This window comes from Pseudoalteromonas sp. PS5, from assembly GCF_004103255.1.
Lineage (GTDB): Bacteria > Pseudomonadota > Gammaproteobacteria > Enterobacterales > Alteromonadaceae > Pseudoalteromonas > Pseudoalteromonas peptidolytica.
Genome location: NZ_RCSQ01000046.1, coordinates 1 through 45,247, shown reverse-complemented (window position 1 = coordinate 45,247; position 45,247 = coordinate 1). Strand labels below are relative to the sequence as shown.

Below are 45,247 nucleotides of genomic sequence, written 5' to 3'. Positions count from 1 at the left end.
TTTAGTTGTTCTAAATAAGAAGTTTTTAATGCTGTTAGCGTCAGATCTACTCCTTCAAATTGAGCAAATATTAAGTCAAATTGGTATTAGTACTGATATGAGGCAGCCGCTACGCACCATAGTTACTCAATGTGAGTCAGGCGATAAAGGCCCTGTGCACCTGCAAAGCCACCCTAGCCTGTATTCTTGTATGGCAACATAGTAGTAATGTGGATCAAGCGCTGCTCTTTGAGTCCACCTAAGTGATTTTGTACATTGTTGCTCAACTTCTGCTTAGATTACTGGCGGCAAGTAGAGTGTTGCGACCAAAATACACTAAGGAGAATAAAAACCAAACGGCGAAGGACAAGCACCTCCTGTTATTTCGGTGGAAGGTAATGAAAATATTGATAGTTAAATATCTGTTTTGCCTTGTCGGGTTCTTCTTATTGGTATTAGTTTTATGTCAAGAGTATGAACATTGGAAAACCATGCAGCTATGCAGTAATAAGTGTGCCCATCTCACAGCGACGAAAAATATTCGCGTGCACGCCAAGATCAGTGGTGCTGTTTGTTATTGCGGAAAAGCACCAACGCACATCTTGATTGTTGAATCGTAATATTCTTTCCAATCAACAATGCCCACATTATTTGCGGGCATTATAAGTAAGCTAGCTACCAAACGTACATTCAATGCTGTTAGGACAAAAGTCCACGACTAGAACAGCATTGATTATCCGAAATTCAAGCTACTTAGTTAAGTCGTCAAAGAACTTTTTAACGCCGTCAAAAAAGCCTTGCGCTTTAGGGCGGTTTTTACCATTATTTTCGCCCATAGAGTCTTCAAATTCTTGAAGAAGCGCTTTTTGACGCTCGTTTAAGTTTACTGGCGTCTCCAGTACGACTTTACAAATTAAGTCACCTACCGCACCACTGCGCACAGACTTCACACCTTTACCGCGCATACGGAACATTTTACCAGTTTGGCTTTCTGATGGAATTTTCAGTTTTGCACGACCATCTAGCGTCGGGACTTCAATTTCGCCACCAAGCGCTGCTGTTGTAAAGCTAATTGGCACTTCACAGTATAAATTATTGCCATCGCGTACAAAGATAGGGTGTTCTTTTACACTCACCTGTACATATAAATCACCGGCTGGAGCACCATGTGCACCGGCTTCCCCTTCACCAGATAAACGTACTCTGTCACCGGTATCAACCCCAGCTGGGATCTTAACATTCAGTGTCTTCGTTTTTTCTACACGCCCTTGTCCATGACAGCTGTTACATGGGTCTGAAATTATCTGACCTGTGCCCTGACAAGTTGGGCAAGTTTGCTGTACAGCAAAAAAGCCTTGGCGCATTTGAACTTGACCTGCACCATGACAAGTTGTACAAGTCTTGGGCTTCGAGCCAGCTTTTGCACCACTGCCATCGCATGGTTTACAGCTCACCCAAGTTGGAACTTGAATATCAACCTGCTTACCACGTACCGCTTCTTCAAGACTTAACTCAAGGTTATATCTTAAATCAGCACCACGCTGTTGTCTTGATTGACGACGGCCACCGCCACCACCAAAGATATCACCGAATACGTCCCCGAAAATATCGCCGAAGTCGCCAGCACCGCCAAATCCACCATGACCAGCACCACCGCCTTGTTCGAAAGCTGCATGGCCGTATTGATCATACATCTGGCGTTTTTGACTATCAGTCAATATCTCGTAAGCTTCTTTTACTTCTTTAAATTTCGCTTCGAGTTCAGCGTTACCAGCAGTACGGTCAGGGTGATACTTCATTGCAAGACGTTTATACGCCTTTTTAATGTCACGTTCACTGGCGTCTCTTGCAACACCTAATACTTCATAATAGTCAGGTTTAGACATTTTTATCACACTACTCTTTCTTGGCAACTTATGTCGTTGCAGACTCTGTTGAGCCCTGTCGCTTGCAAATACTTGCGAGACAACAGTCTAATTTATAAACACGTAGGGCGCGACAAGCCATACAGCCAGCGCGCCCTCCTTCAAGACCTACAATTACTTGTCGTCTTTAACTTCTTCAAATTCAGCGTCAACTACGTCATCGTCTTTTTTCGCTGAATCTTGTTGGGCACCTGCATCACCGCCAGCTTGTTGAGCTTGCGCTTTTGCTTGAGCGATTTCCATTAGCTTTTGAGATTTCTCTGCTAGCGCTTGTGTCTTAGCATCGATTTCTTCTTTGCTGTCGCCCTTAATTGCTGCTTCTAGCTCGCCAAGTGCAGCTTCAATTGCTGTCTTGTCATCAGCAGGAAGGTCGTCACCCGCTTCTTCCACTTGCTTACGTGTCGCGTGAACAAGTGCATCAGCTTGGTTACGAGCACCAACTAGCTCTTCAAATTTCTTATCTTCTTCAGCATTTGCTTCTGCATCACGTACCATTTTTTCTACTTCATCATCGCTTAGACCTGAAGAAGCTTGGATAGTGATTTTCTGCTCTTTACCTGTATCTTTGTCTTTCGCAGATACGTGTAAGATACCATCTGCATCCACATCAAAAGTAACTTCGATTTGTGGTACACCACGCTGAGCTGGACGAATACCTTCTAGGTTGAATTGACCTAAAGACTTGTTATCGCTTGAGCGCTTACGCTCACCTTGTAGTACGTGAATTGTTACTGCAGACTGGTTGTCTTCTGCTGTTGAGAAAGTTTGCGACTTTTTAGTAGGGATAGTCGTATTTTTCTCGATTAACGCAGTCATTACTTGACCCATAGTCTCAATACCTAGAGACAGAGGACAAACGTCAAGTAGTAGTACGTCTTTCACGTCACCCGCAAGTACACCACCTTGAACCGCAGCACCGACTGCTACCGCTTCATCAGGGTTTACGTCTTTACGTGGCTCTTTACCAAAGAACTCTGCAACTTTCTTCTGTACCAGTGGCATACGTGTTTGACCACCAACTAGGATGATGTCGTTCACGTCGTTTACAGACAGATCTGCATCAGCTAATGCACGCTTTAGTGGCTCGATTGATTGCGCAACTAAGTCCTCAACTAATGACTCAAGTTTTGCACGAGTAAGCTTCACGTTCATGTGCTTAGGACCGGTCGCGTCAGCAGTTACATAAGGTAGGTTAACCTCTGTTTGCTGCGCAGATGAAAGCTCAATTTTTGCTTTTTCTGCAGCTTCTTTAACACGCTGCATCGCCAGTGGATCAGTCTTCAGATCAATGCCTTGATCTTTTTTGAACTCTTCAACAAGGTAGTTGATAACGCGGTTATCGAAGTCTTCACCACCTAGGTGTGTATCACCATTGGTTGCCAATACTTCAAAGGTATGTTCGCCTTCAACTTCATCAATCTCGATGATTGAGATATCGAATGTACCGCCACCTAAGTCGTACACAGCAACAACATTGTCGCCTTGTTTTTTGTCCATGCCGTAAGCAAGTGCTGCTGCTGTTGGCTCATTGATAATACGCTTAACTTCAAGACCTGCGATACGACCTGCGTCTTTAGTTGCTTGACGCTGTGAATCGTTAAAGTATGCAGGAACTGTGATAACTGCTTCTGTTACAGACTCACCAAGGAAATCTTCAGCTGTCTTCTTCATTTTCTTAAGCACTTCAGCTGAGATCTGAGGTGCAGCTCTTTTTTCATCACGTACTTCAACCCAAGCGTCACCGTTGTCCGCTTTTACGATGTTGAAAGGCATGATGCTAAGGTCACGCTGTACTTCTTCATCTTCAAAACGACGACCAATTAGACGCTTGATCGCGTATAGTGTGTTTTTAGGGTTAGTCACCGCCTGGCGTTTTGCCGGCTGACCTACTAGTGTTTCACCGTCATCTGTAAATGCAATAACAGAAGGAGTTGTGCGGTCGCCCTCAGCATTTTCAATAACGCGCGGCTTGTCACCATCAAGTACCGCTACACAAGAGTTAGTAGTACCTAAATCGATTCCAATAATTTTACCCATGAATCATCTCCGACTTCAAAATTCGTTGTTCAGTTAGTTGCTTTGATAAATAGGGCCGCCAATTTGTAATTCAAGCGTCACAACTAAAAAAAATTAAAAAAAATCGAATTTTTTTCCTGTTTCATGTATTTCGCTCAAAAAATCAACTTTTATTGCCTATTTCCTAATAGCCTTGTTTAAATCGACAACTGATAAACCATTACTCAAGCATCGACCTAAAGCGACCAATAAATACGTCGATTTAGTGTTACCAGATAATAATGGTTCTAACATTTCTCTCTTGATTACCTGGTTAGACCAGTTATGCTAATTGCAAACATAGCAAATAATGAGAAATGACAACATGACATTTGATGAACTTATTCACTCTCCGTGCTTAAAAAAGAAAGAAGCACAAATGACCTTCCCAGCAAACTGGTGTCAAGGTCGCACTGCATTCGGCGGATTGTCAGCAGCTATTGCGGTACAAAACATGAAGCACCAACTTGATGAGCCTCGTCGGTTACTCTCCGTGAGTGTAAACTTTGTAGGCCCATTGCTTGAAGGTACTCCATTTACAGTATCTACAACTATTCTACGTAGCGGCAAAAATGCAACTCAAATGCAAACACAATTAGTTCAATCAGGCCAGGTATGTTTAATTGCTATCGGTTGTTTTGGCAAAGATAGAGAGTCAGCCATTGCTGTCTCTAATAATGAACGCCCTTCTCTACAGGAAGTCAATACAGCAGCAGTTTTACCGTATCAAGAAGGTGTTATGCCAGCGTTTTTCCAACATGTTGCCTTAGATGCCCAGCAAGGAGCATTGCCTTTTTCAGGCGCTGCATCTTCTAATTTAGGTGGCTGGATGAGGTTCAAGCAGCAAAATGCCAACATGAATGAGCTGCACGTGCTAGCACTAGCGGATGCGTGGCCACCGACTCTACTGCAAATGTGTAAAGCACCAAGCCCTGCTAGTAGTATGTCATGGTATATTGAGTTTCTGAGTGATATTGACCTATCGTCTCAATCTTGGCTGGGTTTTGAAGCTATTACACACCACAGCAACAACGGCTATGGGATAGAAGATGCAAAAATTTGGACACAAGATGGTAAATTGGCCGCACTGAGCCGTCAAACAGTTGCGGTATTTGATTAAGCTAAACTCAGGATAAGGAGTTGGCGCATTCCTTATCCAAATCGCAGCTTGATTAGAATGTAGAAATTCAAAATATCATATAACCATCGCTTGCGCTTATTCTAAAAAAGTCTATGCCCACCAATCGAGCTGCCTCACGACCTCAACGACCTTAAATATTTGAATTATTTAAGTGCATCAAGCAAACTAGATAAAAATAAAATCAACGGATTTTTGTGTGTTAACAGCTTGCCCAGAATGCGACACGCTCGTTCAAATTGATCAGATCGACTCGCAAAAACGTGCGGTATGCCCAAATTGTCGGTGCGTACTTTGCCACGTGCAAGGCCATCATAATCAACTGATACAGGCTTTTAGCTTTTCCGCCCTGTTATTTTTATGTGCAAGTTTGTTCCCCAACTTCATTACCTACACTCAACACGGTATCACTCAGGTGGTGAGCCTTTGGCAAGCGTTGATGTTACTTGCAGATCATTACAGCTACTTCTTAGCTGGGTTATTTGCGTTTACTATTTTGATCATGCCGATTGCAGTTAGCCTGTTACTACTTCTTGCACACACTAATTATTGGCAAGTGATTAACGCACACAATGCTAGACATTTAGCAAAACTACTATCAGCACTTAAGCCACTTAACCTGACCGATATATTCCTGGTCGCGGTGCTTGTCAGTGCATTTAAACTGATGTCTTTTGCTGAACTTGAAATGGGATTAGGTTTTTGGGCTTACATACTATTTGTACTGTGTTTTATCGAAGCTCTATCTCTATTTGATCATGAATTTATGTGGCGCAATCAAACTCAGTGCAATCTACACCTAATTGAGCCTAAAGAGAATGCTACCACTCTACCCGCAGTATTAAAGCGCTGTAAGGTCTGTGGTTTTTTAGGAGAAGGTGATAAGTGCAAACGTTGTTATGCAAAATTAAAATATCGAAAAGCTCAATCTATTCAAAAAAGTTTAGCTTGGATGCTTACCAGCGTGGTGCTACTTATTCCAGCTAACTTTCTTCCGATTATGGATACTATAAGCCTTGGCTTGCATACACCGGCGACTATCTTTTCCGGCGTCCAAGTTTTATGGGAAGATGGCTCCTACCCTGTCGCTACGCTTATTTTTCTCGCAAGTATATGTATTCCCGTGCTAAAAGCGTTATTATTGAGTTACTTGCTGATCCGAGTGAAAATACCAAAGGATCCGCTAAAAGCGACAAAAGTGTATCGACTACTCGAATTTATTGGTCGCTGGTCGATGATTGATGTCTTCGTTGTCATTATTTTGGTCTCTTTGGTTCAACTTGGTACAGTGTTGAATGTGGAACCGGAAATTGGCATTGTATTCTTTACTCTAATGGTGCTTTGCCAAATAGCTGCCGTTAATAGTTTTGATCCAAGATTATTGTGGGATAAAAATAATCAATGACTACTCAAGCCGATATCGAAGACAAACCAAAATTTTCCGTAATATGGATAATTCCTATTATCGCGTTGCTGATTACAGGCTGGATGCTATATCAACACCAAATAAATAAAGGCCATACCATTTTCATCAAGATGAATGATGCCGATGGCATTATTGCAGGTAAAACTGAGGTACGGGTTAAAAGTGTGAAAGTTGGCTTGGTTGAATCATTAAAGTTAGAGCTTAATCAAAATGCTGTTGTCGCCAAAGTCAGAGTATTGCAACCTTACAGCGACTTGCTCGCGGAAGACTCATCCTTTTGGGTCGTTAAACCACGGATAGATGAGTCTGGAATTTCAGGTATGAACACCCTTCTGTCTGGGGTTTACATCGAGTTATCACCTGGCGAAGCGAAAGTTCGTTCTAGCATTTTTACCTTAATGGATGAGCCAGCCCTCATTAGTGCAGAGGTTGAAGGGAAACGTTATAAACTGGTAGCATCAGATGCCGAGGTTTTGGATGTTGGTTCTAGTATATTTTTCCGAAACTTTAAAATTGGTCAGGTGGAATCTGCACATTTCAGTGTTGAAAGCCTAAAAATGGAATATGGTATTTTTATCTACTCTCCCTACAATAAACTCATTACAGACAATGCTATTTTTTGGATTAGCTCTGGGATTGACTTTAAGCTGTCAACCGAAGGCGTAGAAGTCTCAACTGGGTCATTAGCCAAGATGATCAAAGGAGGGATCTCCGTTGACTACCCACCTTCAATGCCTAGTGGTAAGGTTTCTACCGAAAATAAAAGCTATGCCCTACATAAAAACTTTTCTATGGCGCTCGAGCGACGCTTCGATCACTTTGATTACTATCTTGTTGAGTTTGAACAATCTATTCGAGGCTTAAAAGCAGGTGCTCCCGTAGAATACAGAGGAATGAGAATAGGTACAATTGAGCAAGTTCCCGCAACGGGTGTCAGTGACGACAGGCCACTTTATTTTCAAAGAGACAATACATCTGTTCCTGTTTTAGTTAAAATTGAATACGGTCGCATTTATGAAGATGCGAAGCTGGCACAAGAGTATTGGTCAACCAATATAGAAAAATGGATTAGAAATGGATTAAGAGCGTCACTAAAAAGTGGCAATTTGTTAACGGGTGCGGTATATATAGAGCTAGATTTCTACCCAAGTGCTGAAATCGTAAGTACCGATAAAGCGACTGTTTACCCAGTGTTGCCGAGCGTTTCAAGCGGGATCACTGCACTTTCGGAACAAGTCACCAGCTTATTAAACAAACTAAATGGGTTACCTCTTGAAACAACTGTTAAGGAATTAGAAGGCGCCCTTCAGCAACACAGGTTACTAGCAATGGAAATGAATCAACTCGTAAAATCTGTTAACGAGAATGACATTACAGAAAAGGTTGGTGGCAACTTAACCAGTCTTAAAGACACATTAAATCAGCTTACTTCCAGCTTAAAACAATTTGAACAAACAATGACTCAGTATCAAAAAGGCTCTGGCGTGATGGAACAGTTGAGCAGCACACTAGAAGAAATTGAGAGTCTTTCAAATCGCTTAAAGCCCATTTCAAAAGGACTGAACGAACAACCTAATATGCTGATTTTTAACAAAGAGGCTGAGGCAGATCCACAGCCAAGGAAAACTAAATGAAAACACGATTCACTGTATCTATGTTGTGTGTTTTGCTCGCTGGGTGTATGACAAATAAATCGTTACCAGTAAGCTATTACCAGTTGAGCACAACGCAGACTCTCAGTGAAGCCTCTGCATTATCACAATCGAGCAATATTATTATCGTTGACAAGGTGCAGTTAATTGAGTTGTTTAATCAACAAGCCCTCGTGCAGCTTCAGCCCAATAATAAAGTGAATATTGCAAACTTCCATTTTTGGGCACAACCCCCCTCTGATATGCTGACTTGGCATTTAATCAACGGACTAAATACCGCTTCGGATAGCACCGCAATAAAGAGCGATAAATTTTATCGTCATGATGAAAAACATCGGCGTCTCGTTGTTGAAGTGGATGAGTTCGCTGGTCATTTTGAAAAAGGTGCCGTAATGAGTGGCACATGGTACTTGTATACCTACAAAGACAAAAGCTACCAACTTAGCCAAGTGCACCCATTTCACTTTGAAACTGAATTAGCACAAGATGGTTTTAACGCGTTAGTGGCCGCGCACCAGAAAAATGTTAAACAATTGAGTTTACATATAAATCAATCATTATAAATTGCGTTCAAACACAACCACAGGCTTGTGGTCTTGATCAATAATAATTGCGCCACAACTTGTAAAACCCGTCCTCTTCAGTACATTTATACTCGCTGTATTTGATTCTAGCGTTATTGCACTAAGGCATTGATAGCTTTCGTGCAATTTAACATATTCTATGAGTGCCATTACTGCTTCTGCTGCATATCCCTTGCCGGTGAAGTGATCTAAAAACGCGTAGCCAACATCAGGATAGCGGAGAAAATTACGCTGATATAAACCGCATACACCAACACTCTCACCGCTACTCGCTTGTGCAACAATGTAAGGTGCAGGTAAGCCAATTTGATACGGAATGAGATACGCATGCTCAATGTGTTCTTGCGCCTCACGATGGGTTTTAATATTTTTATCTCTAATATTATCTATAAAGCTTTTTTGGTTAAGTAACTGGAGCATAAAACCAGTATCATTTAAGTTGGCCTTTCTCAAATAAACACGCTTTCCTTTTGCTATGACCATAATGCTTCCTGTACAGGCTGTTCGTGATGTTATTGATATTATACCAATTAGACTCAATACTTGCTCAATTTGAAGGAGTAAACCTGACGCTAACAGCGTTAAAAATTTCTTATTTAGAACAACTAAATAGCAAAATTATTGCCTTGCCTACATTTTATAGGCCAGCCGAGTTTACGCCGTTAACGCTAACACTCGGCTGATAGAAAGGTATTAATTATCCGTAGCTTAGGTTATTTATAAATAAAAAAGCAGGCAGGACTACCCTAACCAGCTTTTACGAAATTGCCTACTTTTATTTTACGGCTGAAACTTAACTTGCTTTTTAGCCTGCTCTAATGAGTCTAGTTTAATTTGCATGGGCAGATCAGCAAACGGTTCAGATTTGAATTTGCTGCCACGAAGTTGAATATTCAGTCGAGCAGCATCTGGATTCATTACCGTCTTTTGGTAGTAATCTTTTACATCCGCCAGTGTTACCGCTTCAACAGCCGCTATCAATTTAGCTTTAGAGTCAAACTCCATATTTTCTTTAAACCAATCACCTAACAATGGCTGCAACTCTTCAGACAAGTTTTTAGGCGCTTCGGTCAACGACACCAACACCGCATTTTTAAGCTGCGCAAATGTCTCAGACGTTAACTTGTTCAGTTCCTCAGCATATTCTAGCTTATATTCATCAAAGCGAGCTTGCATACTTTTTGCATCTTTCACTGGAGTCTGAATGTAAAACCCAAGCGCAGAGTACTCATCAATAGCAACACCTGTCGCGCCTACGGCATAAGCCAACTGCTCTTGTGTCCTCAGGCGCTCAAATGCAGCAGTTCTGAGGTGCCCCTGCAGTATCATCGCCGCCGCTTTTTGCGCGTAGCCTGGCACGGGGTGTACTGCAAAATCAATCACAGCCACATCTGCGACATCTATATCTTGCTGCCACACTAAGGTTTGTTTTTTCTCAGGTTTCCAGTAACCAGCTCGGGCATATTGGGTAATATTTTTGCGTTTTGCCAACGTATTGTCGAGCGTTGATTTAAGTACTTCTAAATCCGATTTATCATAATTTCCGTAGGCAAATACTCTTACTTGGTTATTACTCAGCACGTGATCTTGCACTGTTTCTAAATCGCCCACTGTGAGCGATTTTGCGGCCGCAATTAATGCAGTGTCGTCATAGCTACCAGAACGTATTAGCTTTTGGTAGACGCTAAATGCCTGTCTAAATGGGAATTCTTTAGCTTGGTTTTGAATACCTCTCACGTAGCGGTCTACTGCTTGTTCAAAAGCGCGCTCACTGACACTGATTTGCAGTCCAGATAATGCGTCTTTTAATAGCAGCGATTGCTTGTCAGTAAAACCTGAAATATCAAGCATTAAACCGTTGCTCGGCGTGAGGCCTAAATACATTCCTGCAACACTTGCTTCTGTCATCAATTTCGCTTTATCTAATCGATATAAATCCGACCAAATCGCCAATGCGACTTCAGTTTTAATATCATCCAATGATTCTGGATTATTGATATAAATTTTTAAGCTGCCCTTTGGCTGAGCATAAAATCGCTCGCTGGCTGCATGCCAGATTGTTACCCCATCAGCATCAATTACTTTTTGTACGCCTTTTTTTGCATCAGCTGGCGCAGTTTTTAAAGCAAAGTGCTCCGGTAAGAGCGTATTTACGCTAGGGAGTGATAAGGTAAAGTTTGCAGCTTTTTTCCAGTGTTCAAAGTCGCTTTCTTTTAGATCTACAATTTTATATTCACCGTCATAAAAATGCAGCTTATCTTCGGTAGGTTCATCTTTACTGATGTACCACACTCGCATGTGCTCTGGAGTTAATTGCTCTAATACAGCGTTTACCGCATCAGCATCGAATTGAGCGTAATAATAACTTGCGTTGATGGCGTGGTTTACTGGAAAATGCTGCATGCTATCGGCTAAATTACTGACGTAGCCGAATTCATCTCCTTTTTCCAAAAACCTAAATTGATTGTTTAGCGATGTTTGGATCTCTTTAAAATAGCGGCTATCGACACCTTGCTGCTTAATTAACTCAATGTAATCTAGCACAGTGCCTGTGATTAACTCACGCTGCTTAATACCTTGATCAGTTAACTGAATATCAACTTGGAGCGTGCCATAATTACCATAACTATTTGGCGTAGCATAAGCGGTCAATGAAGAGATAAGCCCCTGCTCTTTTAGCACTTGTGCAGGGCTTCCTGCCATTTCATTGCTTAATAGATAAGTGATGAAATAGTTGGGCTTAACTGCAAATTCTGCTGCATTATTTTCAATCGTAAAATCAAGTTTCAGCGTCTTTACATCTTCGTTGGGCTTATAATGAACAAGCTTTTGCCCTACTTTGTTATAGTTAAGTTCCTGTGTTACTGTCGGTTTTTCAATATGCTTATTTTTAATTGAAGTAAAATGCTTTTTCGCTTTGGCGACCATTTGCTCAATCGGCTCATTTGAAATCATCGCTAATTTCATAATATTTGCCGAATAATATTTGTTGTAGAAATTGACAGTTTCTTGATGAAGGTTACTCCCTTCCTTATCCCCTAAGGTTTCAAGATTTCCGATCAAGAATCGGTTTGCAGGGTGCTCGCCCATCATGTTTCTCGCAAGCTTAAACTGGCCAAAAAAATCCATTTCTCTTCGCATTGACCATTCAGCATTTACCGCATTTTTCTCTTTTTCGGTATATTCAGGGTACAATTTAGGTGACTTAAAAAAATCTGAAAAGCGGTCTAGCGCTTCATCATAAGCATCATTATTTACCTTAAACATATAATTGGTGATATCTAGCCATGTATAAGCATTATGGGCACCACCGTTATTGGTCATGAACTCTGAATACCCTTTGCTATCGGGGTACTTTTCTGTCCCGAGAAACAGCATGTGCTCCAAATAGTGCGCCATTCCCTGCTGCGACATGGGATCATGAAGTAAGCCAACACCAACACTCAACGCAGCAGCTGACTTGGACACCGAAGGGTCAGATACCAAGATGACATCTATGCCATTTTCTAAAGTCAGTGTTTGATATTGTCTGTCATCGTTTGGACTGACGATAAGTTTAGGTGAGAGTAAATTTGACTTAACAGACGTGCTATTTAACGAAGAAGTTGTACTGCACCCGGTTATAACTGCTACAGTAAGGGCACTAATTGCGAATAGCTTTTTCATAAAACAATCCATTATGGTGATAAATGACTATTAATAGTCACACTATCATGGTCATTGCGTTAGCCTTTTGCAACACTCGATATTTTTGTTTTGTAACACTTCGTAAATTGGAAAATGATGACAACTTCTATTTATATACTACTCGTGGCACTATTTTTACAGACGCTGTTAACTTTTAGTGTGATGCTGGTAATGGGAAAGCGACGCTTTGCTGCAGCAAAGAAAAGCCTAATACACATCGATCAGTTCAAGACTATGCAGCTTAACGACGCTCCAGAAGAAGTCATACTCGCTTCACGTAATTTTAGTAATCAGTTTGAGATCCCCATTCTATTCTTTGTTGTCTCCCTCGCAGCACTTTCTTTAAAACTAGTCACATTATTGTTTAGTCTTTTTGCCTTGTTATTTGTATTTAGTCGTATCGCGCATTCATACGTGCATATTGGTAGCAATCACCTGACTTTACGTTTTAGGCTTTATTTAACCGGCTGCGTATTCGTACTAGCCCAATGGCTCACGCTTATATTAACACTTATATAACCAAAAGGACTAAAAAAGCCATCTCTTTTAACTAACTATTCTTTAAAGTCTGAACCAATTTGCTAGCATGTCGATGATTAAAAGAGCAACAGGGGCAATCAAATGAAACAGGATAATCTTATTTGCGACTTTGGTCTTCATGCTGGTGAACCGTATTCATCACTACCAGCAAGCTTTTTAAATTGGATGGTTGAAACAGGCCATGACAAACGAGAGTACGCCAAAGTGGAACTTAACAGGCGGGTTTGTGCCGCTGAAAATAGTAATAGAAAATTTAGCGATTTTGAGTGTTAGCACTATTAAAATAATTTTATTGTTCTAAAATACGCGCATAATTTACTAACGATACTGAATTATGCGCAATATTTTGATTTTTTCAACGGCATTGCTGTTATCAGCTTGTCAGTATTCTCCCAATGAGCCGCAATCTACACAGTACCTGACTGTGCTACATACCAACGATAACCATGGTCGCTTTTGGCGAAATGATAAGGGTGAGTATGGTATGGCCGCAAGAAAAACCTTAATCGATAAACTAAAGAGCGAAGCCGAAAATTCAGGTCATGCCGTTATCTTGCTTTCGGGTGGAGATATTAATACCGGTGTTCCAGAATCAGATTTGCAATTTGCAGAGCCCGACTTTAAAGGAATGAAAAAGTTAGGTTATGACGCTATGGCGCTAGGTAATCACGAATTTGATAACAGTCGTGATGTCCTCGCGAAACAAATTGAGTGGGCTGGTTTCCCTATTTTGTCAGCTAATATCATCGACAACACCTCTCAATCCCCAGCTTACACTCCATACACTATTATTAAAAAGGAAGGCTTAACGATTGCCGTGCTTGGTCTGACGACCGTTGATACGGTAAAGATAGCAAACCCTAAGCATATTGATGGATTGACATTTATTGAACCATTGGCTGCGACACAAGACTGGGCACCTAAGATAAAAGCGAAATATAACCCTGATGTGATGATAGCAGTGACTCATATGGGTCATTATCATGATGCCGCACATGGGATCAATGCACCAGGTGATGTGACGCTAGCACGCCAGCTCGCCCCCGGCACACTCGACTTAATTGTAGGCGGGCACTCTCAAGAGCCTGTTTGCGTAGATGAAAGCGGTAAAGAGAATACGCACTTTTCTCCTGGCAAAACATGTAAACCAGACAACCAAAATGGTACTTGGATAATGCAAGCACATGAATGGGGTAAGTATGTGGGTAAAGCCGTGTTTAAAATCAGCGGAGATACTAAAACCTTGGTCAGTTACAACCTGATCCCAGTCAATCTTAAGGATGACAAAGGTGTGGTAATTGGGGAAAGTATCGAAGAAGATTTACAACTTCTTGCGTTCTTGAAGCCCTTTCAAGATAAAGGGCAAGCGCAAATAGCTGGTGCGGTTGGATCTGTAGATAGTTTTCTTGATGGCCGTCGAAGCACGGTTAGATTTAAACAAAGCAAGCTTGCTGATTTGATTATTAATGCTCAGATGGCCGCTGTGGAAGCGGATTTTGGTATTATCAGTGGCGGCGGGATCAGAGACAGTATTGAACAAGGTGATATAAGCTATAAAGATGTATTAAAGGTACACCCTTTTAGAAACCGCATTACTTACGTCGACTGGCAAGGTAAAGATCTAATCAACTACCTGAATACAGTCGCACAATTTCCACCAGATTCTGGTGCGTATATGCAGTATCACCACATTACTTTTGATTTAAAAGATAATAAAGTGGTTAATGTAAAAATTGCAGGGCAGCCTTTGGCGCTTAATCAACGCTACCGTATGAGTATTAACAGCTATAATGCCGCAGGTGGTGATGGCTACCCTAAAGTTAACCAACTTGCAGAATATACCGCTACAGACTTCACTGATGCTCAAGTACTGAAGGATTACCTGCAAAAGCACAGCCCGATCAAAGCAGTCGATCTGTGATACGGAAACTAGCATTAATATTAGATAGCGCTTTTAGGTGTTATCTATATTAATGCTAGCCTAATAAAAGTGGCAGACAGAGCCTAACGTTGTTACTCGATTAGCGTCTGTAGATAGTTGAAGAGTCGCTCGCTTATTCCAATTATCTTAATTAAGCTTGCTATGTTGAGGCAAAAAGCTTTGTCGATAACACCACTTCCCCTAAAACTCTCTGGTTTGACCCAGAGACAAATTAGAGCACTCCTTATCCAAACCTAAGGTTGTTTGAATGATGCTGGTATCACTTACCTATCACTTCTACTTCTGACTTTTTAACTCCATTAAGCCCATAACTATGAAGCTTAGAGCGTGAGCCTTCTCCATGGGCTTTGGGTGGATAAAACAGCGCTTTTTTCTCTGGAAATGCTTCTAGTGCTTCATCTAAAGCAGCTCTAATTTCACTTAGTGTCTTCTCAAGACTATTAGTAAAATTTGGCCGTTTTCTGATAGTGTGACCAAGCTCAACCAGTCGATAAAAGTATTTATCAGCCAATTCTAGCAATGGCTCTGGCATCGCTTTGTTTTGGTTCAAAATAACATCTGGGTGGACATCACAATATTCTATCAATGCCAAATAAAAGCATAATGGCTTATTTGCAAGCTGTACCCTTACCTGTTTATCACGGTTAGTGGTTACTGTTTTTGAGTGTAAATCAATAATCAGCTTAAACTCAGGTAAATTTTCTGCTAGTTCAACTTTATTAACCTTTGCTGCGATATGCTTCTTTCTATTCCAACTATAAAAAGCGACGCCAATTAAAGCCATGATGAAAGGAAATATAAAAGTAAAAACAGGTTTAGAGTTATCGATAGAAATAGCTACATAAAAATTTCTATGTGGGGCGGTTAATGTCAGTATTTCACTATTTTTACTTTCTCCAGCACCTGAGGTATTAATATCTAAAACAGTAAGTCGAGCACCTTTATTTTGCAAAGATAAATTTAAAGCGTTGATATACTCATTTAATTCAACTTCATTCCCCGCGTAGTGTAAAAATGGATCTGCTACAGGGAGTTTATTTAAATCAATAGCCACTCTCAATGCAACTGCTTCTTTTTGCTGCTTTAACACATCTGTTACTGTGGTAGTTTGAGATAAGTGGAAAATACAGCAAAAAAGCAAAGATAAGCCCATAAATAAAAATATATTACGTTTATTTAGCTCCATTTTTTTCTCCAATAAAGCGGTAAGGAGCCTTCTCACACTGCCAATAGGTATCTACTTTATCAAAATAGCTGGATGTTCTTGACTGAGCTATCTGGTGTACAATCCCCTGTAACGCACACACTAAATCGGTGTTATTGTTGTTCATTTTCAAATACCACTTACTACCGCTGACATTATCCGCAATCGGTGTAATATAATTTTTTGAAAACCTCACCTCATCTTCATCAGACCAGTACGAAGCGATAATATCTACTTCTCCGGATGCAAGTCGTTCACGCAGTGCTTGATGCGAACTCAAATACGTAATGTCGAGTGCGTTAATATCTATATCTAGGTCTTTGAGCGCACTTTTTGGCAGAATATGCCCCGAGCGGCTGGTTGGGTAATCTAGTAAACCGATCTTTTTGTCCAAAAAGTAAGACTTGGATAAAGTCGGTTTTTCGGTGTTTGAAATAAAAAATGCAGAATAAGCAGGATACCCAATAACCGGTTTGTAACTATGTGTAGACTCGGCCATTAATGCCGACATAATATTGTCTTTGGTCAAGATTACGTCAGCAATACCTTTGGCCAAAAATTCAATTTGCTCTCCTAGGCTGCCACCCCAATATACCTTTACCTCACCATATTGCCTAGTAACAACGTCATTTTCGCAGGCTCTAACAAGCACTTCCAAAGCTAGACTTTTAATAGGTACATGTACTTTTAGCGTGTTGATATTGGAAACAGAGCGCGTTTTACACGAATTTGAATATTGCACAACTGGTTCGATTGACAAAGGTTTAACAGATACCAGCCTACTACCGAGGAACCAACACAATAATGCACCTGTAAAAAACACGGAGAAAATTGCTGCTTTACTAACCAAAACGTTACTATATATCACATTTACACATAACCTACCATTTCTTGTCGTCTATTAGATCAATTTTCTTTACTTATTGCAATAGGTAATTTTACTAAAAAGACATAAACAATTGATTTAAATACTTTATTGATAAGAAATTATGAATCTTATTGAGTCCTTTTATTTTGTTGAAAAATGCGGACAATTGGCCTCACTTTTTATTGGGAAGATTGTTCCCTTTTCCACAAGAGATAAAAATGTTACGTAAAAGCATTTCATTACTTTTTGCAGTAGGAATGACGTTAACCACTTCAGATGCAGCAGCATGGGGTCAAAATGGGCACAGGATCATTGGCGAATTAGCTGAATTACATTTAACTGACCACACCCGCCTTGCTATTAAGCCTTTACTAGAAGGCGATTCTTTAGCTGAAGTATCCACATGGGCTGACGAGATGCGCTCAGATCCAAGCACCTTTTGGCGCAAACAGTCTTCGAAATGGCATTACATTAATATCGAAGATCCTAAAAACATGCACCAACATGTCCATTCAAATCTAGACGACAAAGAAAAAGTAAAAAATATTCTAGATGGCATTTATTACTCTATCAACACGCTCCAATCCGACTCCAAATCTATAGACGAAAAACGCTTTGCGTTACGCTTCATTGTCCACCTTGTAGGCGATAGTCACCAACCTTTCCACGCCGGCAGGGGTGAGGATCGTGGGGGCAATATGATTAAAGTAAAGTTTTTCGGTAGCGACTCTAATTTACACAGTACGTGGGATACCAAATTAATTGAGAACGAAAATCTCTCGTTTACTGAGTTTACTCGCTTTATTCAAACCACAAACTCTGAAATAATTGCTGAATATTTAAACAGCGCACCAGCTGATTGGCTACTTGAATCAAATAATATTGCCGAAAATGTATATAACAGCAATGAAACTGAAATAAGTTATGGGTACATTTACAAGCATATGCCAACAGTGAAGTTTAGACTGCAACAAGGCGGTATTAGACTTGCTGGTTTATTAAACCAAATTTTTGATAAGGACTCGCAGCCACTAAAAGAAGCACTAAAGACTTCTGTGACTGCGAAATAATATAATTGTAGCTAGTTCTAAAAATACGGGAAACAACATAATGAACACTATTTTACGCAAAACAGCACTTTCTGTAGCGATAGTTGCAGCTGTAGGTGTTAGTGGCGCAGCCAGTGCAAACTCTTTAACATCGACGATTAAAGGAACTATTGTGGGGCCACAAGGTAACCCAGATACTTCTTCTGTCGTAACAATTATTCACGAACCAACAGGTTCAAAGAAAACCCTCTCACCTAATGAGAGTGGTGTTTTTAATGCGTCTGGCTTACGCGTAGGTGGTCCATACACTGTTGTAATTGACTCTAAGAAACATAAAGATAAAACACTAACAGATCTATTCCTAACGCTTGGCAAAACTTCGGCACTGGATATAGAACTAACTTCTGATATCGAAACAATCACCATCACAGGTGCATCTCGTCACTCAATTATCAATGCCTCAAAAGACACAATGGGAAGTGTTTATGGTGCAGGCGATATTGAGCGTTCACCTTCATTTGACCGTGACATAAAAGACATCGTACGTCAAAACCCGCTTGTTAATATCTCTGATGACTCTCGCGGTGAGATGTCAGTAGGTGGTGTAAACCCGCGCTTCAATAGTATTTCTATTGACGGCGTTAAACAAAATGATGACTTTGGCTTAAACGATAATGGTTACCCAACGAATGGTTCACCGATTTCATTATTAGCTATAGACCAAGTGTCAGTAGACATCACACCATTTAATGCAAAAGCATCTGGTTTTACCGGTGCTTCTGTAAATGCAGTGACAAAGTCAGGTACCAATGAGTTATCTGGTGAATTCTTCTATGAGTATGAAGATGACTCTATGGCTGGTACGCCAAAACGTGAAGATGGTACTGATGTAGACTTAGAATATGAGCGTAAAACATTTGGTGCTGCGCTTGGTGGTAAGCTTATCGAAGACAAGCTATTCTTTTTTGTTGCTTATGAAGAATCGACTACTCCATTCGTTACTGAGTGGGGAGTAGACGGCTCTGGCGCGGCAAATGAACTAGATTGGTTAACTGGTGCTCAGCTTGAAGAGATCCAAAGCGTTGCGAGTAGCAAGTACAATGTTAATACTGGTAGCACTCCTAAGGGGCTAGATAACGACAGTGAGAAACTACTCGTAAAGCTTGACTGGAATATTAATGACTACCATCGTGCAGCATTTACTTACCAAGACTCTACAGACAACTCGATTACGCCTCAAAACACTAATAGTAGTCGTTTTTCATTATTGAGTAACTGGTATGATAAAAAGGGAGAAATTACCTCTTATGCAGCACAGTTTTACTCAGACTGGACGGATGAGTTTTCAACACAGGTAAAAGTGTCATACAAAGACACCAAAACAAACCAAGCCCCATTCTCTGACACGCTAAACGATGCGAAAGTTGGTCAAGTTCGTATTGATTTTGATGATAACCGTGTGTACTTCGGCACAGATCCTTACCGTCACGCTAATAAGTTAGAGAACACTACAACTACTTTTGACGTTGAGGGTGAGTACCTATTTGATTATCACACCCTAAGCTTTGGTGTGGGTGTTGAAGAAATCGATGTGTTTAACCAGTTTGTTCCTTTCTCTCGAGGTGACTGGAGATTTGCCTCACTTGAGGACTTTAAAGCTGGTAAAGCGAAGAGCGTTTCTTATTCAAATGCTTACACAGGTAACCCAAATGATGCTGCAGCTGACTTTAAAGTAAAAAATCTTCATATGTTCGTAGAAGATCGTTGGGATATTCGCGATGATTTATGGATTAATGCAGGTGTTCGTTATGAGAAAATCTCGACTTCAGGCCTAATCCGTGAGAATTCTACATTCACTGACCTATACAGCTTCTCGAATACCAATAGCTTGGATGGAAAAGATATCTTCCTACCACGTGTAGGCTTTAACTGGACAGCAGCGGATAACTTAACCATCAGTGGTGGTGTTGGCCGCTATTACGGTGGTACACCAAACGTTTGGATTTCAAACTCATACTCAAACGACGGCCAAATCAATGTCCGTGCTAATACTGATGATGTTGACCTTAATAGCCCAGACTTTACACAAGCGCCAGCGGGTGCAACCTTATCTCCAGGTAATGGTGACGTTAACCTAATTGACCCAAGCTTCGAGTTACCTTCAGAGTGGCGCTATGGCATCACGGCTAACTATTCAGCTGACTTCTCTGATTTCGGCCTAGGTGATAACTGGGATCTAGAAGCGAGCTTTATGTATGTCGACGAAAAAGATGCTGTCCGCTGGAAAGAGTTATACCGTGAAACACAAGAGGTTGTTACAGGCCCTGATGGTCGTAACATTTACGTAGGTACTGGTGAACGTGACCGTGCAGATATCATGCTAACCAATGGTGAAGGCGGTACGCGTAAAACATTTACACTTAGTTTGTCAAAAGCATTTGAGAATGGTTTTTACGTAAACGCTTCATACGCTAACCAAGATGCAACCTCTCTAGTTGGCGGTACTTCGTCAACAGCGAACTCAAACTATGAGAAGTATAATGCAGCTGATAGAAACAACCCAGTTGTTGGCCGCAGCCGCTATGAGATTGAACACAGCTTTAAACTTAATATTTCTTACACAGCAGAATTGTTTGAAGGTTACAAGTCTACTTTCTCACTACAAGGTGAGCGTAGTTCAGGTAGACCATATAGCTGGATTTATGCTAATGGCTACGACACTTTTGGTGGACAAAACAACTTCGATGATGGTGAGTTCTTAGCCTACATCCCAACTGGTGCAGATGATGCCAAAGTACGCTATGCAGATGGTTATAGCTATGAGCAATTGAAAGCAGTAATTGATCAACACGGTCTTGCGGGCCAAGCCGGCGGCATCGTTGATAGAAACACTGTTAATGGTCCTTGGACTACACGCCTAGACTTCAAATTTACCCAAGAAATCCCTGGGTTTATGGAAGGTCATAAAGGTTCTGTTTACTTCTCAGTGAAAAACTTGCTTAACTTAATTGATAGTAGCGCAGGTAAGGTATACAGAACTGACTTCTTTAACGGTCGCGAATTAGTTGGTGTTGAGTATGACCAAGCTGCAAATCAGTATATCTACAGCGAAGGTTATGAAAGTGATGCACCAACTACGTTTGATGCGGAACGCTCTTCATGGCGTATCAAGCTAGGTGTTAATTATAAATTTTAATATCTAGTTACTACGCATACTTAACAAGTTAGCAGCTTAAGTAAAATGCGTCACCTCTATCTCTAGGTGACGCATTTTTATTAAACCTTTGAAATTACTCAATATAAAATTCAAAAAATAAAATATAAATATTTGGTGTAAATGAATAGTTGTCTTTGAAGATAACTGAAAGTATTGACAGCCTATATCATCACTACAAAGTACCGGCCGCCGCAAACTCGAAAAAAGACAAAAACCTTATTTATCAAATGGTTATAACAACACCAGTGTCTCCACCTTTTCACCATTGTTTCAATCAAAAAACCTTAAAAGTAAAGCATAAACTTTTGATAACCGCCCTATTATTACTGTATAATTCGCAAGTATGCAGAATTAAGAATAGTATATTTTTTGCTCTTTTTGATTTAATACCAATCGCATTAAGTAAGCGGCCTTTTTGACATCAAGAAATAGCGTTAATTACGTGGTTTTGGAAGAAAGAGAACCTCTTATGAGGTGCTTACTGTTTAGTCGACACAGACTGAGCTTTGTGTGCGCATACCAGGTCGATAACACAACTTAGATCGACCAAACACTCTTATCAGCACTATTTTGGGATTCTGGCTTCAGAAACCCAAAGCGCAGTTGATAGAAATGTTTATGAACACAACGTCTTTAGAATTGATATAAAAATGTTGTGCTCGCAGTAATTTACATTGAAACAGTCAAAACACACGGGAAATGACATAATGAGAAACGTTCGCTTAACTAAAGTAGCTGGCGCATTAGCTCTGGCACTTGGCGTATCAGTGAGTGCTTACGCTGCTGACACGTCATCTGCAATGCGCGGTAAAATTACAACGCCAACCGGTGAAGCCGCTGCAAACGTTAAAGTTACAGTTATTCACGAACCAACTGGAACAACAAGTACTTTTCTAACTAACGAGTCAGGTACGTTTATCGCAAAAGGCCTTCGTGTAGGTGGTCCTTACCGCGTAATCTTGGATTCTAACAAGTATTCAGATACACAACTTGACAATATTTATCTAGAGCTTGGTGATACTCACCGCCTAACCAACCAGCTTCAACCGTTACAACAAATAGAAAAAATCGAAGTCACTGGATATAAACTAGTGCAACAAGCTGGTGGCTCAAGCAGTGTATTTGGTGCAGATACCATTGAAAATGTACCTAGCTTCAATAATGATATCAAAGACATTGCACGCTTAAACCCACTCGCCAGCATCAATGGTAATGGCGAACTAACAATTGCGGGTAATAACCCAAGAACCAACGGTTTAACCGTTGACGGTATCGGTCAAAATGATGATTTCGGTCTAAACTTTGGCGGTTATCCGACAGCACAACCACCTGTAGCACTTGATGCAATTGAGCAGATTTCTGTAGATACCTCACCTTTCTCAGCTAAAAAAGGCAACTTTGGCGGTGGTACGATCAATGCGGTTACTAAGTCTGGCTCTAATGAATACACCTTTACTGGTTTCTACGAAACTAGCACACCAAGCCTTGCAGGTAAGCTAGATAACATTTCAGAAGCGAAATACAAAGAAGACATAAAAGACGCTGACGGTAAAATAATCCACCGTGCTGGTTCTAACATTCTTGATGAAGATGGCCATAGAACTTATGAAGTGGCACGCACAGATCCTATCGTTACCGAAAAGCGTTTAGGCTTTAGTACCGGTGGTGCGATTATCCAAGACAAGCTATTTTACTTTGTAAACTACAACGCTTGGAAGCAAGAGATGGACATGGACTACGGTTTTGATGGTTCAGGTACAGCCCATGAGTTTGACGTTAGTGCAGACGATTATCTCGATTTTGTTAATGCTTTAAACAGCGTATATGGTATTCAAGATGAGCTTGGTGGTAACCCTGAAGACACCAGCGATAGCATCTTGATCAAGCTAAGCTGGAACATTTCAGATCTTCACCGTGCAGACTTCACTTACCAATGGCAAGATGAAGAAGATGCAAGAGGCTTCGCAACAGGTGGCGACACAGTATCAATGGCGTCAAGTCGTTATACCTATACGACCAAATTCGATAATTTCGCTGCCAAATTATACTCTGATTGGACAGATGATTTCTCGACAGAGGTTGGCCTTGCTTATAAAAACGTAACAAACGATAGTGTTACAAACTCAGATCTAGGCAATATCCGTGTAAACCTCTTCGGTGAGCGCGGTGCTGGCTTCCAATTTGGACGCGATAGATACCGTCATGTTAACGAGTCTGAAACAGAAACATACGCGTTTACACTTGATGCCACTTACCTAATGGGTGACCACGAGATTAACTTCGGTGGTCAGTACGAGAGCAAGCGCCTTTACAACTTGTTCGGTGAAGACTCAAGAGGTAGCTGGACGTTTGGTAGCATAGAAGATTTTGAAAACAAAAAGCTGTTCTTAAACAAGTATGATGACTATAAGTTCTCTTACACCAATGCTTATACTAACAATGTCAATGACTTAGCTTATGATGCTACACGTGAACAACTTGCGCTTTATATTGAAGATAAGTTCTATGTGACTGACGACCTTGAAATGACAGCGGGTGTTCGTTACGAACGCTTATCTTCAAGCGATAAGCCAACGTTAAATACCGCATTCCAAGAAACATACGGCTATACCAACCAAGAAAACTTGGACGGTGCAGATATCATTTTACCACGTATCGGCTTCAAGTATTATGCCACTGAATCACTCACAATTAATGGTGGTATTGGTCGCTTCCACGGCGGTATCCCAAATGTTTGGTTTAACAACCCATTCCAAAAAGACGGGTTAACGCAGGTTAGCGCAAACCAAGACGCTATCAACGATTACTTCGCTGGCGTTGAGCAAGTTGACTTCACTCGTGTGCCACAGCCAATTCAAAATTCTCTACAGCAAGGCGCAGGTAGCACAGCCTATACAGATCCAAACTTCGAGTTACCGTCAAGTATTCGTGCTCAAATTGGCTTTGAATATGACTTTGATTCAGAGCTATTAGGCGATGGCTTTAAGTGGACAGCTGAGCTTGCGTATCACAATAAGCAAGATGAAGCGATTTGGAAGAATACTTCTATTACCCCTAAACTTGATGAAAACGGCGATATTGTTCGTTCTGCAACAGGTCGTATCATATATGAAAACAAGTACTCTGGTGAGTTAAGAGATAACTACGACATCATGATGACTAACGCAGATAAAGACGCGCGTTCAGTTATCATTAGCACAGCTATTGCTAAAGAGTGGGATAACGGGCTTTATGTTTCAGCAAGCTATACAAACCAAGATGTTGAAGATGTTTCTCCAGGCAGCGCATCTCAAGCTGATGGAAACTATAAACATGCAACCACGCACAGCCGTAACGTTGAGTTGGTTGGCCGCGGCCACTACGAAGTTGAGCACAGCTTCAAGTTAAATCTACGCTATACAACTGAATTCTTTGACGGTTACGCGTCTAAGTTTAACGTATTCTTTGAGCGTCGCTCTGGTCGTCCATTTAGCTACACAATGGGGTCTTATAATGACTATGACTTTGGTGATACTCGTGACTTCGCTGGTACCTCTGCATACCTAGCTTACATTCCATCGGGCCCTGATGACGCCAATGTAAATTGGGAAGAATCAAAGTACATGTCTTGGGAGCAATTAGAAACCCTACTTAATCGCGCTGGTATCACCGAGCGTGGCCAACTGCTTGATCGTAACACTGGCACTCAACCTTGGGTTACGACTATGGATGTAAGCTTTAAGCAAGAGATCCCAGGTTTCTACAAAGAGCATAAAGGTGAGCTTTACTTTATGATCGAAAACTTTGCTAACCTACTAAACAGTGACTGGGGTATAGAGAAGAAATTAGGTTACTCTGACCAAGCTGTTTATGACTTTGGTGGCTTAGACGACGATGGCAAGCTCATTATCTCTCCTCGTTATAAGGGTGCAGATGTTCGTAACTACTCGACTATCGATAAAGGCGCGTCAGCATGGCAAGCTAAAATTGGTATTCGTTACACATTCTAATATCTAACAGATAATTAGATAATCTTCCAAAGGCCAGCAAATGCTGGCCTTTTTCGTTAATCAGCATTGCTGGTATCACTATTCACTAGTCTATTATTAAGCACCGCTAATAATTCAATAAACTTTTTTTTTCTGCTCATCGCTAAAACAACTAAGTAGCTCGGCTTCCCATGCTAGAGCAAGTGGCGTTAACGTTTGATAGAGCACTCTTCCTTGCTCTGTCACCGCAATAGTTTTTGCACGCTTGTCACTTGAACTCACTAACATCTCAATCAACTCTCTGTCTTGTAACTGCTTGATCGCCCTCGAAACGGTTGATTTGTCCATCTTTGCCAGTTCACAAATGTGTGCTGCTGTGATCCCATTATGTTGTATCGCATGAGATAGCACCCGCCACTGCGGCTGTGTCAGTTTCCCTTGCTGTTTATACACCTGTGCAAAGTCATTGCTCACTTTTGTTGACAACGAAACTAATTGATATGGTAAAAACTCTTTAATATTCAGTGGTTTTTCGTCTTTTTTCGTCATTATCAATTGCTCCTAAGTGTCATCATAACTTTACGGCCATACTCAACGGTGAAGATTGAAAATACTCTCACATGAGAGTATCTTACTATAAAACAGTAAGGAGTCGAGACAGATGAGCCAAGAACTTCAATATTTAACAGGGTTTGGTAATGAGTTTGAAAGTGAAGCGTTGCCAGGCGCTTTACCTATCGGTCAATTTTCACCTCAGAAAATAAAATATGACCTATACGCTGAACAATATAACACTACAGCATTTACAGCACCTCGGGCTGATAACCGCAGAAATTGGTTTTACCGTATTCGTCCTTCCGTCTTACAAGGAGAATACGAGGCCATTGATAATGGTTTACTGCGCACAGCCCCTATTACAGAGGTAGCAACTCCACCTTCTATGTTGCGTTGGGATCCTATCGATATACCACAAGAGAAAACGGATTTTATTGATGGCTTGGTCACTATGGCAGCTAACGGCAGTGCCAACGGACAAAGCGGAATAGGTATTCATGTATATGTTGCTAACGCATCGATGGAGGGACGTTACTTTTATAATGCGGATGGCGAATTGCTATTCGTCCCACAGCAAGGTGAACTCGTTTTACATACAGAGTGCGGAAAACTCGCGATTAAACCAGGTGAGATTGCCGTTATCCCTCGTGGGATTAAATTTAGAGTTGAGCTACTCAGCGATACAGTTCGCGGTTATATTTGTGAAAACTACGGCAATCCCTACATCTTGCCGGAGCGAGGCCCCGTTGGCGCAAATGGTTATACTAACGAGCGTGATTTCCAATACCCAGTGGCTGCCTTTGAAGACATAGAAGGCGATTTTGAACTGGTTGCCAAGTTCAACGGTAACTTATTTCGCTGTGACATTGGCCACTCGCCACTTGATGTGGTTGCATGGACAGGTAATAGCGCTCCATACAAATATGACTTAGCGCGATTTAATGTGATGAATACAGTAAGTTTTGATCACCCCGATCCATCAATATTCACTGTACTGACTTCGCCATCAGGCACACCAGGTGTTGCCAATGTAGACTTTGTGATCTTCCCACCGCGCTGGATGGTGGCAGAAAATACCTTCCGCCCACCTTATTATCACCGTAATATCATGAGTGAGTTTATGGGGTTAATCGAAGGGGTCTACGACGCTAAAGAGCATGGCTTTGTACCTGGTGGTATGAGCCTGCATAACTGCATGTCTCCACATGGTCCAGAAGCGGATGTATTTGAAAAAGCGAGCAATGCAGAGCTTGCGCCGCAGCGCTATGAAAACACGCTCGCGTTTATGTTTGAGTCACGTTACATTATCTCTCCAACTAAGTATGCTCTTGAAGGCAAAGCACGTCAGCCTAATTATGCTGATTGCTGGAAAGGCATTAAAAAGTACTTTAAAGGAGCATAAAGATTATGTTGAAACTATATACTTATTTTCGTTCCTCAGCCGCCTACCGTGTGCGTATTGCTTTAAACTTAAAGGGTTTGAGCCATGAGTTAGTGCCTGTAAACTTGCTTAAATCTGAGCAAAGCGCAGAGGCATATTTAAGTAAAAATGGTCAAGGCTTACTTCCTGCTTTAGAAACAGAGCACGGCGTCCTTGCGCAATCTTTAGCAATACTGGAGTGGTTGGAAGAAACGCAAAGCGGCCAAGCTTTGTTACCACAAGATCCATGGCAAAAAGCACAAGTAAGAAATTTTTGCTATGCCATCGCTTGTGATATCCACCCTATTGATAATTTACGTGTACTTAAATACTTATCAAACGAGCTAGGCGCATCTGACGACCAGAAAAACGAATGGTATCGTCATTGGGTTATCGAGGGCTTTAAAAAGCTAGAACCTATGATTGGTGATGGTCAATTTTGCTTTGGTACAGAGCCTACACTAGCCGACATTTGTTTAGTGCCACAAGTATTTAATGCACTGCGTTTTAAAGTGGATATGAATGCATTTCCTAAGATCGCTCGAGTATATGAATATTGCAATACGCTAAGCGCGTTTTCTGATGCTGCGCCTGAAAATCAATTAGATGCACACTAGGTTAATTAAGAGATTGATCCGTTGTATAGGGTGATATGCTGGGCATATCACCCCGTAAATCAAACCTTTTTATTTCAGCGCGCTATAAACGTGATCAAAATGGCCAATAAGGTCATGGCCCAAATCGGTTAAATACCCTCCATCGGGGCTATCAATTACCCCCTTTTCAAATAGACGCATCGCAGCGCCTTGGATCCCTTCTGGTGCATTACTGTGAATTTTAATTCCCTGATGTAAACTATGCCTAGGAAACCTGGCAAGTAAGGTTAGCTCATCCAATAATTTTTGATCTAATGCCATTGTCATTTTTCCTTATTCTTCTATATTCTTTTTACACTCTAGTTCAAAATTTTAAATTTGATGAAGTTTTTAATAGGTTTAATAACAGCAACTTTGATCTCACCCAGTGTTTTGGCACTAAGTCCCCAAGAGTTAAGACTTTATGGCGAGTTACCCAAACGAGTATGTTGGTACCAAGGACAGTCATATAGCGAAGGCGCACTGCTGCAGCAATTCGATATGCTCTTTGTATGTGCTCCCAAAAAACACAACGAAGACAATGGTCAGCTTATTTGGATTAAAGCAGATACATCAGGTAAACCAATAAGGCCTGAAATTATCAAGAAAATTCAGGTAAACTAACAACAATTATAGTAGTCAATATAGAAGCAATTAATGAGTACCCAAGCAAACAACCCACTACATGGGGTCAAGCTAGAAGAAATAATTATTAAACTAGAGCAACAGCTTGGCTGGAAAGCCATGTCAGCCGCCGTGGACATAAACTGTTTTAAGGATAACCCGAGCGTCAAATCCAGTTTAAAATTTTTACGACGAACGCCTTGGGCTCGAGCAAAAGTAGAACAGCTATACCTTGACACCTTTCATGGTTTTCAATGGCCTGAGATAAAAAAATAGCCCGGCTTATCTCCCTTCTATTTTCAAATTTAAAATCGAGCTCATCGCTCTATACTGGTGAGCTCGAACAAACAGCCTATCCAGCTTAAAAAGTCTTGTTACCAAGCCCTATTTTTGCCTATTCTTAGCATCATAATCGCTACCTGTTTTGAAGCTTTTGAGGTGTTTGAGCTAATGCACTGAATAATGAGATTGATAGGTTTCATGTATTTTATTAAGAATGTATTTGGGCACATTTTTGTTACACGCGAAATATAATGATGTACTGAAGTCATCCAAAGTATACACCGGTTCCAATAAATAAGCCGTTTGCTCTTGTGTTCTTCGAAACCTAAACTGAGCATCACTCAATACCACCAAATCAACAAAGTCTTTTCTTGTATTAAGCAACTCAAACACTTTATCAAAAGAGTTGATGATTAACAGTTGCTTTCCTTCTATAAAACCATGTTCCATTAAAAACTGGTGGCTAAAGTTATCTCTTATTACCGCCGTGCGATAACGTTTGGCATCCTCTAAAGACTCTAATTCAATTTCATTTTCGCGAAGCCCATAAAAAGAGGTCGTAAAGGCATCAATAGGAAACACCCATTCAAACTCATTTTCTCTTACGTTGTTTCGAGCAGTTGAAAAGACACAAGTATCATCTTTTCTTAAAGCGGCATTGTAAGCTGCTGGCCAAGTGAGTACGTTAATGGTGTATTTTATCCCTGCATCGTCAAGCACCGTTTTCACCTTATCGGCCGCTCGCCCTATCAATTCTCCTTTTTCATTCTGATATTGAAAATCCGGAAAATTCTCAGTCACGATATTCAAGGTAAACGCGCCAGCACAGAAACCAATTACTAGTGTGCCCATACAAAACCAAAGTATACCCTTCATGAAACTCTCCCGTAGTAACTTGAATAATATAGTCTTAACTTGGGAGTTGAGCAATTTTTAACACAAAATGAAAGTTTTGGGAGAAGAGCAGACGTTAGTTTTTTTAACTGGAGATATGGTGGGTAAAAACTAGATCACCCACCACTGACATAAGCAAGGTTTTTTAGCTGTTGTTAATCGCATCGATTAAAAATGCGCTTAACTTGGCACCTTCTCTTAGTGTCGTTTCTGAGCTTGATTGACCGGCTAAAGAACTGTCGGTGAACGGCGCGATTTCCATCATATCTGCACCAGTTATCTTAAACTCTTCATGCAATGCGCTTAAAATCAACATCGCTTCTTCTGGCGTCATGCCTCCAGCTTCAGGTGTCCCTGTCGCTGAAGCAAATGCTTCATCTAACGCGTCAATATCGAAACTAACATACAGCTCTTCAACACCATCAGCTTTTAACTGTGCGATAACTTCGTCAACGATTGCTTGCGCTCCGCGTTCCCTAATTTCATGCGCCCAGTGTTGTTTCACACCAAATGTCGATTCCCAATGCGATTTAGGCTTACCACTTGAGCGGATCCCAAATTGCACGAGGTGAGAAGGTGCAGGCAGAAACTCCAAAATATGTGTACACCAAGAACCGAAGCATAAATCAATACCTAAGCGCTCAACCAGTAAATCCGTATGCGCGTCAAAATGAATAATTGCTGTTTTTATACCGCGAGCACGTTTTGCTTTCAGGTACGATTTGGTAAGCGGATAGCTAATCGAATGGTCGCCACCTATACCAAAGATACCTTTATCAGGGTAATTCTCGTAAAAACCATCACAGACATCTTCTGTAATGGATAAAGGTGACACGTAATATTCACTCTCAGGGTCTGCATAGAGCGCTTTTTGACAATTACTAATCGTACTCTCATTTAGGTACTTATCATGAAGCAGATGCGGAATAACTCTTACATCACCAAGATCAAAAGCACTTGTGTGCGGCTGTTGCTCTATTAGTGTGGAACGTAAAAATAGAGGTCCCCAATTCGCTCCGCGTAAAATACCGCCACCACAATCTGAACTAATCCCCAAAATGGCTGCTTTTTTTTCACTATCAGCAAGGCCATTCAAAGATGCTTTCCACAGGGTGTCAATACCTTCAGTTTGCCCATATAGCTTTTGTCTCAACGCATCCTTTCTCTCTTTTGCAGTGTTTACGGTGAAAACACCATCCCCCGGTGGACATAAACAGTGCTCCAATTTTTTGTGGAATTGTTGTTTACTATCAGACATCGCTATCCCCTTTTTTGTGAATAATCATGCGATTCGGAAAATTCCAGCCAACTTATTCACGGTATTCGTGTAAGAGTTGCCTTCAAGATCAGCCCAAATCTCAGAAACATTGCCAGAAAACAAGTTAACTTAATAATAATCATACGCTTAGCAAATTATCATACTCGTTTTTCGTTAGCTTGAATCTGCGCGTTAGATATAAGTTGGTGAACGTATAACAGCTTAAATTGGGAAGTCAACCAAAGCGCATTGATGCAAGCAATACACTCTGGTTGATTATTCATAGAGGATGTTTAGTTATTCGTAATGACGCGGTACTTTGGTTTTAATAACAGCGATATACCCATGCCAACTGGCGTATGCAAGCAGTGGCATAATCACGATAAAACCAGCAGTTCCAGTAGCAAACCCGACCATAACGAGGAATACCAAAATTCCACACCACACAACCATAGCGCCGAAATTCTCTTTCACGGCATGCATAGAGCTTATCACTGCTGTCATAATATCGACGCGACGCTCCATCATGATTTGTGGGGTAAATGCCGAAATTGCAAACACACATACCAGTAAGATCCCTCCCACAATAGAGCCCAAGGCTAAAAATGCTGAGAGTTGCTCAAATGTGGGGTTGGGTACGTTTGGATACAGAGCGTGAATTAGTGCTGCAAGGCGCATCCACACGATCATGATAACCATTAATAGCACTGCAAACCCCCACTCTCCTGCGGGGTTTCTAAACATAGACTTCAGGCTATGTATCAAAGTTGGCTTGTGACCTTTCTCTAGTTCCCATGCAACATCATACAACCCCGCGGCAAAAGCAGGGCCAATTAATGCAAAGGCAACAGCGGCAGGCAGGATCACCAAATGGGTGCCAGATTGATACACAAGCCACATGATGGTAGCTGGAATTAAGGTAAAGATCAGTCCGTATAGTAAACTTAGTAAAGGGGCATTAGCCAAATCTTTGCACGCTAGTGCAAGCCAATGAAACGGCGCCATCGCAGGTACTTTATTGCACTCAAAGCAACGCGCAAACTGGTGATTTTTATCTATAGAATGTGTAGCAGGCATAACCATTCCTCGTAGTTGCTCTCATGTTTAGGTTTAGTGGAACATTGACAATCCCGCAAGCTAGAACAAGCTATAATTTAAGGATCGCCGCGCCCAAACAGGACATCTGTCCTGTACTTGAAAGGCATTAACTATAAACATTACGCTTTACTAATCACTAAGGTTTACTATGGAAAAGGTATTTCACTTAGGTCTTACCAAAGCCGACCTAAAAGGCGCCTCACTCGCAATTGTTCCGGGTGATCCAGAACGTTCAAAGCGTATCTCTGAATATTTAGACTCTCCGGTGTGCTTAGCACAAACTCGCGAATTTCATATCTACCTTGGCTTTTTAAATGAAAGTCCAGTAGTAATTTGCTCAACAGGTATTGGTGGTCCATCAACTTCCATCGCTGTTGAAGAGCTAGCCCAACTTGGTATCACCACTTTTCTAAGAATTGGTACAACAGGCGCTATTCAGCCACACATCAATGAAGGGGATATCCTAGTTAGTACAGCCTCTGTGCGCTTAGATGGAGCTAGCCAACATTTTGCACCAATTGAATTTCCAGCGGTGTCCGACTTTGGCGCAACTTCAGCAATGGTTCAAGCATGTGAATCGCTAGGTATTACCCATCATGTCGGTATCACAGCATCAAGCGACACTTTTTATCCAGGCCAAGAGCGTTATGACACTTACTCAGGATATGTACGTAAGGCATACCAAGGCTCGTGTGCTGAGTGGCAAAAGTTAAATGTTATGAATTACGAAATGGAGTCTGCAACCTTATTCACTATGTGTGCAGCATTAGGGTTAAAAGCAGCTTGCCTTGCAGGCGTACTCGTGAACAGAACACGTCAAGAGATACCGAATGTCGACCACCATGACGTCGAGAAAAAAGCGGTTACTGCGGTACTAAAAGCGGCGGACATCCTTTTACATCAACACAAGTAAAATTACTTCTGCTTGATCTTAACTGTAATAAGTAGGTTCAAGCCGATCTTCGCTGCTAAGGCTCGAGAATTATAGAGATTGAGTAGTTACTCAATCTCTACATGCCTTAATAGATTTTGCGCGTCATAGGCACTGAGCACAGCTAAACTCACCGCGTGCTGGTTCGCTTTGCCGCGTTTTTCCACAAGTGTAATTGACTCCACATCAGCGTCCAACAACGTTCTTCCTGACATTGCCAACTGACTTAATGCGCTCTGTAGCGGCGACAAACTTGGATTATAAGCTGCATTTTCAGCGTACCGGCCAAAAAAGCGCTCTCCGGTTGCTAACGTTATTTCCACCGCACTGCGATTTTTTGTGTAAGGGCAATAAGAAGCAAGATAGTGTTGATACAACTTGTCACTTACCGTTGCAGGAAGACCCAAAACTGCTTCGCTGTGTGGATGCTGTGCAAACAGTTTTTCTTGGTTGTCTAAGTCGTCGGGACCAAATGAAGTCGGCAGCAACGCATTGAGCGTTGTTTTGCCCGAAGGCAATAAAATATCAAGTTCTTTAGCTGTGTTTAATTCATTCATGAACTGACGACAAAAGCCACAAGGTGCAGCATTGATTGTCATTCTTGAAATTTCTGCCGCCCCATTTAGCCACGCATTGTTGATTGCAGCTTGCTCAGCATGCACCACCAAAGAGAGAGCTTGATGAGAAAACTCAAGGTTGGCGCCTAAAAACGCTTGGCCGGACTTATCGTCCCAAGCAATAGCACCAACATAAAAGTCTGAAATAGGAGGCGTTGCAAATTCTGCTGCAACTTCAAGTAACACCGCTTCCAGTTCAGACTCCGACAATTGAAAGCGTGTTTTGTAGGTAGTTAAAAGGTCATAACTGAATATTCCGCGTTTAGCTATGGCATCTTGCTTCAACGCGTTTTTTAGAGATAGTTCTTGTTTTGCCATATTGTTGTCATGTTTATCTATGGCAGGATAGTTTACGCAAGAGTTAGAGTCGACTCAACCATTCTCTTGCAGATTTAAAGCATTCAAAATTCTCGGCGCTGATATTAAAGCGTTTTACTTTTTGTAAGAATAAGTCGTGCATGTAGCCTTCAAAACCCACTACTCGTGCGATATGCAGATTACCAATATGATGTACAACTTTTGGCATAATATTGACAATATCAATAGCCGCAAAACGGTGTTCCAGCTCGCTCACATCTACTAGGACTTTACTACTATTATGCTTTTTAGCGTACAAATTAGCTTTTTCATACGCGCTGACAACATCATTTGCAGTAGCAACACCTCTGACCTTCATCATAATTAAATCATGACACTCATCGAATGTGACGCTAGTAGAAATTTTGTGCATGTTTCGAAAACCTATCACCGAACTATTCTTGACTAAAACAAATATAATAACTGGTTGAACCAGCCGCACATTTTATAGCTCAATGAGAATTACTGTCAACAAATATAAGATTAAAAAACTAAACAAAATGGAAAAACCAACCCATTAGGATTGGTTTTTTTAATATGATCAATACAAATGTTAATTACCGTGTGAATGAATTATCCCACATGGCACATCAACCAGTATTTCGCATTCCAGCAGCTATTCCCGTCATCGTTATCATTAAGGCGAGCTCTAGGTCATGATTTGTGTCTTCTCTCACACGTTTAAGAAGCTCCACCTGCAATAGATTCAGCGGATCAGTATAAGGGTTTCTAAGTGCTATTGACTCTTTAATCCAAGGCTGCTGCGATAGTAATGAAGACTCAGGCGCAAGCCCTCTAATAAGCTCGATTGCTTGTTGTAAATTTTCTCTTAGTTCATCACCAAGACCTTTATATTCAGCGCTGACAAGACTGGTATCGTACATTTCGCTCAACCAAAGGTCTGCTTTACAAAATACCATCTCTAGCATCTCAAGGCGTGTTCTAAAAAACGGCCACTTCGCACTCATTTGCTGCAAGGTGTCTTTGCCAAACGCTTCAATTGCAGCCTCGAGCCCTTCCTTAGCGCCTAACCATGCAGGTAGCATCAGGCGGTTTTGGCTCCAAGCGAAAATCCACGGTATCGCTCTTAAGCTTTCAACCCCGCCTTGTGGGTTACGCTTGGATGGCCTTGAACCGAGCGGTAACTTAGATAGTTCTTGCTCTGGCGTAGCCATTCTAAAGTAAGGAACAAACTCAGGCGTTTCCCGAACTACTTGTCGATACTTATGACAAGAGGCCTCACTGATTGTGCGCATTACTTCAACCCAAGTAGGCTCGGGTTTTGGAGGAGGTAATAAGTTACTTTGAAGAATTGCACTGGTATAGATAGAGAGACTTTGCATCGCCACTTTCGGTAAACCGAATTTAAAGCGGATCATTTCACCCTGTTCGGTGACTCGTAATCCACTTTTTAACGAGCCTGGTGGTTGTGAGCGTAACGCTTGAGCAGCTGGAGCACCGCCGCGACCAATCGTACCACCCCGACCGTGGAATAAAACCAGTTCAATACCTTTTGTATCAGCCAACGTAACCAGCTGCTCCATAGCCTCATACTGTGCCCAGCCAGCAGCCATCATACCCGCATCTTTTGCTGAATCGGAGTAGCCAATCATTACATACTGTTTTACGCCAATAGTTCCTTTATACCAGGTGTTATCAAACAAACCGGAAATGACTGTTTGTGCGTTATTTAAATCATCTAAGGTTTCAAATAATGGGGCAACAGGCAAATCAAATTGGCAGCCACTTTCTTGTAATAATAGATGCACCGCGAGTATGTCAGATGCACTTTGTGCCATTGAAATAATATAAATACCCAAAGCTCTGCTATCTTGCTGGGCGATAACTTCAAATGTTTCTAGTACTTCTTGGACATTTGCACTCGGTTGCCAGTGACGCGGTAGTAACGGCCGTCTGGAGCTCAGCTCTGTAAGCAAGAAGGCCTGTTTATCTTCCTCTTGCCACTGCGCATAATCGCCCAACCCGAGATAACGCGTGAGCTCAGAAAATACCTCAGTGTGCCTTGCCGAGTCTTGACGTATATCCAATTTACACAAGGACACACCAAAACAGTCTATTCGTCTCAATACATCTAATAGTAATCCATCAGCAATATTACTCATGCGGCAGGCAACCAAAGACTGATAACAGGCTTCAAGTGGCTCTCTGATTTGAACCACTTCTTTTATTTTATCTTGGTACTGAGAAGGCATACCTTTGATCTTATACTCTAGCGCCGCAATAGTTTCTTCTACATCGGCCCGCAGCTGTTTGAGCACATAGCGATAAGGCTCGTGACTACCATTGGCACGTTCACTGAAAGGTGCTGACGCGTGACGCATCGACAGCTCAGCCCCAAGCGTTTGTAAGTCTCGACGGTATAAATCCAATGCCATCCAACGACCATGGTCTAGTACAGACTGAGTAACATGTGAGGTAACAAATGGGTTTCCGTCTCTGTCACCTCCCATCCAAGAAGTCAGTTGAATTGGGCTAAAGTGTGCAGGTAATTGTAAATTTAATCGTGTTTTAACTTGCGTATTAAAATAGCGAACAAACTTCGGTACTGCCTCCCACAGGCTATTTTCAATAACCGCAAAACCCCACTTTGCCTCATCCAGAGGTGTCGGTCGCTTCTCTCGAATATCACTGGTATGCCATGCCTGAGAAATTAACTGTTCAATGCGATCAAGTACTTCATCGTAAACAGGGTCTTCACCTGAGATGTTTTCCAACAGCTTTAAACACTCGCTTAGCTCCACATGTTTGTTGATTATGGTTCGTCGAGTCACTTCTGTCGGGTGCGCTGTTAACACTAAATCAATTTTAAGTTTGCTGATCACGTCAGCGACTTCATTTAAAGTCAACTCACCTGCTTCTACTTTGCTTTGTAACTCGTCGAGTGTGCGGTCTATTTCACCCATCACGCCGTCTGGCGCCCCCGATTTTGAGATGGTGTGAAATTGCTCAGCAACATTTGCAAGGTTTAGAAAGTGATTGAATGAACGGGCAACAGGCAATAAAGCCTCGTCACTTAAACTGCGTAACGTTTCGATTAACACCAGCCTATCTGACTCGTTCCCACTTCTGGAGGATTTTGCCAAATGCCTGATTTCTTCAACTTTGTCTAACGTCTCTTGCCCTTGTGCTTGTTGAATTATCTGTCCTAACATCTGGCCTAGAAGGCTTACGTTACTGCGTAGGCTTGCGTATTGCTCTGTCATACAATCTCCTTGATGAAAAGATACTCGAACTTCACTATACCGAGAATTTTTTTAATTGCGAACGATCTATTTTCAAGACAATAACGTAAAAAAATGACAAAGAATCACGTTAATACGGTTTGGGAATGATTGTATTTTATGATGGTAACTGTCCACTATGTATGAAAGAAATGGACGCGTTAAAAAGTGCAGACAAGGCAAATAAACTAGATCTAGTAAACATTCATAGCCTGCGCTTTGAACACGACTTCCCCGAAATTAGCAAACAAGCCGCTATGACCAAACTCCATGCTTATGACAATCAAGGCCAGCTTATTCTCGGGCTAGACGTCACTGTAGGCGTATGGAGGGCAGTAGGCAAGCATCGCTGGCTAGGGTTACTTCGCCTGCCTGGCGTGAAGCTTATCGCGGACAAATTTTATCTATTCTTTGCAGCCCATAGAATGAAAATTTCGAATTTACTAATGCCAAATCAATGTAGTGTTAATCAAAAAGGGAAGTGTGACGGTGACAGATAAGGCGATTATGGTGATTGGCGCCAGTTCAGAGATTGCCAAGGCTTTTATCACCGAGCAGGCCAATCGCAACCCTGACCTAAAAGTGATTAGCATCTCAAAAAAACCTAGTGGTCATGACCAAAATATAGCGGCTCACTTTCAATGCGATTATTCACCAAGTCAAATTTCTCAAGTCGGTAAATCTATAAAAGAGCTCAACCTCACTATTGTAGGCGTTACAATCTTTAACGGAGTGCTGCACAGAGAAGATGGCAAGCTACCAGAAAAAAAGCTGGAGGAAATAGACCTCGATTACAGCATGATGCTGTTTAACATAAATACAATGCTGCCTATGTTGTGGTTGCAAGCCCTGCTCCCAGCCTTGAAAGGTAAACATTCATGCGTGGTAACAGCATTATCCGCCCGAGTTGGTAGCATCAGTGACAATCAACTTGGCGGTTGGTATAGCTATCGCAGCTCTAAAGCCGCCTTAAATATGATGTTTAAGTCCGCTGCAGTGGAACTTGCAAGGCGAGCAAAAAACATCAAGCTGGTACTGTTTCACCCTGGCACAACCGATACTCCGCTATCTAAACCTTTTCAAGCTAATGTACCTAGTCACAAGCTGTTTAGTCCCACATTCGTAGCAGCACAACTCACTGATATTATTGCAAGTCAAAAAGTTGATGGCACAGTAAGTTATGTAGACTGGCAAAACAAACTAATCGATTGGTAGATAAATAATGAAACACTTTTCAAACGAAGACATCAACAATCTTGAACAGCGTTACCGGGCGTTGTTGGTAAACTCTCTCTCTGGCTTTAAAAGCGCAAACCTAATTGGTACAGTGGATAGTGCAGGACAAGAAAACCTGTCTATTGTTAGCTCTGTGTTTCACCTCGGTGCGTGTCCGCCGTTAGTTGGGGTTATATTTCGCCCCCATAGTGTTCCAAGGCACACTCTTGAAAACATATTAGAAACCAAGACTTATACTATTAACCAAGTAAATGCACAGATTTATACCGCAGCTCATCAAACTTCAGCTCGGTATGGTAAGGACGAGTCTGAATTTGAGCAAACAGGGCTTACTGCTGAATATTTAAACGGTTTCTCTGCTCCTTTCGTCGGTGAAAGCCGTCTAAAATACGCACTCGAACTAAGAGATCATCAACGCATAAAACTCAATGATACCGAGTTGGTCATAGGAGAGATAATCTCTTTGCATGTCGATGAAACTGCACTACAGCCAGACGGCTATGTTGATATTGAAGCACTAGAGAGCGTTGCAATTTCAAGCTTAGACGGTTATCACACAACCAAACGCTTAAATAGACTTGAGTATGCCAAAGCACACCAGCCGACGCGCATTAAAAAATTAGGTTAAGGCGTTACAAACCCTTTAATAGCTCCAGCAAATCGCGGAGTTCTTCCTCAAAATCCGCCTCTTGTTTATCGCTCATTGTCGCTTTTAGCCGTATTGCTAAAGATGCGGTCGCAGCTATTCTTCTATTTTGTATTTCAACGATGCGTGCAGGCAGCTGCTGTGGTTCAGTAACAATCGCTTTTTGAAATAAGTCCGTAGATAGGTGCTCGTCATTACTGAGCATTAGCGCTTGCTTAAATTGGTTGAAGCGGCGCTGTTGATGAGCGCGCCACACTTGCCGTGCAAATTCTCCTTGCTGGTAATGCTCATTTATTATCGCTCTTTGAACGTTATTCAGCTTACCAAGCCAACGCTCATATCGGCGATACTGATCTCCGTCTTGCCACTCATCCTTTAGCAACTGAGTCTCCAAATTAGTGATGAGCACCTCCTTTTGTTGCCGATTTAACGTGTTTAAATGATGCACTAACTTTGGAAACACTTGAGCGACAACAGAGTACCAGTAGTGACGTGTGGTATCGAACATTGCCACTACATCCGCTTCTGTCATCTCCTGCCAATTGTTGATAAGTGATTGAACTTGAGACTGATACTTGGGTAATTCTGATTGTCTATGCCAATTGACCAAGGCTTCAACATCAGACTCTAGTTGGTCTTCTTGTTGAGCGGTGAGATCCACAAAGTCTGATATATAATAGCTCGCAAGCCACCCAAGGTTGTTGTACGCCAAACGTTGGCTACAACCAACCAAAATGGTGACACAGAAAATCAATAGCACGCCCTTTTTCATTCCACTACCCTGCTCTTTTTTATTATTTTATATTAACGTAAGCAATCGCATTTTAGATTTGAATTTTGTAAATCCTTGTTTCTGGGATTAGAATAACAAACAATACAATAAGCATAGCTACCTAAAGGAGATCTATGATGTTAGGCAAAATTTCCAAGGCATGTGTCGTGTTGGCATTACTTAGCCAAGCGCCATTTGCAAACGCAGGATTAGAGGAAGGTATTGATGCGCTTAATGCCGGTAGATTTGAGGAAGCGCTACAAGAATTCAACTATTTAGCAGAAATGAATTATGCCCCAGGTATTTATCAATTAGGTGTAATGTATGAAGGTGGCTATGGCGTTATCAAAAACCAGCGCAAAGCTGCTGAGTTATTTCAACAAGCCGTAAAACTTGGGGAAGCCGATGCAATGTTTGCTCTGGCAGTGATGTATGATGAAGGTCGCGGTGTAAAAAAAGATCGTTCAAAGTACGTTGAATTAATGAAACGAGCGGCAAACAAAAACATGCCCGCAGCACAATTTAACGTTGCACTTATGTATGCTAACGGAGATGGCGTGACGCAAAGCTACCGTCAGGCTCTAAACTGGTACGAAAAAGCCGCAGCAAACAACTATACCTTAGCCATGTTCAATTTAGCTTTGATGTACTTCCAGGGGTTAGGTGTTGAAAAGAGTATTGAGCGCTCCTATGTTTGGAACACCTTAGCAGAGTTCAATGGTTATGCAGAAGCAACAAAAAGTCGCCTCCTTGATGAGAAACAGCTTTCACCTTCACAAATAGAGCAAGCAACGGAGCTTGCCAATAGTATTTACGAGCGTATTCAAGCCGGTAAATATGTAGCTGAAACAAGAACTAAGTAATTTAGCACAGTTGTAGCGGTAAACTGGCTTTAGGAAGCTAGGCCAGTGCATCGCTACTAAGCGGTCTGCGCATTTCAGCGCCCCGTATTTATTATTATTTTCGCAAATATAACCACTCTAAGGGCTTGGTTAACAACTTAGAATGACCGAGCAGCATCTTATTGCGCCATTTGGTGTTTTTAGAGTGCAACACCGACTTCTTGTGACTAAAAGTATAAAACCCTTCTTCGCCATGGTACTGCCCCATTCCAGAATGCCCTAACCCACCAAATGGTAATGACTCTACTGCAACGTGAATAACCGTTTCATTAATAGCAAGCGCACCCGCAGCTAACTCCCGAGAGGCCTTATTAATCGCATCTGATGACTGCGTAAATAGGTAGCTTGCAAGCGGGGTTGTATCTTCTCTGATATATGCAATCGCACCTTGTAGGTTGGCTACCTTTAAAATCGGTAAAACGGGCCCAAACAACTCTTCTTGCAGCACCCGCATAGACTTGTCGACCTCAGTGACAATATGTAGTGGTAATTGCCGGTTATCTTGAGACGGCTCTGCCTGCCATACATTAGCCCCCTTGTCTTTAGCATCGCTAATGATGGTGTTTAAGCGCTGAAACTGCCTTTCATTAATGATGGCTGTTTGATTTTTGAGGCCAACTTTAGGCTGATAGGACTTCTTATAGTGACGTTTTAATGCTGCAACCAGTGCATCAAACTGTTCATGATGAACCAGCACATAGTCAGGTGCGACGCAGATCTGTCCGGAATTAGACAATTTCCCCATTAAGATACTCATTGCAGCTGTATCAATATCGGCATCATCCAACACAATGACTGGAGATTTTCCACCGAGTTCTAAGGTCACCGGAGTCAGATTTTTCGCTGCTGCTGCCATTACTTTTTTGCCGACCTCAGTTGATCCAGTAAAAAGCAAGTGATCAAATGGCTGTTCAGTGAACATAGCGGCAATATCAGGGCCTCCCTCTATCACACAGACCTCATTATCTAGCCCATCAAATAATGTACGGATCACTTTATTGACTGCTGGTGTAAACTCACTGAGTTTAAGCATTGCTTTATTGCCAGCAGCGAGTGCTGTGATAACAGGAACTATCGCAAGCTGGATCGGGTAATTCCATGGCGCTATCACCCCTATTACTCCCTTGGGCACAATATCAATACCAGCGCGACTGGGTAGCCACTGTATACCTGCAAATCGACGCTTGCTTCTACTCCAGCGGGGCAGGTGTTTACTTATGTAGTCAATTGCATTAACACACGGCATAATATCAGCAATAAGTGTGTCAAACCGACTTCTTTTGCCAAAGTCCTTGTCTGCGGCAGCAACAAACTGCGCTTGAAGTTTTAACATTCTGCTTTTCACATCACGCAGTAAACGCAATCGCTTCTCAATAGCCGGATAAGGCTCTTGATGAAACTGACTTTTTAGCTGTGTAAACGTGGCAATTAAATTACTGGTATTGTCTTCAATCATTGTAAGATCCTACTATCACTCGACTCGAATATAGCAAGGAACAAACCTAGGGTCTATTAATACCAATTAGACTTAATACTTGCTCAATTAGAAGGAGTAAATTTGACGCTAACAGCGTTAAAAATTTCTTATTTAGAACAACTAAATAGCAAAATTTTTGCCTTGCCTACACGGAGCTAGGTACCTTGGCTATAGCAGAACGCGGTAGCGGGGTTATGGGCAAGATTTTCTAGCCTCAAAATAAACCACTTAATTAAGATAATTGGTATAACATTTTGGATAACCCCTAAGAGCGATTCAACAGTAAACGGTGGGTTAACTAGAAAAAATGGGTTAGAAGATTGGTTTTATACTCGTTGAGACAGGCTGCGTATGACCGAGTTGCCCTTCGATGGACACAGCCTGTGGAGAATGGCAACTTTAAAACCCTAGTATGGCGCTCGCTAAAGTCAAGGTTACAAACGTAATTAAACATATCGCCACCAAGTTCAACACGAACCCAGCTCGGATCATATCTTTTATTCTTATCTGCCCTGACCCAAATACGATGGCATTTGGTGGAGTTGCTACAGGCATCATAAATGCGCAGCTTGCAGCAATAGCAGCGGGCACCACCCAAACTAAGGGCGAGCCTGTTATCGACTCTGCGACGGGACCAAGCAAAGGTAAAAACCCGGCCGCTGTCGCAGTATTACTGGTAATTTCCGTTAAAAACGTGATCAACGCCGCAACCACTAACACGCTCAGTACCAGCCCTATTGCATCCGCGCCAGCCAACAGGTTAGCAATGTAGTCAGCAAGGCCTGATGACTTAATTTGCGCGGCCAATGACAATCCACCACCAAAAAGTAATAAGATTCCCCAAGGTACTTTTGCTGCGCTTTCCCAATCAAGTAGGCGCTCATCACTATTTGCTTTTGCCGGTAACACAAAAAGCAGTAATGCAGCTGCAATTGCGATACCAGTGTCAGATAGTTTTAAACCAGTAAAATCACCAATAAGCGGCCTAAAAACCCAACTAAGCGCTGCAAGCACAAATATGGCAAATACACCTTTTTCAGCCCTAGACATGTTACCTAGCGCTGCTAGCTGACTGGTAAATAGAGACTTGGTATCAATACTTACCGCTTCTTGGTCTACCTTATAAGTCACTTTTGTTAGCCAAAACCAAGCAAATGCTAACATCACGATTGATAGCGGCACACCTATCATCATCCATGTGGCAAAACCAATTTCTATTTGATAGCTATCCGACAAATATGCTGCCATTAGAGCGTTTGGCGGTGTGCCAATGAGCGTTGCAATTCCACCGATACTGGCACCATAAGCAATAGATAAAAGTAACGCTTTAGCAAAGCTTTGACTGTCACCACCTTGCTCTCTCACTAGGTGAATAACAGAGAGCGCAATTGGTAACATCATCACTGCCGTTGCTGTGTTAGACATCCACATGGATAAAAAAGCTGTGACGGCCATCATCGCCAAAATTTGAGTGCTAGGTTTGCTGCCCGCGACTAACATGGTGTTGAGTGCAATACGCTTGTGTAGCCCCCACTTTTCCATCGCGATAGAGATAAGAAAACCGCCCAAGAACAAGTAAATTAAAGGGTGTGCAAAAGGAGCTGCAGCACTTTTCATTGAAGTTATTCCGGCCAAGGGAGAGACCACTAAAGGCAACAAAGAAGCCGCAGGGATAGGGACAGCTTCCGTTATCCACCACGACGCTAACCAAAATGTTAGCCCTGCGGTTCGCCACGCTTCAATGGACATACCTGCTGGTGGCTCGGTTAAACACGCTATCAACATAACGATAGGACCTAACCACAAAAATAATTGCGACCTTTTGTTTTTTGTACTTTCAACTGTCATGATCGGATCTCTTTAAAATCTGTACTTCAATCCAAGCGCTATACTCGTATCATCTTCTGTATCAAGGTCGAGCCGTGTTGCCATTGCATACAAGTTAGTTTGCTTATCAAAGAGATAGTCTGTTCCCAAACTCCATTGCGTTGCATCTTCGTCATGGCGTAATCCGCTGGTGTCTCGGGCAAACTGTAATTTAGGACGCCAATGATCGCTTAGCTGATAACTGGCACTCACCACATAGCCCTTGCCTGATTTATCTTTTGCCAGATTTTCACTGTCTTGGATAATGGCACCAAGTTGTAACTTTTGCCACTTGTAAGCCAGAGCAATGCGCGTAGCTAGCAAGTTGCCGATACTGTCTGTATGACTGAGCGCTATATAATACTGTTTATTTTTTAATGCTCGATCGCCATAAATTGCTGTCGCAGCAAACCCTGCTTGTTCATTACTCGCATCATCTTTTGGAGTATAAGTGAGAGAGAACGACATATTATTCCAATTTGGCGAAGTGTATGTAATTGAGTCTCCAACTCTATCTTGTCCAGCAAGGACTTGGGCGATATCACTTTGTGTTTCATTAAACTGATCAACTTTACCTTCACTAAACTTAAAGCGGGTATCATTGCGACCAATTAGCACAGTGCCAAATTGTCCAGCAAGGCCAAGATAGGTGTTTCTAGCAGAAAATGGCTCTGTTGTGTCGTCATGTTCAAAGCCCTTTACCTGCACTTCATATTTATAAACAAGTTTTAGGTCACTTGCTAACGTATGCTCGCCCTTTACCCCAATTCTTGAAAACGGTGCATCAATTTGCGTCCCAGCTTTAGTGTATCGCATGACCCCTTTATCCGTATTTGCGATTTGGACTTCTGCTTTGCCGTAAATACGATAGTCTGCTGCCATCACACTGGCGGTCGCTGATGTGGCTAACACAGCCACGATAAATTTACTTGCCGTCATTGCTTATCTCATTTTTTTGATTGTTGTCACTCGGTGTAACGCAATTCTGAGACCAGCATTATTTTTTAATTTAGAATCATGAAGATATAAAAATTCACTACAACTAATTGATACATAGTGTGCGGTTTTCCACACACGCAACCTTTATGTTTGTCACTAACTTCACCCACACTCGTGCAAGCTCACAGACCTTTTAATTATCCGAAGTTCATATATGGGTCTCCTCCATTTTTGCAAAGTCATACCAATTTGCTTAATTAAG

Annotated in this window: 37 protein-coding genes and 1 pseudogene; 20 read left to right on the top strand and 18 right to left on the bottom strand. The window is 41.7% G+C overall.

Annotated elements, in window-relative coordinates; translation table 11 throughout:
• Nucleotides 1-202 (top strand): annotated as a pseudogene (locus D9603_RS21805) (hypothetical protein); the annotation flags it as partial.
• Between the two features lie 526 nt (nucleotides 203-728).
• Here the strand turns inward: D9603_RS21805 and dnaJ are convergent.
• Nucleotides 729-1,865 (bottom strand): molecular chaperone DnaJ, encoded by a 1,137-nt coding sequence (gene dnaJ, locus D9603_RS06495; RefSeq protein ID WP_125253487.1) that lies wholly within the window; start codon nucleotides 1,863-1,865, stop codon nucleotides 729-731.
• Nucleotides 1,866-2,018: 153 nt separating this feature from the next.
• Complete coding sequence (gene dnaK / locus D9603_RS06490; protein WP_128730707.1) at nucleotides 2,019-3,941, bottom strand: molecular chaperone DnaK; 1,923 nt, start codon at nucleotides 3,939-3,941, stop codon at nucleotides 2,019-2,021.
• A gap of 343 nt (nucleotides 3,942-4,284) precedes the next feature.
• On the opposite strand from dnaK, the gene D9603_RS06485 reads away from it, so the two are divergent.
• The 4 genes from D9603_RS06485 to D9603_RS06470 all read left to right on the top strand — a co-directional run bounded on the left by D9603_RS06485 (nucleotide 4,285) and on the right by D9603_RS06470 (nucleotide 8,738).
• The gene (locus D9603_RS06485) at nucleotides 4,285-5,079 is read left to right on the top strand and encodes a thioesterase family protein (protein ID WP_128730706.1); all 795 of its coding nucleotides are present in this window, start codon (nucleotides 4,285-4,287) and stop codon (nucleotides 5,077-5,079) included.
• Nucleotides 5,080-5,296: 217 nt separating this feature from the next.
• Nucleotides 5,297-6,502 carry a PqiA/YebS family transporter subunit gene (locus D9603_RS06480; protein WP_128730705.1) on the top strand — a complete coding sequence of 402 codons (1,206 nt, stop codon included), beginning with the start codon at nucleotides 5,297-5,299 and terminating at the stop codon, nucleotides 6,500-6,502.
• Nucleotides 6,499-8,157, top strand: a complete 1,659-nt coding sequence (gene pqiB, locus D9603_RS06475; protein WP_128730704.1) for an intermembrane transport protein PqiB — start codon at nucleotides 6,499-6,501, stop codon at nucleotides 8,155-8,157. The genes D9603_RS06480 and pqiB overlap by 4 nt, the downstream gene beginning before the upstream one ends.
• Nucleotides 8,154-8,738: an ABC-type transport auxiliary lipoprotein family protein gene (locus D9603_RS06470; RefSeq protein ID WP_128730703.1), complete on the top strand. Its 585-nt coding sequence runs from the start codon at nucleotides 8,154-8,156 to the stop codon at nucleotides 8,736-8,738. Before pqiB ends, D9603_RS06470 begins: the two co-directional genes overlap by 4 nt.
• Here D9603_RS06470 and D9603_RS06465 read toward each other — a convergent pair.
• The gene (locus tag D9603_RS06465; protein ID WP_125253482.1) at nucleotides 8,733-9,242 is read right to left on the bottom strand and encodes a GNAT family N-acetyltransferase; all 510 of its coding nucleotides are present in this window, start codon (nucleotides 9,240-9,242) and stop codon (nucleotides 8,733-8,735) included. The genes D9603_RS06470 and D9603_RS06465 overlap by 6 nt on opposite strands.
• Nucleotides 9,243-9,539: 297 nt before the next feature.
• Entirely contained in the window at nucleotides 9,540-12,425 is a 2,886-nt protein-coding gene (locus D9603_RS06460; RefSeq protein WP_128730702.1) for an insulinase family protein, read from the bottom strand.
• 117 nt (nucleotides 12,426-12,542) lie between these two features.
• Between D9603_RS06460 and D9603_RS06455 the strand changes: the two genes are divergently transcribed.
• From D9603_RS06455 to ushA, 3 genes are all read left to right on the top strand, one after another.
• On the top strand, nucleotides 12,543-12,965 hold the full coding sequence (locus D9603_RS06455; RefSeq protein WP_128730701.1) for an MAPEG family protein: 423 nt from the start codon (nucleotides 12,543-12,545) through the stop codon (nucleotides 12,963-12,965).
• A 102-nt stretch (nucleotides 12,966-13,067) separates the two neighbouring features.
• Complete coding sequence (locus tag D9603_RS06450) at nucleotides 13,068-13,259, top strand: hypothetical protein (RefSeq protein ID WP_125253479.1); 192 nt, start codon at nucleotides 13,068-13,070, stop codon at nucleotides 13,257-13,259.
• Between the two features lie 61 nt (nucleotides 13,260-13,320).
• Nucleotides 13,321-14,907 (top strand): bifunctional UDP-sugar hydrolase/5'-nucleotidase UshA, encoded by a 1,587-nt coding sequence (gene ushA, locus D9603_RS06445; protein WP_128730700.1) that lies wholly within the window; start codon nucleotides 13,321-13,323, stop codon nucleotides 14,905-14,907.
• Nucleotides 14,908-15,187: 280 nt separating this feature from the next.
• On the opposite strand, the gene D9603_RS06440 is transcribed toward ushA, so the two are convergent.
• Together D9603_RS06440 and D9603_RS06435 are read right to left on the bottom strand one after the other, a co-directional pair.
• Complete coding sequence (locus D9603_RS06440; RefSeq protein WP_128730699.1) at nucleotides 15,188-16,114, bottom strand: hypothetical protein; 927 nt, start codon at nucleotides 16,112-16,114, stop codon at nucleotides 15,188-15,190.
• The gene (locus tag D9603_RS06435; RefSeq protein ID WP_241651612.1) at nucleotides 16,101-16,874 is read right to left on the bottom strand and encodes a PhnD/SsuA/transferrin family substrate-binding protein; all 774 of its coding nucleotides are present in this window, start codon (nucleotides 16,872-16,874) and stop codon (nucleotides 16,101-16,103) included. The genes D9603_RS06440 and D9603_RS06435 overlap by 14 nt, the downstream gene beginning before the upstream one ends.
• A 344-nt stretch (nucleotides 16,875-17,218) precedes the next feature.
• Between D9603_RS06435 and D9603_RS06430 the strand changes: the two genes are divergently transcribed.
• The 3 genes from D9603_RS06430 to D9603_RS06420 all read left to right on the top strand — a co-directional run bounded on the left by D9603_RS06430 (nucleotide 17,219) and on the right by D9603_RS06420 (nucleotide 25,255).
• Nucleotides 17,219-18,070, top strand: a complete 852-nt coding sequence (locus D9603_RS06430) for a S1/P1 nuclease (protein WP_128730698.1) — start codon at nucleotides 17,219-17,221, stop codon at nucleotides 18,068-18,070.
• A gap of 40 nt (nucleotides 18,071-18,110) precedes the next feature.
• A complete protein-coding gene (locus tag D9603_RS06425; protein ID WP_128730697.1) occupies nucleotides 18,111-21,245 on the top strand; it encodes a TonB-dependent receptor in 3,135 nt (1,044 codons plus the stop codon).
• A 728-nt stretch (nucleotides 21,246-21,973) separates the two neighbouring features.
• On the top strand, nucleotides 21,974-25,255 hold the full coding sequence (locus tag D9603_RS06420) for a TonB-dependent receptor (protein ID WP_128730696.1): 3,282 nt from the start codon (nucleotides 21,974-21,976) through the stop codon (nucleotides 25,253-25,255).
• Between the two features lie 114 nt (nucleotides 25,256-25,369).
• Here the strand turns inward: D9603_RS06420 and D9603_RS06415 are convergent, their stop codons facing one another.
• Nucleotides 25,370-25,783: a MarR family transcriptional regulator gene (locus tag D9603_RS06415; RefSeq protein ID WP_241651611.1), complete on the bottom strand. Its 414-nt coding sequence runs from the start codon at nucleotides 25,781-25,783 to the stop codon at nucleotides 25,370-25,372.
• A gap of 112 nt (nucleotides 25,784-25,895) precedes the next feature.
• On the opposite strand from D9603_RS06415, the gene hmgA reads away from it, so the two are divergent.
• Together hmgA and maiA are read left to right on the top strand one after the other, a co-directional pair.
• Nucleotides 25,896-27,191: a homogentisate 1,2-dioxygenase gene (gene hmgA / locus D9603_RS06410; protein ID WP_128730695.1), complete on the top strand. Its 1,296-nt coding sequence runs from the start codon at nucleotides 25,896-25,898 to the stop codon at nucleotides 27,189-27,191.
• A gap of 8 nt (nucleotides 27,192-27,199) precedes the next feature.
• Nucleotides 27,200-27,826: a maleylacetoacetate isomerase gene (gene maiA / locus D9603_RS06405; RefSeq protein ID WP_194086957.1), complete on the top strand. Its 627-nt coding sequence runs from the start codon at nucleotides 27,200-27,202 to the stop codon at nucleotides 27,824-27,826.
• Nucleotides 27,827-27,895: 69 nt separating this feature from the next.
• Here maiA and D9603_RS06400 read toward each other — a convergent pair whose 3' ends face one another.
• Nucleotides 27,896-28,126 (bottom strand): TIGR02647 family protein, encoded by a 231-nt coding sequence (locus D9603_RS06400; protein WP_125253470.1) that lies wholly within the window; start codon nucleotides 28,124-28,126, stop codon nucleotides 27,896-27,898.
• A 60-nt stretch (nucleotides 28,127-28,186) separates the two neighbouring features.
• On the opposite strand from D9603_RS06400, the gene D9603_RS06395 reads away from it, so the two are divergent.
• On the top strand, nucleotides 28,187-28,468 hold the full coding sequence (locus D9603_RS06395; protein ID WP_128730693.1) for a DUF1496 domain-containing protein: 282 nt from the start codon (nucleotides 28,187-28,189) through the stop codon (nucleotides 28,466-28,468).
• A gap of 33 nt (nucleotides 28,469-28,501) precedes the next feature.
• On the top strand, nucleotides 28,502-28,744 hold the full coding sequence (locus D9603_RS06390) for a VF530 family protein (RefSeq protein ID WP_125253468.1): 243 nt from the start codon (nucleotides 28,502-28,504) through the stop codon (nucleotides 28,742-28,744).
• 171 nt (nucleotides 28,745-28,915) lie between these two features.
• Here D9603_RS06390 and D9603_RS06385 read toward each other — a convergent pair whose 3' ends face one another.
• From D9603_RS06385 to D9603_RS06375, 3 genes are all read right to left on the bottom strand, one after another.
• Nucleotides 28,916-29,626, bottom strand: coding sequence for a transporter substrate-binding domain-containing protein (locus D9603_RS06385; protein ID WP_128730692.1), 711 nt, complete (start codon nucleotides 29,624-29,626; stop codon nucleotides 28,916-28,918).
• A gap of 163 nt (nucleotides 29,627-29,789) precedes the next feature.
• Nucleotides 29,790-30,902: an arginase family protein gene (locus tag D9603_RS06380; protein WP_128730691.1), complete on the bottom strand. Its 1,113-nt coding sequence runs from the start codon at nucleotides 30,900-30,902 to the stop codon at nucleotides 29,790-29,792.
• A 297-nt stretch (nucleotides 30,903-31,199) separates the two neighbouring features.
• Nucleotides 31,200-31,979, bottom strand: a complete 780-nt coding sequence (locus tag D9603_RS06375; RefSeq protein ID WP_125253465.1) for a DUF2189 domain-containing protein — start codon at nucleotides 31,977-31,979, stop codon at nucleotides 31,200-31,202.
• 169 nt (nucleotides 31,980-32,148) lie between these two features.
• Here D9603_RS06375 and udp point away from each other — a divergent pair, with 169 nt between their 5' ends.
• Nucleotides 32,149-32,913, top strand: coding sequence for a uridine phosphorylase (gene udp, locus D9603_RS06370; RefSeq protein ID WP_125253464.1), 765 nt, complete (start codon nucleotides 32,149-32,151; stop codon nucleotides 32,911-32,913).
• 86 nt (nucleotides 32,914-32,999) lie between these two features.
• On the opposite strand, the gene cdd is transcribed toward udp, so the two are convergent.
• From cdd to ppc, 3 genes are all read right to left on the bottom strand, one after another.
• Complete coding sequence (cdd, locus tag D9603_RS06365; RefSeq protein WP_128730690.1) at nucleotides 33,000-33,866, bottom strand: cytidine deaminase; 867 nt, start codon at nucleotides 33,864-33,866, stop codon at nucleotides 33,000-33,002.
• 43 nt (nucleotides 33,867-33,909) lie between these two features.
• Complete coding sequence (locus tag D9603_RS06360; protein ID WP_125253462.1) at nucleotides 33,910-34,278, bottom strand: hypothetical protein; 369 nt, start codon at nucleotides 34,276-34,278, stop codon at nucleotides 33,910-33,912.
• Nucleotides 34,279-34,495: 217 nt separating this feature from the next.
• Nucleotides 34,496-37,129 carry a phosphoenolpyruvate carboxylase gene (ppc, locus tag D9603_RS06355; RefSeq protein ID WP_128730689.1) on the bottom strand — a complete coding sequence of 878 codons (2,634 nt, stop codon included), beginning with the start codon at nucleotides 37,127-37,129 and terminating at the stop codon, nucleotides 34,496-34,498.
• A gap of 125 nt (nucleotides 37,130-37,254) precedes the next feature.
• Here ppc and D9603_RS06350 point away from each other — a divergent pair, with 125 nt between their 5' ends.
• The 3 genes from D9603_RS06350 to D9603_RS06340 are packed head-to-tail and all read left to right on the top strand — an operon-like array spanning nucleotide 37,255 to nucleotide 39,011.
• Complete coding sequence (locus tag D9603_RS06350; RefSeq protein WP_128730688.1) at nucleotides 37,255-37,647, top strand: DUF393 domain-containing protein; 393 nt, start codon at nucleotides 37,255-37,257, stop codon at nucleotides 37,645-37,647.
• Nucleotides 37,637-38,362, top strand: coding sequence for an SDR family NAD(P)-dependent oxidoreductase (locus tag D9603_RS06345; RefSeq protein WP_128730687.1), 726 nt, complete (start codon nucleotides 37,637-37,639; stop codon nucleotides 38,360-38,362). Before D9603_RS06350 ends, D9603_RS06345 begins: the two co-directional genes overlap by 11 nt.
• 7 nt (nucleotides 38,363-38,369) lie before the next feature.
• Nucleotides 38,370-39,011 carry a flavin reductase family protein gene (locus D9603_RS06340; protein WP_128730686.1) on the top strand — a complete coding sequence of 214 codons (642 nt, stop codon included), beginning with the start codon at nucleotides 38,370-38,372 and terminating at the stop codon, nucleotides 39,009-39,011.
• A gap of 4 nt (nucleotides 39,012-39,015) precedes the next feature.
• Here the strand turns inward: D9603_RS06340 and D9603_RS06335 are convergent, their stop codons facing one another.
• The gene (locus D9603_RS06335) at nucleotides 39,016-39,801 is read right to left on the bottom strand and encodes a DUF6279 family lipoprotein (protein ID WP_128730685.1); all 786 of its coding nucleotides are present in this window, start codon (nucleotides 39,799-39,801) and stop codon (nucleotides 39,016-39,018) included.
• A 137-nt stretch (nucleotides 39,802-39,938) separates the two neighbouring features.
• Between D9603_RS06335 and D9603_RS06330 the strand changes: the two genes are divergently transcribed.
• Complete coding sequence (locus D9603_RS06330; protein ID WP_125253504.1) at nucleotides 39,939-40,664, top strand: tetratricopeptide repeat protein; 726 nt, start codon at nucleotides 39,939-39,941, stop codon at nucleotides 40,662-40,664.
• Between the two features lie 94 nt (nucleotides 40,665-40,758).
• Here the strand turns inward: D9603_RS06330 and D9603_RS06325 are convergent, their stop codons facing one another.
• The 3 genes from D9603_RS06325 to D9603_RS06315 all read right to left on the bottom strand — a co-directional run bounded on the left by D9603_RS06325 (nucleotide 40,759) and on the right by D9603_RS06315 (nucleotide 44,985).
• Nucleotides 40,759-42,159, bottom strand: coding sequence for an aldehyde dehydrogenase family protein (locus tag D9603_RS06325; RefSeq protein WP_128730684.1), 1,401 nt, complete (start codon nucleotides 42,157-42,159; stop codon nucleotides 40,759-40,761).
• Between the two features lie 420 nt (nucleotides 42,160-42,579).
• Entirely contained in the window at nucleotides 42,580-44,028 is a 1,449-nt protein-coding gene (locus tag D9603_RS06320) for an SLC13 family permease (RefSeq protein WP_125253455.1), read from the bottom strand.
• 12 nt (nucleotides 44,029-44,040) lie between these two features.
• Entirely contained in the window at nucleotides 44,041-44,985 is a 945-nt protein-coding gene (locus tag D9603_RS06315; RefSeq protein ID WP_128730683.1) for a porin, read from the bottom strand.
• Nucleotides 44,986-45,247 lie beyond the last annotated feature (262 nt).

Excerpts from the sequence above, each read along its gene's own strand:
- D9603_RS06455 (WP_128730701.1), top strand. The coding sequence starts at position 12,543 with ATGACAACTTCTATTTATATACTACTCGTGGCACTATTTTTACAGACG.
- D9603_RS06320 (WP_125253455.1), bottom strand. The coding sequence starts at position 44,028 with ATGACAGTTGAAAGTACAAAAAACAAAAGGTCGCAATTATTTTTGTGG.
- D9603_RS06470 (WP_128730703.1), top strand. The coding sequence starts at position 8,154 with ATGAAAACACGATTCACTGTATCTATGTTGTGTGTTTTGCTCGCTGGG.
- D9603_RS06415 (WP_241651611.1), bottom strand. The coding sequence starts at position 25,783 with ATGACGAAAAAAGACGAAAAACCACTGAATATTAAAGAGTTTTTACCA.
- dnaK (WP_128730707.1), bottom strand. The coding sequence starts at position 3,941 with ATGGGTAAAATTATTGGAATCGATTTAGGTACTACTAACTCTTGTGTA.
- D9603_RS06425 (WP_128730697.1), top strand. The coding sequence starts at position 18,111 with ATGAACACTATTTTACGCAAAACAGCACTTTCTGTAGCGATAGTTGCA.
- D9603_RS06395 (WP_128730693.1), top strand. The coding sequence starts at position 28,187 with ATGAAGTTTTTAATAGGTTTAATAACAGCAACTTTGATCTCACCCAGT.
- dnaJ (WP_125253487.1), bottom strand. The coding sequence starts at position 1,865 with ATGTCTAAACCTGACTATTATGAAGTATTAGGTGTTGCAAGAGACGCC.
- D9603_RS06485 (WP_128730706.1), top strand. The coding sequence starts at position 4,285 with ATGACATTTGATGAACTTATTCACTCTCCGTGCTTAAAAAAGAAAGAA.
- D9603_RS06350 (WP_128730688.1), top strand. The coding sequence starts at position 37,255 with ATGATTGTATTTTATGATGGTAACTGTCCACTATGTATGAAAGAAATG.
- D9603_RS06380 (WP_128730691.1), bottom strand. The coding sequence starts at position 30,902 with ATGTCTGATAGTAAACAACAATTCCACAAAAAATTGGAGCACTGTTTA.
- cdd (WP_128730690.1), bottom strand. The coding sequence starts at position 33,866 with ATGGCAAAACAAGAACTATCTCTAAAAAACGCGTTGAAGCAAGATGCC.
- hmgA (WP_128730695.1), top strand. The coding sequence starts at position 25,896 with ATGAGCCAAGAACTTCAATATTTAACAGGGTTTGGTAATGAGTTTGAA.
- D9603_RS06340 (WP_128730686.1), top strand. The coding sequence starts at position 38,370 with ATGAAACACTTTTCAAACGAAGACATCAACAATCTTGAACAGCGTTAC.
- D9603_RS06450 (WP_125253479.1), top strand. The coding sequence starts at position 13,068 with ATGAAACAGGATAATCTTATTTGCGACTTTGGTCTTCATGCTGGTGAA.
- pqiB (WP_128730704.1), top strand. The coding sequence starts at position 6,499 with ATGACTACTCAAGCCGATATCGAAGACAAACCAAAATTTTCCGTAATA.
- D9603_RS06430 (WP_128730698.1), top strand. The coding sequence starts at position 17,219 with ATGTTACGTAAAAGCATTTCATTACTTTTTGCAGTAGGAATGACGTTA.
- D9603_RS06385 (WP_128730692.1), bottom strand. The coding sequence starts at position 29,626 with ATGAAGGGTATACTTTGGTTTTGTATGGGCACACTAGTAATTGGTTTC.
- D9603_RS06465 (WP_125253482.1), bottom strand. The coding sequence starts at position 9,242 with ATGGTCATAGCAAAAGGAAAGCGTGTTTATTTGAGAAAGGCCAACTTA.
- udp (WP_125253464.1), top strand. The coding sequence starts at position 32,149 with ATGGAAAAGGTATTTCACTTAGGTCTTACCAAAGCCGACCTAAAAGGC.
- D9603_RS06375 (WP_125253465.1), bottom strand. The coding sequence starts at position 31,979 with ATGCCTGCTACACATTCTATAGATAAAAATCACCAGTTTGCGCGTTGC.
- D9603_RS06335 (WP_128730685.1), bottom strand. The coding sequence starts at position 39,801 with ATGAAAAAGGGCGTGCTATTGATTTTCTGTGTCACCATTTTGGTTGGT.
- D9603_RS06440 (WP_128730699.1), bottom strand. The coding sequence starts at position 16,114 with ATGGAGCTAAATAAACGTAATATATTTTTATTTATGGGCTTATCTTTG.
- ushA (WP_128730700.1), top strand. The coding sequence starts at position 13,321 with ATGCGCAATATTTTGATTTTTTCAACGGCATTGCTGTTATCAGCTTGT.
- D9603_RS06330 (WP_125253504.1), top strand. The coding sequence starts at position 39,939 with ATGTTAGGCAAAATTTCCAAGGCATGTGTCGTGTTGGCATTACTTAGC.
- D9603_RS06315 (WP_128730683.1), bottom strand. The coding sequence starts at position 44,985 with ATGACGGCAAGTAAATTTATCGTGGCTGTGTTAGCCACATCAGCGACC.
- D9603_RS06400 (WP_125253470.1), bottom strand. The coding sequence starts at position 28,126 with ATGGCATTAGATCAAAAATTATTGGATGAGCTAACCTTACTTGCCAGG.
- ppc (WP_128730689.1), bottom strand. The coding sequence starts at position 37,129 with ATGACAGAGCAATACGCAAGCCTACGCAGTAACGTAAGCCTTCTAGGC.
- D9603_RS06390 (WP_125253468.1), top strand. The coding sequence starts at position 28,502 with ATGAGTACCCAAGCAAACAACCCACTACATGGGGTCAAGCTAGAAGAA.
- D9603_RS06360 (WP_125253462.1), bottom strand. The coding sequence starts at position 34,278 with ATGCACAAAATTTCTACTAGCGTCACATTCGATGAGTGTCATGATTTA.
- D9603_RS06460 (WP_128730702.1), bottom strand. The coding sequence starts at position 12,425 with ATGAAAAAGCTATTCGCAATTAGTGCCCTTACTGTAGCAGTTATAACC.
- D9603_RS06325 (WP_128730684.1), bottom strand. The coding sequence starts at position 42,159 with ATGATTGAAGACAATACCAGTAATTTAATTGCCACGTTTACACAGCTA.
- D9603_RS06420 (WP_128730696.1), top strand. The coding sequence starts at position 21,974 with ATGAGAAACGTTCGCTTAACTAAAGTAGCTGGCGCATTAGCTCTGGCA.